Genomic DNA, 41925 nt, shown 5'->3' with positions numbered 1-41925 from the left:
TTTTCAAATACTGATTTCCCAAATCACCATTTTTTTCGTGTTTCATGATCGTCTTACGATCAAGCAAAGCTGTTGCAGGACTTGCAACAATATTATTAAGAATGAGCTCTGCTGGATAAGGCTTATCAAATTTCATCACCACTGTTTTCTCATCAACAGCTTGCAAAGCATCATCAACATTTTGTTCTGTAATTCCATATTCATTAAAAATTGCCGCATTACCCATCTTCAATTTGACAACCCGCCTCATACCCCAAACAAGATCATTGGCATTGGCTGGCTTGCCATTATTAAACTTCAAACCATCACGCAAATGAAAGGTAATCACCGTACTGTGATCATCACCTGAAACATCCCAATGAGTTGCTAAAGCGGGAACCATTTTAGCAGGATCATCTGTCGCAGTACTGACTAAGTTATCACAAACATTGCGAACAATTTCACTTCCATAAACATCCGTGAGCTGCGCAGGATCAAATGTACTGATTGCATCAAGATTCCAAGCCATCACAAGGGTATCAGCCGGTGTTTTTGCAGAAACCTGTTGTACAACTACCCCCAGCGCAATAAGAGCAGAAACAAGAGATCCGCTACTTTTCAATATTTTTCTTTTTAAGTTCATAGACTTTTCCTTTTAAAGTTTATTGTATAAATTCCCCACGCAACAAGAATGTGCAAAATAATAAAATTAGACTATGCACCGAAAAACAATCTAATATATGATGAATGACATAACCCATCACCAATTATTGATGATATTACAACGTCTACCATTGAAGGCTATAAGACAAAGATTTCTTCTCTCTTGTCGGACAAGTTCAGCTCTTCTTTACTCTAGCGTTTTTATGCCATCAAAGGACAATCCCCTGTTAGCTCAAAAACCTTAATAACAAAGAGCCTTCATAATAATTTGATATTTCAACAAAACAGAAAAATTTTCCCATCGCCCAACATCAACCACCTCTACCCCTTCTGCAAAAGGAATTTTGGATTTTTCCATAATTCCCCACTAAATAACAGCTTCTCATTATATCTTATTTCCAAATAAAAGGAGCACGGGCACCACAAACCTCTGACATTCCCTCACGCGTCCGTACATAACAAAACTTTTTTCAATATTGTATTTTAAATACCTTTGCTCCTTTAACAACACACAATTCATTGCTTGCATTTTTTCAGAAAAAAATCTTTTCAATGACTAAGGTTGAAATACCTAAATATAATACCTATATAAGCACACCCTTATCAGAATAGATAGTCTTTTTTTAAGTAAACTGTCTTGAAATATTATTTCTATACACAACAACAATAAGTCGGTTACAAAATCTTCAACGAACAAAAACTCTCACCCTGACGCGGAATATCGAAACGTTATAAAATTTCTCTACAAATTCTCAGAAACAAAAGGATACCCCTTCATTTCATTAAATGAAGCGCCCTGAAAATATCGCGAAAATGCAATAAAATACGCGTATATTTCAAAAAACAGCACTGTTATTACACCAGTACTAAGGTAATGAACTTAAAAAAGTAAGAAAAAATAAAAAATGTTTTTCTTTTATGCTAGTAACATTGCTGTACTATGATAATATAATAAAAAACACGATCTTCGAAAGTATATTAAAATGAACCGAAAGAAAAAGTTGTTAAATTCTTCTCATGCGTTTCTTGGAGGAACATTAAACCGTGCTAGTCTAAAATTGCTTATCCTTTCATTCTTCATTGGCATCGTAATGAATTTTTTGGGATGGACACCTCGAAACCTCATACAAAGAATAGTAGATTTTTTTCAATCACTATGGAAAGCAGGATTTATAACGCTTACAAATTTCTTTCATATAACTATGACGGGAGCTATTGTTGTTGTACCTATTTTTCTTATCTTACGAATTTTTCATAAAAAATAAAAGCCTTAACATTTTCCTTGCGCTAATCTTTTCGAAAAATCAAACGACATAAAAATCCTGTAGTAATAGCAATAATCACTGCAACAATACCATATAAAAAACGATACTTGTGCGCTGCATAAAAAATTGTATAAGCGATATGTGCTTTAACAATTTCAAGAGTCGTTGTTGCACTATCAATAAACTGTCCATCACGAAAAAGATAAGCACGAACTTTATAATGTCCAACAGGAATATTTGCTGGCAAACGAAAATGTGCTGTGAAAAGTGTGTCAGAACCAAAACGAACACCACCTACTTCCTCGTAATAAAGGCTTTTAGCTTTTTGCAATTTTATAAGTTCATCGCGAAAGCTTTGTATTTTTTTCTGGTCTTGTTCATCCGTCTGTAATGGCAAATAGAGTAATCCTAACCCCAAGCGTTTATAATCTTCAATGCTCGTAATATCGTCAATTTCACGTGTTGTGACCATAGAGTAAAAAAGAGGAACCTTTTTAAAAATAAGAGAATCTGTATTAACCCATACACCGGCATTGCGTTTTTTTTCTCGCATCACCATTGTCCGATCTTGTCCCTCCAAGCTTACAACAATATCATAACGGTTTTGTCGAGAATATAACGGATCAATATTTTCCAAAACACCAGCAATATAAAGATCACGACCAGCAAAATTTGCATCCACAGTAATCGTATTCGTTGTTACGATAATTTGGACAGTTTCGTGGTCAAGTTGATCAATGGATGTAGCTGGCGTCCCAACATGTGACCATGTAGAAAAAGAAATAAAACAAAAAAAACCTGCAATGATGTATAAAGAAAATAATCTACCCATTTTTATCTCATAAGAATATCCAGAGAGAAAAGATTATCAGGGCGTATAAATAATTGAAAAGCAAGACGCATACACACAATCAACACTAAACATGCAAGCGCCATACGCAGTTGTTCAGCCTTTAACTTCCTTCCAGCCCTTGTTCCATATTGCGCACCAATACTTCCTCCAAGCATTAACAAAAAAGCCAAGACAATATCAACGGACTGATTAGTCATACTTTGCAAAACTGTCGTGAAAGAAGACACAAATGTAATCTGAAAAAGTGAAGTCCCAATCACCACACTGGTTGGAACACGCAGAAGGTAAATCAATGCTGGTATCATAAAGAACCCCCCACCAATTCCCATAATAGAAGACAACAACCCCACAATGAGACCAATCCCTAAAACTGGAATAATGCTAACATATATCATAGATGTCCGAAAACGCATTTTTAAGGGTAAGCGATGAATCCAGTTATGTCGACCAGCAAGACGAATATTGGCTTTTCCTGCCTTACGTTTGCGCATCATATCATACCAACTTTCAACGATCATTAAGCTTCCTACACTTCCAAGAAGAATCACATAAAGAAGCGAAATCATTAAGTCTAATTGACCTAACTTTTTCAAAACAGAGAAAACCTGAATCCCGATTAAAGACCCCCCCCCTCCTCCAATCGCCAAAAGAATACCAAGTTTAATATCGAGCGTACGTCTTCTAAAATGTGTAATTGCTCCTGTTACAGATGACGCAATCATCTGGTTAGCACCTGTTCCAACAGCAATAGCAGGAGGAATATTATAAAAAATCAATAACGGTGTGATGAGAAACCCACCACCGATTCCAAAAAGGCCTGAAAAAAAACCAGCAACGACTCCCATACCAATCAAGATCAGCATATTGAGTGACATTTCAGCAATTGGTAAATAAATACTCACTTACAGAACCTTCAAGATAATCTGAGGTTTTTTTAACAATTAGAGAATCCTTCTCCAATTATCCTCTTTTCCAATAATCTTTGTTGCGTGTTTAAAAGAATAATTCTAGTTGCTATAGCTTTCGTACAAACACGAATGCGCAATACATTTCACATCTATTAACATCAACATCATACAAATTAAAAAAAACGAGCTCCTTTTAAAAAGCTATAAAGACATAACGTTACCGCTACCACAAATACAACGGTTAAAAAACAAAGAACACTTTTTTTTACCAAATAAGATGAAAACGAGACATGTTCCCGAGACTGCGCCTTTAAAGAAGAAAAACCATTCTCACTGCAATGATTAGATACCTGAACACCCATCATACCCTTTTCTTCTATCACAGCACGCTTCACTACTCCCTTATCCTTTTTAAAAGAAGGTTTCAGAGCATCACTGGGCAAAGAACTTCTATTTTCTTGCTGCAACGTATTTTCAACATTTGTTTGGAGTGGAATTATACCGTTTTGTTTCGAAAAATTTTGCATCTTTTGAAAGAATAAACGTTCTTGATTTTCCTGACATTCCATATGAGCAAGTTTTTGTACAACAGAATCAGGTGATTTTGAACGAGATACCCGTCGTGTTACCGCTTCTTCTTCTAAGCTTTTTTTTTCACTCTGCAAACTTTTAACAATTGTTTTAATCTGCTCTAAAGACTCAAAAAGCTTTTTTTCTCTTTGACAACGTATATAATGTTCAGCCAAAATAGCTCGACTAATATCATCTAAGTAAGATTTAAAATGCTCTTCTACAGAACTCTGCTGCATCAAAGAACGGGGCGGATGCTTCATTTGCATTTGCGTATAAACGGTGCGTAATTTTTGAGCAATATCCGACATCGTTACTTCTACAGAAGTATCCATTCTTTCTTTCTGTTCAACAAAAGAAAAGAATTTACCATTCCTAACCTGATTGGTCGCCTGATCGATCGTATGACCCTTCGTATTCACAAACGCCTACCCCTCATTAATCTTTTTGAAAAGAATCGCAACAAATGATGAGATAGTGTGCTCTATTTTAGTAAATAGAGCTTTAAGAACTCCTAAAAACTTTTTTGTTAGAAATATTTTCCCCAATCTTTATCCAAAATATTTGTTTGAAAGACAGATCTTTAATTTTTCTGTCTTCAAGATTTGAAGAGCAAAATCATTCCCCCATTTTTATCTTTTTCACTTAATTTTTCATTGTATAAAGGACCTATTGCACCATCATAAACAAAGCATAAGAAACTAAAAAAGAATATTCTCACAAGACAGATTGATTTTTTTACTTTTTATTCAAGCAAATAAGGCAATTATAGCAATGCAAAAATATGAAGATTGAAAATAACGACGAGAAAGTACAAGTAAACGTAAAAAAGCTTATATGAAAGATAACACAGGTTATAAATGAGACTTCATTCTAAACAATTTGGTTTCTTATGAGTATTGCTATAAACTTGTGGTCATACAAACAAAGAGGATCATTATGAAGATAATTGTCGCTGTCAAACGTGTTGTTGATTATAACATCAAGATACGCGTCAAACCCGATAGTACAGGTGTTGATCTGTCTCACGTAAAAATGTCTATGAATCCTTTTGATGAGATAGCCGTGGAGGAGGCTATTCGCCAGAAAGAATCCGGTAAAATTTCAGAAGTTCTTCTTGTTTCAATTGGCCCAGAAGCAGCCCAAGAAACTCTACGAACAGGACTTGCAATGGGCGCTGATCGCGCACTTCTTGTCACAACGGATAAAACACTTGAACCCTTAGCAATTGCTAAGGTTCTCAAAGCTATTGTTGATGAAGAAAAACCCGATATGGTCTTTTTAGGAAAACAAGCAATTGATGATGATAGCAACCAAACAGGACAAATGCTCGCAGCTCTTCTTGGTTGGGGACAGGCAACTTTCGCTTCACATCTTAACATAGAAAATGGGCATGCTACAGTTACTCGTGAAGTTGATAATGGAACACAAACTCTTTGTCTTCCCCTTCCCATGGTTATGACTGCCGATCTACGGCTCAATGAACCGCGTTACACCTCTCTCCCCAATATCATGAAAGCAAAAAAGAAAATCATTGAGCAAAAATCTCTTGCTGATCTTGGCATCGATACGGAAGCACGCTTAACAATTTTAAGCGTTGAAGAGCCAAAACCCCGTCAATCCGGTATTAAAGTGGCGAATGTAGTAGAGCTTGTCAGTGCGCTAAAACAAAAGAACTGCATTTAATATTCTCACCACTAGAGTAAAAGCAACACTCACATAAAAGGGCAAAAACTTATGGCAATTCTTTTATTGGCTGATCATAATACAGAAGAAACAGCAAAAGCGCTCACCGCTGCACGCGCACTCAGTAATGATATCGATATTCTGGTTTGCGGAGAAAAAATTCAAACGATAGCGGAAAATAGTGCTAAACTTAATAGTGTGCGGCAGGTTCTTATTGCAAAAGCAGACTATTTAGCCCATCAACTTGCCGAGCCTATGGCAGATACAATTCTCACGTTAGCAAATGATTATGATGTGATCATGGCTGCATCCAGCAGCACTGGAAAAAATGTGATGCCACGCGTAGCAGCCCTTCTTGATCTTATGCAAATTTCAGATATTACCGCCATTCTTTCACCCGATACCTTCAAACGACCCATTTATGCAGGCAATGTACTTGAAACTGTCCGTACCAATGATCATAAAAAAATTATAACAGTTCGCACAGCTTCTTTCACACCAACGCCTTCCCAAAATAATTCTGCTCCCATTAAAATAATAACACCAGCTCCCAATCCAAATCTTTCTTCTTTCGTAAAAGAAGAAACCAACAAAATTGATCGTCCTGATCTTACCTCTGCACGTGTTATTATATCAGGCGGGCGTGGTCTTGGTTCTCAAGAACAATTTATGGCACTTCTTCTTCCCCTTGCAAACAAATTAGATGCCGCTTTAGGTGCCAGCCGCGCAGCAGTTGATGCAGGCTACGCTCCCAATGACTGGCAAATTGGACAAACAGGAAAAGTCGTTGCCCCTGAACTCTATATCGCCGTTGGCATTTCCGGTGCAATCCAGCATTTAGCCGGTATAATGGATGCACAAATTATTGTTGCCATTAATAAAGATGAAGAAGCTCCCATCATGCAAATTGCCGATTACACCCTTGTAGGTGATCTCCACCAAATTATTCCAGAATTAGAGAAAGCTTTATAAGTTATGAATGCATTTCCGCATGACCAACGTGAAAGTATGGAGTTTGACATAGTCATTGTCGGAGCAGGACCTGCAGGGCTTTCTGCCGCAATTCGCTTTAAACAAATTAATCCTGAGCTTTCTGTTACAATTGTTGAAAAAGGGACCGAAGTTGGTGCACATATTCTCTCGGGCGCAGTTGTTGACCCCATTGGTATCGATACACTCTTACCAGAATGGAGAAATGACAACGACCATCCCTTCACAACCCCTGTCACCCAGGACCATTTTTTTTTTCTAAAGCCTCAAAAAGCGACACTATTGCCCAATATTTTGCATCCCAGAATCTTATCAAATAACGGATGTTATATCGTTTCGCTTGGGAGCGTCTGCCGCTGGCTAAGCAAAAAAGCTGAAGCGTTGGGTGTTGAAATCTATCCTGGTTTTGCAGCAACAGAGCCCATTATCCAAAAAGATAACGGAGCTATCATTGGTGTTCTCACCGGTGATATGGGGCTTAACAAAGATGGAACCCCTGGAAAAAATTATATGCCTGGTATGGCGTTATTGGCAAAATATACTCTGATTGCGGAAGGAGCACGCGGCTCAATTGCAAAACAACTGATAAAACATTTCAACCTTAGCAAAAATCGTGAACCACAAAAATTTGGTCTTGGACTCAAAGAACTCTGGGAAATTGATCCCCATAAACACCAACGCGGTTTAGTGCAACATTTCACTGGTTGGCCCTTAGACAATAATACCGGTGGTGGTGGCTTTCTTTATCACCAAGAAAACAATGTCATTTCTGTCGGTTTTGTTGTGCACTTAGATTACAAAAATCCTTATCTTTCTCCTTTTGAAGAATTTCAACGTTTTAAAACACATCCAAAACTCTATGAAATCTTCAAAGGTGCAAAACGTCTTTCCTATGGTGCACGTGTTATCAGCGAAGGAGGTTGGCAATCTGTACCAAAACTCACCTTTCCTGGTGGAGCACTTATTGGCTGCTCTGCTGGCTTTGTCAATGTTCCTCGTATCAAAGGCTCACACAATGCCATCTTATCTGGCATATTAGCTGCCGATAAAATCGCTACCGCTCTCGCGCAAGGACGTGCCCATGATGAGGTCAAAGAAATCGAAGAACAGTGGCGAAAAGGTCCCATTGGCAAAGATCTTTATAAAGTGCGAAATGCCAAACCGCTCTGGGCACAATATGGGACAAAATATGGAATTAAACTTGCCGGTTTTGATATGTGGTGGCAACAGCTGTTCGGATTTTCCTTATTTAAAACACTCCCCCACAAAAAGGAAGATTATGAATATCTTGAACCAGCAAAAAAATTTCAACCTATTGCTTACCCAAAACCAGATGGTGTTGTAACCTTTGATCGCCTTTCAAGTGTTGCCCTTTCCAATACGCACCATGAAGAAAATCAACCTTGCCATTTAAAAATAGCCTCATTAAGAAAACAAAAAGACTCCGAATATGCAATCTATGGGGCACCTTCCACACACTATTGCCCCGCCGCTGTCTACGAGTGGCTAGAGTATAATGATCATCTGACTTATATTATCAACGCTTCAAATTGCATACATTGTAAAACATGCGATATCAAAGATCCGAACCAAAATATCACTTGGACCTGTCCGCAAGGCAATGAGGGCCCCTTCTATCCCAATATGTAATGCCCCAATGTATAATCATTGTTCATTCTCCTAAAATTGAAATATACAATTAGCCTTAAACGTTTCTAAGGTACTTATTATACTGTTAAAGCTGTAGAGAATATGAAAAAATGAAATATTTTTCTGATAAGGGCTTATATTTGATCAATAACAATACAATTAGCTGTTTATGTTTCAAAACAGGCTGTTTACATTTGCTCAGAAAAACAGTTTGGATATCAATAGAATATTTGAAAGATAGGCGTTATGGAAATAGTCTAAAAAGCTTAGCTTTTAAAAGAGCACAGCCAAGCGTGAGATGGTGGCATAGGTAAAATTGTTTTTTGGTTCTCGAAGGAAAAACTTTATAGAAAATCGTGGAGCTGATAGAATATTGGTTACATCTGGAATTTGTTTTACTAAAAAAGATAACGCGGATCAAAATAGATAATAATGTTAGATTAAGACGTTAAATATGAGATTATCTTATTGTAGTGTAATCGATTATTCGAGTAAGGTAAGCCTTTATAATGATAAAAAAATGCGCTGATAAAAATGAGCCCAAATGGCTTATGGGTATGGATAAAACTCTTGTGGTGAGGGAAATTTGATGAAAAGAAAAGAGCATGTGTGAAAAAGCATATTTTATAGGTGCGCATGCTTATTCTGCACCCGTTATAGAATCAGGGCTTTATCTTGTGGCAACGCCTATCGGAAATCTTGCAGATATTACGCTTCGTGCTTTGCAAGTGCTTGCAAGAATTGATATTTTAGCGTGTGAGGATACACGGGTAACACGTATTTTGTTGGAACGTTACGGTATTCAAAAAAAAACTTTTCTCTATCATGAATATAATGCGCAAAAAGCGGGTCCGAAGCTCTTAGCGGCTTTAGCAGAAAACAAAACAGTAGCGCTTGTTTCAGATGCGGGAACACCACTTATTTCTGATCCCGGATTTCGATTGGTGGAAGAAGCCCGTAAAGCTGGTCATAAAATTATTCCTATTCCTGGAGCATCCGCTCTTTTAGCCGCTCTTATACCGACAGGGCTTCCTACTGATAGCTTTTTTTTTGCAGGTTTTTTGAGTGCACGCAAGCTACAGCGCAGAAAACGGTTGGAACAATTAAAAGAGATTCCAGCAACTTTAATTTTTTATGAATCACCGCATCGTCTTGTTGAAACTTTACAGGATATGGTCACTCTTTTTTCGGCTGATCGACCTGCTGCCATTTGTCGTGAATTAACAAAGAAGTTTGAAACAGTAGATGTTTCCAATTTAGGGAATTTGTTGGAAAATTACAAAAAACAAGCACATATTCGTGGGGAAATTGTTGTGCTTGTTGGAGAATCATCCTCTTCTTTAAATGTGATAAGTGATCAAGAAATTGATGAAATGCTATTAGAACGCGCGCAGACACATTCTGCTGCTCAAGCAGCAGCTTTGGTTGCAAAAGAGACCGGTTTTAAAAAGCAGGAACTTTTTCAGCGGTTAGTTTTTTTAAAAAATGCGTAAGATGATACAAAAAAAACGCAGACAAAAGTCTTTTTATCGAGGGATCCGTGCAGAAAAATTGGCAGCTTGGTGGCTACGTTGTAAAGGGTTTCACATTGCCGAAATGCGTTTTAAAACAAAATGTGGGGAAATTGATTTAATTGCACGACGTGGAAATCTTGTGTTAATTGTTGAAGTTAAAGCACGTTCAACGTTGGCTGAAGCAATGGAAGCGGTTTCCCGAATGAATGAAAAGCGAATTGAGGCAGCAGCCGATATTTGGCTCGCACGGCAAAAAGATTATGCCCTTTTATCTGTACGCTTTGATTTGATTGCAATTTTACCTTGGCGTTGGCCACAGCATATCCCTGCATTTTTTACATCTAATCAATAAGAGGCAGCCCCCATTTTAACCATACTCAATAAAAAACATTTCGTTTTTATGTGCATATGCGTTAAAAAGTGTGTAACCGTTTGAGCGCTATAAGGAGTGAAATATGGATGATTATGAAAAGTTTGCAACAGGTTTACTCATTGTTTTTGGAGCGCTGATTATTGGTGGTTTAATGGCAATGCATATTGTACTTATGAATAAACCAGGTTTTTTATTTGCATTAGCCGCAGCTGTTGTTGGTTGGTTTTCTGCTTTTGCCGTTCTCTTTGACAAACCAAAAATCTATTTGGGCTTGATTATTCTTGCTATGATATGTGTTGCCTCTTCAATTAGCGCTTATGTTAGTTAAAACACCTGAAATGTTGATTGAGATTCCTTTTAAAATATAAAACTGAGAAATAGAAATGAAACTTGGCTTTTTGGGAACGGGTACAATCAGTGCTTCAATGGTGAATGGACTCATGACAAGCACCTTTGATGTTTCTTCCATTATTGTTTCACCTCGCAATGCACAAACAGCAGAGCGCCTTTCAAACACTTATGATAAAGTTATAATTGCTGAAAATAACCAAGCGTTGCTCGATATTAGTGATTGTGTTTTTCTTTGCTTGCCCAACCAAATTGCAGAAGGCGTTTTGCGCTCTCTTCATTTTCGTCCAGAACAGCTGGTTATTTCCGTACTTGCTATGGCAAAAGCAGCAGAAATAGAAGAGTGGATTAATCATAAAGTTTATCGTGCTGTTCCATTACCTTTTGTTGCAGAATGCAAAAATTTGACACCAGTCTATCCCGATCATCCCTTTTTACGCACTTTATTTGATGCATTGGGGGGCACATTGGTGCTGGATAAGGAAGAGCAATTTAATCTTTTTATGACAGCTGGTTCTCTGATGGGAGTATATTTTAATTTTATAGAAACAGCCCATCAGTGGTTTATAACACAGGGGTTAAAAAAACAGCAATCAGCAGAATTCCTTACCATGATGTTTGGAAATCTTACGGATGAAATGCGTAAAATTATAGCAACGAATCGTTCTGCATTTCTCGATTTTGCACTGCTTGAAAAAGAGTTTTCAACAAAGGGTGGAACAAATGAATTTTTGTCAAATTACTTTTCTCATCAAGGGGGAAGGAATGCTTTAACAACGGCTCTTGAGGCTACTTTGCAAAAAATGAATGCTTCTAAAAAGACTTGACCAACATTTTTTTATCATCTCAATAAGAAAGAGCTAAATGTTGAAGATTTATATCAAGAAAACTCATATCGAAAAATGCTTTTTACACCTGAAAAAGATACCATCTTATGAAAAGAATTGATTTTTAAAATATTTTTTACAACCTTTTACAATTTTTCTAAATTATTTTTATTTTCTGTCTTCTTCTTTTATCCTCAATACCAATATTTTTTTCTACCTCATGGCTCTATCTCTTCTAATTTGGGTCCCCTTCAGGTTATCCAAACGCATGAATAATTTTTTGTTTATTTAACCTATATACTCCACTCACACATTAAAACCTCCCCTTACAAAGAAGCAACTATTTTTACGTCTTCCATGATTGTGTTTTAATAAACTTTCTCAAACAAATATCCATTTAAAAGAGTTGATTTTTTATTTGATCAACAATTTTACGATACAGTTTAGTATGCTCTTTACTAGGCTTAGCAACAAAAATAGGGATCCCCTCATCTGAAGAAAATCGTAAAGCTGCATCAAGCGGTATTTCCGCTAAGAAAGGGACTTCTCGACGTTCCGCTTCTGCCCGTGCACCACCATAGCCAAAAATATCATAGCGTTTTCCCGTATCAGGAGCGATAAAATAACTCATATTCTCAATAATTCCTAAAATAGGAACATTGACTTTCATGAACATTTCTATTGCTTTACGCGCATCCACTAAAGCAAGATCTTGGGGCGTAGAGACAACTAACGCACCTGTTAATTGTACCTGTTGTGCAAGCGTTAGTTGTGCATCCCCTGTACCGGGCGGCATATCAACGACTAAAACGTCCAGAGGTCCCCATAAAACGTCTCGTAACAATTGCGTTACCGCTGCCATAACCATAGGACCACGCCATACTACCGGCTTTTCTTCCTCAACCAAAAATCCCAGCGACATCAATTTAAGTCCGAATTTTTCAAGAGGTTGAATCTTTTTTTCTCCAATGAGCTGTGGTTTTTGATTAACAAGTCCTGTCAAACGCGGCAAAGATGGACCATAAATATCAGCATCCATCACCCCCGTCTTGAAACCAGAATCTTGTAAAGCTAAGGCGATATTTATTGCCATCGTAGATTTTCCGACCCCTCCTTTTCCAGAAGCAACAGCAATCACATGCCGCACACCTTCTATGGGCATTTTGATAGGTAAGAGATTTGCTCTCCGTCTAGGTGCTGCCTTTGTTGTTTTTTCTGCTGTAAGTGTGATAACAACAGATTCCACTCCCTCCAAAGCACATACCATCTTTTCAGCAGAACGACGCAATGATTCCCATTCTTGCACACCTCCATCAGGAACTGTAATGGAAAAAAAAACCTTACCATCAGCAATCAATATTTCTGAAAGAAGCCCCAACGACACAATATCACTTTCAAGATCTGGTCCTTTGATTTTACGTAATACGTTGCGGACAGCCTCACTTGTAATAGAATCCACGTTCTTTCCTCTCTATAAAAATACCAGCAAATATAAGCATAAGAACGAAAAATACTTACAGGTTCATCACCTGATAATTTTCTACTTTACTCAAAATTATAAAGTATAAATTACTTATATCTTTTCTCTTTAAAAATATGAAACCATCCTTAAATAAAGAATCTCAAACATAAAATCTGCTATAAAATCCTATCAATCGTGTTTGTCTACAACCACTTTAATGAATGTTCTGATAAAAATTTTGTAAAAACAAAAACTGAAAAAAATTTTAATATTAAAGGATACTTTAAATTGAGTATACAATAATCAGTCACACTTTCTTTAATTCTTTAACGCCCTAGTCATTTATTTTCTATAGACTCAATCGTTATTTCTGACACTCTTACAGTATCGTAAAAAAAGTATCACAGACAATTATAAGGTGTTTTGTATTCTTTCAAGAGCGAGAAAAACAATCTAAGAGAAAAACAATCTAAGATTGACTTTTTTTATATTTTTCCTTATGGGTTAACAGCCGTATGATAGGATAAAATCGTTCATCTCGCGCATAACTGCTCATAAAACGAAGATTAAGAAGGGCCGCACTCCGCGGTATTTAAATAAATGAAACGTACTTACCAACCCTCTAAACTTGTCCGTAAACGCCGCCATGGGTTTCGTGCACGCATGGCTACAGCTGGAGGACGTAAAGTTATTGCTGCAAGACGTGCTCGTGGACGTAAGCGGCTCTCTGCTTAACCATTTAAATTTTCACAACCGTTGAGGATTGCTCACCGTTTCTTCGTTGTGAAACTTTTGTTATGAACCTCTAATGCCTGCTTGCAGGCATTTAGTGAAATTGCGAAATGTTCTTTTATGAAGAAAAAACATCCCTGCCGTATTCGCAAAAGAGCAGACTTTTTGGCTGTCCGTACAGGAGAAAAGCGGCGTGGTCCTTTATTTTTGCTCGAAGTTAAATCTCGTGAACAAACAACAGAAAGAAAAGATTCTCTTGTTGCACGTGTAGGCTTCACTGTTACTCGTAAAAACGGTAATGCTGTGAAGCGTAATCGTATCAAAAGGCGCTTGCGTGAAGCCGTAAGAGTTGGTGTAACAAACCACATGGAAGCAGGAACAGACTATGTCATTGTAGCATATCGTGATGCGTTACATGCGCCTTTTACATCCTTAATTAGTGAATTAAATCGGCGAATAAAACCAAAAATAAAACATCAGCAACAACAACAAGGGTGTACGGATGGAATATAACCGCAATTTCTTTATCGCTATTGGCTTATCTTTCGTAGTGCTCATCGCATGGCAATTTCTTCATGTTGCTCCCAAACAAGCAAAGTTACAAAAACAACAAGTCATCACACAGCAATTGTCAAAACAACAATCAACCCTTTCTACTACCACGACGAATTTTTCTGACGATACCTCAACGCATCAAGCAACATCTATCATCGAACAGCCAATGACACCTGAAATCCGGAAAGCTGTATTGGCCAAAACAAAGCGTATTGCGATCAAAACCAATGAACTGGAAGGCTCTATTAATCTTGTTGGTGCACAATTTGATGATCTTCACCTCAAAAAATATCGTTTAACAGTCGATAAAAAATCACCGGAAATCGATTTGCTGAATCCTAAGGGTTTCAAAACGACCTACCTTGCTGAATTTGGTTTTGCAAGTGCATCTTTACCAGCAAAAGCTTTGCCACAATCGGATACACAATGGCAAATAGAGGGAAACAATACAATCCTGACTCCTTCAACACCCATCACTTTAATTTATAATAATGGACAAGGACAGATCTTCCGGCGTATTCTTTCTGTTGATGATCATTTCATGTTTACCATTGAAGATTCTATCAGCAATGAAAGTGATCAACCAATATATCTCTCGTCCTATGCCCGCGTTGCACGTGCAGCACCACCAGAACATACAAATGCAACCTATTTACTTCATGAAGGTATGATAGGTATTGCAGGAGATTCGCTCAAAACTGAAAAATATAAAACCTTAGCAGAGCTTGACCCGAATCCTGATAATGGGCAAAAGAGCATGACTTTCTCAAAAGTAACAGGAGGTTGGATTGGTATTACCGATAAATATTGGGCTGTAGCAGTTATTCCCCCGCAAAATAAAGAATATACAAGCCGTTTTATTTATTTTGATCGTTTGCAAACGCATTATCAGTCTGACTTGCTAGGATCGCTTTTAACGATTGCCCCAAATGAAACAAAAACTATTACAAATCGTCTTTTTGCTGGTGCAAAACAAGTTGAAATTATTAATAACTATCAAAATGACCTAAAAATCAAAAAATTTGCTCTTTTAATTGATTGGGGCTGGTTTGATTTCATTACCAAACCAATGTTTTCTCTCATTGATATTCTTTATAAACAAACAGGAAATTTTGGTATAGCCATCCTTCTTGTCACAGTGCTCTTAAAAACTCTTCTTTTTCCTCTAGCCAATAAATCTTACAAATCTATGGCACGCATGAAGCTTCTACAACCGCGGTTGCTAGAAATAAAAGAAAAATATCCCGATGATCGAACCAAGCAACAACAAGCAATAATAGAACTATATAAAACCGAAAAAATTAATCCCCTTGCAGGTTGTTGGCCAATGTTGGTTCAATTCCCAATATTCTTTGCTCTTTATAAAGTTCTCTATATAACCATTGAAATGCGCCATGCCCCTTTCTTTGGCTGGATTAAAGATTTAGCGGCACCTGATCCAACTTCTCTTTTTAACTTGTTTGGTCTCTTACCGTATACAACGCCAACATTTCTTATGATTGGTGCATGGCCTTTGATTATGGGAATAACGATGTTTTTACAAATGCGTATGAATCCCGCTCCTCAAGACCAAACCCAAGCGATGATATTCACATGGATGCCTGTTGTCTTTACTTTTATGCTCGCCTCTTTCCCTGTTGGTCTCGTCATCTATTGGGCATGGAACAATATATTATCAATCATTCAGCAAGGTATCATGATGAAGCGCCAAGGAGTGAAAATTGAGCTTTTTGATAATCTGAAAGCCATGTGGAGAAGATCACCCAAAAAAGAAGTGCATGAATGACAAGAAATTCTTCCCTTTCTGGAATTTTTTCTCGCAATTGGATTTTTATTCGTGGTGTACCAGCGATACGCTTTCTCCCCCCTGAAGGACCACCAGAAATTGCATTTGCAGGACGTTCCAATGTTGGAAAATCATCTTTAATAAACGCACTCGTCCAACAAAAAAGCTTAGCACGCACCTCAAATACACCAGGACGGACTCAAGAGCTTAATTATTTTGTTCCCGATGGCTTCAGTGGGCAGCTAGGAGATCTTCCCCCTCTAGCATTAGTAGATATGCCTGGTTATGGTTTCGCTGCTGCTCCTAAAAATCTGGTTGATGCGTGGACAAATTTGATTTTTAGCTATTTACGGGGGCGCACAACATTAAAACGTGTATATATTTTAATTGATTCACGGCACGGAATCAAAAATAATGATGAAGATGTTCTTGCTCTCCTTGATAAAGCAGCCGTTTCTTATCAAATTGTTTTGACAAAAAGCGATAAAATCAAATCAAATGCCTTGGAAAAATTAATTATGAGCACACAAACAAAGCTTCTCAAACGTCCGGCAGCTTATCCTGAGCTTCTTGTAACCTCTTCAGAAAAAGCTCTCGGTTTAGAAGAATTACGTGCTGCCATTTTGCAAACCATCGCATAAAAGAACAATTGCTATTATTAACAATTTATTAATTATAATTACTAGCAGCTGCTAATGATCTTGTACTTCTAGTCAAGCATCTTTATAAAAATGATTACTTGAAAGAATTCTCATCAACTCTATTTGATAGTGTAAATTATGCTGACACTTTTTCACTCTCCCCTATCCGCTGCCTCGCGCTTCATACGCCTCATTCTTGGGGAATATGGTGTAACCACTCAACTGATTGAAGAATATGAATGGGCAAGAAGACACGAATTTCTAGCCCTCAATCCCGCTGGTCATGTTCCTGTTTTTCTCGATGAACACGAGGTTCCATTATCAGGTCCTCTTGTTATCTGCGAATATTTAGACGAAACACATGGAAGTTTACGACAAGACAATAAGCTCTTTCCGGAAAATCCTTTAGATCGTGCGGAAGTACGCCGTCTCAATGACTGGTTCTTAAATAAATTCGAAAATGAAGCAACGCGCCATATCGTACGAGAACGAATCCATAAACGTGAAATGCCACTTGCCATTGGTGGTGGTGCTCCTAATTCACAAATTTTACGCAATGCACGTGCCAATATTTTACCACATATGAACTATCTCAACTGGCTCTGTGCCTCTCGCGATAGCTTAGTCGGTTCTGCCTTGTCCTATGCAGACCTAGCAGCAGCAGCCTCTATTTCTGTACTTGACTTTCTAGGGGAAATTGACTGGGAACAATCTCCTGCTGCCAAAGACTGGTATATGAGAATTAAATCACGCCCTTCTTTTCGTTCTCTTTTAACAGATCGCGTCCGCGGAATTGTTGCAAGTGCTCACTATGCAGATCTTGATTTCTAGCCTTCTCCCACAAACAAAAGTAAAAACGATATTTTATCTAAAGGATATTTATAGGCTTATGAATTTTTATGCATGCGTATAAACAATACGATAATACATTGATTTAGAATCATATTAAACAGAGAATAAGCCCCCCATAATATTTTCTTATTTTATCCCCCCTTATAATGCATGAAAAAATCACTTTCTTGACGTGTCACAAAAAAGATTAGCATAGGAATAATAAGAAAGGATTTTAAAGACTCTCTTTAAATATAAGAGCTGTAGCATCACTGGAAGCTAGGAAAATGAAATAACAATACTTAACGCATGTTATCCTCCATTCTCCCCAATATATGAAAAAACGCATTGCATAACATATATACTCTTTGCTCTATAATAAACAAAGCCTCATCATGCGTTTTTACAACATAACAATTTTTTCAACTGACTTTCCTAAAAGATAAAGAATCCGACAAACTCTCGTGTGTAAACAATCCAACTTCTTGTTGTCCCCTTATTTCTACACCTCTTTTACGTGATTTTATTTATGTGTAACCTATTGATGTACAACGATAAATAATCGTTTTTTTTAACTTGAATCATCAATTCCAAATACCTTTTTCTCATTACCTTCATCAAATTTGAAACAATCAAAATCGCTTGCTTATGCGTCACACATGGAATTGGTTCGTGAAAAAATATTAAAGAAAAGAATGGAAATGCCTAAGTGCCAAGGATTGTTAAAACATTAAAGGCTAACAAAACATACGGTAGTGCTAATTTTCTCTTTTATGAAGCATAAAGATAGTGGCGCAGAATAGATTTTATATTATTCATGGATACTCTCTCGTGATACCACTCACGAGCACTATCATAAAATAGTTTAGAAGTATTGAGAAATATTTCTTTAAGACAAGCGCATGAATTGACAACATAAGTGTATTTGTTTGGGAGATCTTGTTTTGCATGAAGAACGCCCCTCCCCTTAAAGAACGAAAGAAACAAAAACGTGAAGTAATACACAATCTTCATTAGGTTTCATAAGCAAACCTTATTTAGGAATATTCATCACACACTCTAACGAAAAACATCTCTATTTAAATTTGTAGATCTTATATTACTTTCTCTAAACAACAGTGTTTTACAGCACAAGAAGATAAATTAAAACAGGAAAAATTTTTTCCTATAAAGAAAAAGAACTATTGGAAAGAAGGCAAGAATTTGCCTATACTGCACAGTGAAATGTCATAAGGAGATAAGAATGCGCCTTACAGTTGTTGGTGCAAATGGAAGAATGGGACGTGAACTCATTACAGCAATCCAACAAAGGAGAGATGTAGAGCTTTGTGCTGTTCTTGTACGCAAAGGCTCACCGTTTGTAGGAAAAGATGCCAGTGCCTTAATTGGTTCAGATTTTCTTGGAATTGGCATTACTGACGATCCTGAAAATGCCTTTTCTAACACAGAAGGTATTTTAGATTTTTCTCAACCAGAAGCCAGTATTCTTTATGCTAACTACGCTGCTCAAAAAAGTCTTGTCCATATTATTGGCACCACAGGATTTAGCAAAACAGAAGAAGAAAAAATTGCAGATTTTGCGAAATATACAACAATTGTCAAATCCGGAAATATGAGCCTTGGAATAAATCTTTTGGCCAACCTTGTAAAGAAAGCCGCTAAAGCATTAGGCGCCGATGATTTTGATATCGAAGTTTATGAAATGCATCACGCGAACAAAGTTGACGCCCCTTCTGGAACAGCCCTTCTTCTTGGCCAAGCAGCAGCTGAAGGGCGCAATGTTATGCTTAAAAATGTGCGTGTCAACGAACGCAATGGTCATATAGGTAAACGCGAAAAAGGCTCCATTGGCTTTTCTTGTTCACGTGGTGGAACAGTTGTTGGAGAACACAGTGTCATTTTTGCCGGTTCCCATGAGCGCATTATTCTTTCACATACAGCGCAAGAACGCTCTATCTTTGCCAATGGCGCATTAAAAGCAGCTTTGTGGGCAAAAAATCATGAAAACGGTCTTTATTCCATGCTCGATGTTTTGGGATTGAACGATGAATTTTAAACAATCAATAGAATAGAGGCAATTCATAATGGAACGCATACTTGTACTAATTCGTCATGGACAAAGTGAATGGAATCTCAAAAACCTTTTTACCGGTTGGAAAGATCCCGATTTAACAGAAAAAGGTCATGCAGAAGCGATAGCAGCAGGAAAAAAACTGAAAGAATATGGTTTGAAGTTTGATATCGCTTATACATCTGCCTTACAGCGTGCTCAAAAAACGGCTCAGTACATTTTAGAGCAAATGGGACAATCAGATTTAGAAGTGATAAAAAATCCCGCATTAAATGAACGTAATTATGGTGATCTTTCTGGTTTAAATAAAGATGAAGTACGCCAACAATGGGGGCAAGAGCAAGTGCAAATGTGGCGCCGCTCTTATACGATTGCGCCTCCGAATGGAGAAAGCCTACGCGACACCGGTGCGCGCATCTGGCCTTATTATCTTTACCATATCCAGCCTCATATTTTGCGCTCCCAAACTGTTTTGATCGCAGCGCATGGAAACTCTCTTCGTGCTCTTATTATGGCGCTTGAAGGTCTCTCCGGTGAGGAAATTATATCTCAAGAATTAGCGACCGGCATTCCTATTATTTATACATTTAATCCGGATTCAACAATTTTATCAAAGACAGTCCTCACACCTTAAACTTCTAAAATCATGATCTCCCAAAAAATTTAATTCAATCGTTTTAAGCAAAAAAATAAATTCTATAATTTCATTGACAGAATTGCTTCATACGCTTAGATCAATTTTATGAGCCCAGATGGCGGAATTGGTAGACGCGCAGGTTTCAGGTACCTGTGCCGCAAGGCGTGGAGGTTCGAGTCCTCTTTTGGGCACCATTTTAATCTTTAATGTATTGAAATACATAGATTTTTTTCTTTAAATAACCATTTTAAGACCACCTTTTGAACCGCCTTCTACGGTTTATACAACTTTACCTAATTTACTCCTATTTTCTCCTTATTTTTCTTTGGAGTGACGGTTAAGATCTCTTTCTTTCTCCACCTCACTGCTCTACCTAGCTTATATAGTTCTGGAAATACCCCTTTGAAATACCCAATTACAAATCGTGGTTGTGGATACACTAAAAAGCTTTGCACATTCACGGGTTGTTACATATCTATCTCCATCATCAAATATCATCTCATTACCTTTCTCTTTTTTATGTTATACAAATGGGCGAGGGTGTTGGGGGAAGACCCCCCATAGGTTTAAGCAGCTTTTGTCAAAATCTTTTGCATCTCTTGTTCTATTTCCGCTAAGAAGGTTTCAACAGTTTTATTAATCTCTTCAATGTGTTTCTCATCACGGAGAATGCGTTTGATTTTCATTCTCAAACCTGTAGATTTACTTACAAAGTTTGGATTATAGCTAATGAAATCACACCATTTGCATCCTATGCATGCCATTTGGAATTGCATCTGCGCGTGATATTCAGGCTTGATTTCGTCATACACAAAAAACGAAGATGGGTCGTTGATTGTGGACATTTGACTTCAATTAAACCGTCTTCTCCAATAAGCCCCTTTTGTAAAGGTGAATCGTGATGGAGAAATCGTAGAATAGCCAGCAAGCGCAGCTGTTACAAATATCATTTCTAAAACTGATTTTACACATGGCTTTTGGCATTCTCCTTAAAACAAAGTAATCAATGGCATTGTTGGAACTGCGCGTCCAATTGATTTTTCCATTGATGATAGATCAAGCCGCGCCAACCTTCTCAATGAACAAACCATCACAACAATTATCCGCGAAAACGGTTATCGTCTTTGGGGCAATTGCACTCTTTCAAGTGATACAAAATTTGCTTTCTTATCGGTGGTGAGAACCGACGATATGATCAATGACGCCATTTTGCGTGGGCATCTATAGGCTGTCGACCGCAATATCAAAAAAAACTACATGAGTGACGTGAGTGAAAGCGTCATCCATATGGATAAAGAGGATACATGATAGGTTATAAACCAGATGTAGAGCCCCTCATTAAAAAGGTTGCTTAAGTACCTCCCTTCCCCCATCTTTAAAAGTGGGAAGCAGATCAAGCTGCTTCTTCTAAAGCCGCTTGTTCCTTACAATTATTTTGGATAGACGTTAAGCTAATCTGCAAATTTAAAGCACTCAAAACACTGCGAAAAGTAGAAAGTCGTGGGTCACCCTTGTCGCTTAAAGAACGATAAAGAAACTCTCTTGATAACCCTGTATTTTGAGCGATTTTACTCATTCCTTGATTTTTCACTATTATGCCAAGAGCATGCGCAAGATACTTGCTATCCTTGCTTTCAAGAGCATCTTGTAAAAGAATTTTCTGAGTCTCAGGCGTTTTGAAATATTCCCTTGTATCAAACTTGGTGATTTCCATTTTTTATTTCCTTTACTAATTGAAGAGCTTTTTCAATATCTTTTTGCTGAGTAGATTTATCGCCGCCATTAAGTAACAAAATAATCTCTTTTCCTTGTTTGAAAAAATAAACACGATAGCCTAGTCCGCGATTTATTTTTAATTCTCCAATTCCACGAAAGAATTTTGCGTTACCAAGAAATCCTGTTTCTATTCTTGCAATCCATGTAACAACATGTGCTTGCGCAATCTCATCTTTTAAATAATCTAGCAATTTCATAAAGTATTTTGTTTTGTACACTGTAAATAGTTGTGTCTTATCAGATACAGAATAAATACTGTCAAATACATTATTTTGTTCCAGTGAAAAAGCTACATAGGTTTTTTAACAAGCCATCCTTTCGAATGAGAAAGATGTCAATTTTTTAATCCAGCTCTGCTTTTTGCGAAGCTTTTTTTATGAAGAAGCATATGCGAAAATATCATCAGAAGGACTTGCACTCATTAAACAATGGGAAGATTTGCGTTTGAACGCCTATAAAGATGCCATTGGGGTGTGGACAATAGGTTATAGACATACAAACAGTGCCGGAGGCAATTTCTCGTAAAGAAATACCCCCCTTGCCCGACGCAAATTTTCTTTTGTTTTTGGTGAATTGGGTCAATTCCTTGATCCCAAAAGTCATAACAAGCTGAAGCCTTGAACCGTGCTTCTTTTAAAGATACATTGCTACAAAAGCCTAACCCCGTTTCTCGTCGTCTTTTATTGAGGTCAAACCTAAAAATCCATCATCCTTGATCTGATGCAATTTTTATAAGCCATAAACCAGCTCTGTCAGCATATTTGCCTTTAGATAGATTTTTTACAGATAAGACTAATAGTCTATCACATGTTCTTATTTTTCGAACCACCTTTTAAAAGCCACCTTTTGAATCGCGCTTGGAGCACTTTCATCTGATACCAAGATTATATAAAAAGAAAATTTAATAAATAAAATAAAAACAATTAGTTATTAAATAGAAAAAAGATAAACCGCACTATCAGGTGATATTGTAGAGAATTCTAAGGGAAAAAATTGGTGCATAAATGTGCACACCATCCGCATCACTCTATGTGAATTTTCTTTATCTTCTAATTGTTTAGATAGAAAAATGATCTTTAAGTTTACTTTTTTAACGCTATAATGATATTATCATGCGATAACGTAATAATGCAAAAAACGAATCATTCCTTCTTTGCAAATAAATATTTCAACTATACCTTGTGAACCAAAGAATTTTCATTCTTAACAATTAAGAATTTAAATAATTCTTTCTTATCTCCTCATCATCACTCAAAATCAAAGACCCTTTCTTCACCATAAAATAGCATTTACAATGCATAACATAAAAAAAATAAAGGCCCTATCAAAGAGATAGGACCTCTTAAATTTAAGCTCCTTTATCCTACACAACTAGAATTTGTAAGCTATTCCTGCGCGAAAATCATTCGTCTTATACTTAACTTCAATCTCGTCTTTAAATTTCTTTTTACCAAAATCTGAGTAACGATATTCCGCACGCACAACAAGATGATCTGTCATTGCAAAATCAACACCACCGCCGAGAGTATAACCAATCATCGTTTTTGTTGCATCCGATGTCCTATTAAAGGGCTCACCTCCCGTAATTACTGTCGACAAAATATCTTGAAACTGTCCATAAGCAATACCACCAGCAATATAAGGCATCACACGCCCCGCAGAAAACCCAACACGCACCCGTGTAGCACCTGTCCATTTTTGTTTTAACGTATGATTAAAAGTTAAACTGTCTTTATCCTCTGCAACAGAGCGAGACAATCCTCTACCCTGTCTACTGACAAGTTTTGCCCTTTTTCGACTTTTTCCTTCAGTACCCGCTCCTTCAGTACCCGCTCCTTCAGTACCCGCTCCTTCAGTACCCGCTCCTTCAGTACCCGCTCCTTCAGTACCCGATCCTTCAGTACCCGCTCCTTCAGTACCCGATCCTTCAGTACCCGCTCCTTCAGTACCCGATCCTTCAGTACCCGATCCACCAGTGCCAGGGCCACCAACACTCGATTCATCAGCCTGAAATCTTGTTTTTGTATCCTTTTTTTCCGTTAAAAGAATATCCGTATCAATCCCCACAATAAAATTATTACCGAGATCAAAATTAACACCCGCATAAAAACCACCCATAAATCCAGAAAGCTCAGGCATATACTGTTTCTCGACGGGTATCCATGGTTTACTTTTACTCTCTTCATCAGGATAGAGAGGAATATTAACATCACGCGTTATCGCAGAAGTCTTACTTGAAAAGCCACCCACTTGCCCCCCGAAATAAATGCCTGCCCAAGAAAAAGGTGAAGAAGCAACAACTTCTGAGGCAACATGTACTGGCTCTTCATGAGCCACCACATCTGCAGCCTGTACTATAGAAGGTGAAATTAAAGAAAAAACAGATGCTGTTATAAATTTTGTATTCATAAAATTATACCCCATTGCTAAATTTAAATATAATCAAAAATCACATTTAGAAAAACAAAGTTTTATAAATTCTTATGCTGCAAAATCTCATGTACTCCTTTATAGTTACATTTAAATCTATCACTAGATTAATATATCTTTACATCAAAATTTAATATTATCAAATAAATTTTAAAATATTAGAACAATGAATACTCCAAATAATAAATATTTAATAAAAATACTTATTATATTTTTTAAATGATGAAATATAAAACATTGTGTATCAAAACAAACGCAAAAAAAATCACAAAATAGTATATTTTACACCTTTTTTCGTGAGAAAAATTCTAAAAGTGATGTAACTATTTTTTAAAAAATCGATATTCATTAAAAATATTATAAATACCTCAATATTCTTATATCCAAAATGCATACTGTAGATTCTACATAGTATTAAAAAATACACCCATTTTATACTAAAATCATACCTTTTTTCTACCATTTTCTAAAGGATGAGATTATTAATACGACAATATCATTATCCTTCTAAATCTTGTCTCCAAATAAAAATTCTCAATCATTTTATTTAAAAACTGCTCTTCCCCGACTGATTTCTATATTATCATCTGCCTTTATTGCAAAACGGTCTTTATTAGGAAAAGTTATAAAACATCCCTTCATACAAATTGTAATTGTTTGATGAGTATTTAAAGAAACTTTTGAAGGTATACTTCCCTCGATAACAACGAGAGATTGTACCTTTAAATCTGTATTCTTCACTGTTGCGGCAAAAGCTGTTATGGTAAAAATATTCAACAGAATAACTGTAATCAAAGCATAAATATATTTCAGCATTCTAAGATTCCTTCCTCAGCAAAACGCTTATATAAGACAAATCGAAGAGCATTGGTTACATGAGAAGGTGAGGTAATATTAGGCACATAAATAGCTAAATTAAAGGAAAAACTCTTATGATCAAATGCTGTAAAACTCACCTGCGGGGTAGGATTTTTTAAAACGCCTTCTGTCGCAAAAGCAATCTCCAACAAAATTTCAGCAACATGCTCTGGAGCAACTTTAGATGATACAGTAACTGGTATATCAATTCGTCCTACTTTATTACGTCTAGTCCAATTACTAACGTTGTTATTAATAAGGCTTGAATTGGGAATGATAATCGTCTTACGCTGAATGGTCTCAAGTTCCGTTGCACGCACACTAATACGCTTAACAACACCACCTACTGATCCAGATTCTATATAGTCTCCTATTTTAAATGGTCTTCCAACTAAAATAATAAGTCCAGAGACAAAGTTTTGGACAATATTCTGTAAACCAAAACCTATACCAAGTGAAAGTCCTCCAGCAATAAGAGCGAAATTTCTAAGATCCAAACCTGCCATTGACAATCCCGTCAAAGCAGACACAACAACGCCTCCATAACTTATCACTGTTTTGATAGAATTACGTATACCAGAATCGAACTCTCCATGAACCAACACCACACTATCTAACCAACCAATAAATCGGCGAATAAGAAACCAGCAAACACAAAAAGAAATAATTCCTGTTATAATAGAAATCAAAGAAAGAGTAATATTTCCAATCTGAAAACCAGTAACCAATTGCCACAATACTGCTTTCAAATCAGAATAGGAAAATCCAAACTGTACAGCAATTGGCATTGCACAAAATACAACAACAAATAAATTGAGAAAAACGCTCACAAAAACTCCCAATTGATTCATCGTTTTTTCTTCTAAATGAAACCTCTGCATCAAAAGATGACCAACCGTTGTTTTCATAAATTGGCCTTTAGTTCCAAGTTCTTGAGCGCTTTGTATTCCTAAATACATGAGAACTAAAAATGCTCCACCAATCATAATTTGCTGCATAATAAAACGTGCAAGACCAACATAACCTAAAAGATTCAACACAAAGAGCAGTAACCCCAAGCCAATAAGAGGAATGCGTATATAAAATGGCCAAAAGTATGGTTCTTTTTTTTCTCCTTGAAAACGCTTACGTCTAAATCGCAAAGGTACAAATGATATTATAAACAGCAATATCGCTACAAGAAAAACAGCAATAAAACTTTTAGCAATTGTCAAAGATAGAGGCGCTGAAATAATTTGATAAATACTATTAAGAACAGCATCAAATGCCAACACACCCGCTAAAGAAGTGAGTAAAATCACTAATTGATAAGCAGACGATGGTGCAATACTGAGAAGACGCGCATGGAGCATATTCGAAGATAAAAGAACAATTGCTAAGCGATTGATTAAAAATACTAAAATAATCTGACAACCTATCATATCAAAAACTGTTGTAAGCTTACCTAGATCTAAGTTAAAACTACGAAACAAAAACAACACAAGATAAACGCAAAAAGTACATATAAGCGAAGGTAAGAGAACTGAAATAAAGGCGATCAATAAGCGTTGTAAATAAGATATTTCCTCATTAGACTTCCTAAAGTGGCAATACACATGAACAAGAACTTTTCGAGAAAAATACGAAAGACCCAAAGTGATAAAAAGTGGAATTAAAAAGGAAAGAAATAGTTGTAACAACTTGAAATAAAATATAAAATTCCACCAAGAATTTAACAACAAAAGAAAATCTGATGAAGCCTCTTTTGTTTTTTGGGCGAGCTGTTTAACCATCGGAATCGAAAACTCAAGCCTATACGTAAGCGTGCGTTTAAAAAGCTCCCGAGATTGAGAAATAGAAAGTTCAGCTATTCTATTTGCCGCTAAGAAAATTTCTTCAAAACGAAGCATGATACTGTTAATTTTAGCTTTTTGCTCTATCAAGTAAGAATACTCTTTCACTGAGCTTTTCAGTTTTTTTACGTCACGATGGATCTCCGTTAATTGATCAAGAAGTGTATTAATCTCATTAAGAGGAAGACGCAAAACAAATGCTGCCTCAATAGCACGTTCACTGATATCTTGTGCACGTAACCGCAATTCTTCTAAAGAACGCTCATCTTCTGACTTTCTGTCAAAATCTCTTTTTAAAGTTTCACTATTTTCTTCAAGAGTCTCAATAATCAACTGTTGTTGTTGAATAATTTCATCAACTGAATAAGAATCTATTGTTTGTTCGACAATTGTATTTTGTGCCCCCCTATTCCCCCATGCACCAGAATTAAATACAAAGGTAATCCCCAAAAGAAGGAAAAGTATGTGGATGTTTTCTCTACAAAATGAATACATATCTACCTTATGCGCACAAAAAGGATTCTATCCCCCCTCTTTAATATGGTATAAAGCAGATATTTTCAACTTTTGTAGAATAATCTTATAAAAGCTTTCCCTTATCCTATAATACTGATAATAAGAGAAAAGGATAATAAATAAGCTGAACTCAATAAGATTAAAGAAGGCACTCTAGTATGTGTTTTTTGCACCTCTATTGCAAAAAAGAAAATTTTCTTCCTTTGACAACTTGGATTTTTCTATCCAGTTTAGGTGTATTCTTGACGAGCAACCTAGGAACGCGTGCTTATTTAATCAAACAATCACACACCAATAATATCATTAAAACGAATAGATTTAATTTACACAATAAGTGTGATCAGTTGAATGTTACCACAACTGAAAACAAAAAACTTGTAATACTCCATACAGAATCTATTTTTACGAAAACCTTTCAAAAAATCCTAACATTGGATTTCTTTTTAATAAAGATTCCAGCTATTGGTACACGATTTCTTAGCGTTAAAACGCAATATTTCTCAAATAAACGCGCTCCTCCTAATGAACACACTTAAATTCTCTTCCTTGAATTATAAAACGATCATCTTATTTTACTTGTGCTTTTAACTTTGAATAACTGTTAGATTGCCTATTAGCGGAATATATCATGCGTACACCTGGTTGGTTAACTACCCTTTATTGTTTTATTCTTTTAAGCAGCATTTATGTTGCCTTGCCCAATTTATTTTCATATGAACAAGTTAAAAACTCGAAATTCTTACCCGACACCCGTGTAGCACTTGGTCTTGACCTTCAAGGAGGCTCTTCTCTCCTGCTCGAAGTTGATAGCAAAACGTTAAAACGCGATCAGTTACACATAGTTTTAGGCAGTGTACGCAATGTATTGCGTGAAAAACAAATCCGCACCTCAAGTGTGCGTATCGTTGAAGATAGTATTATTGCCCTTATTTCTGATCCATCGCAAACTGAAAAAGCACTCTCTGCTTTGAAAACATTAATAACCCCCATACACAGTAGCTTTGGTACAACAGAACATAACATCACGATCAGTGCTCAAAATGAAACTCTCCGCGTCACATTAACGGAAGCTGGTATAAAAGACCGTGTAAGCAATGCTATTGAACAAAGCTTAGAAATCATCCGTCGCCGTATAGATCAAGTTGGTGTTTCAGAACCAGCCATCCAAAAGGTCGGAAATGATCGTATTATGGTCCAATTGCCCGGACTACAAGATCCAAAACAACTACGTGATCTTTTAGGAACAACCGCTAAGATGAGTTTTCATCTTGTTCCTTCTAATGTGGACCCCAATAATCCCCCTATAGGTGTTTCTATTCTTCCTGGATATACTGATGCAACACAACACTATGCAATTTATGATCAAATCGCTTTAGATGGAAATGTCCTGAAAGATGCCCGTGCAGGTTTTGACCCCCAAATACCAGGGCGTTCCATTATTTCATTTACTCTAGATTCCGCTGGTGCAAAAATATTTGCCGATATAACACGACAAAATATTAACCGTCCTTTTGCCATTGTTCTGGATAATAAGGTTTTAACCGCTCCTACCATCAATAGTGTCATTCCCAATGGACAAGGTCAAATTACAGGAAACTTTGACCCCAAAGAAGCCTCAACTCTGGCTGCTCTGCTTCGTGCTGGTTCCCTCCCCGCACCACTCACGGTCATTGAAGAGAGAACCGTAGGTCCAAATCTTGGTGCTGATGCCATCCAAATGGGACTTTACACCGGCATAATTGGCTTTATTCTTGTTGCAATTTTTATTTTTCTTCTCTACCGCATTTGGGGATTAATTGCCAATATAGCACTAGCTCTGCACACGATTTTAACATTTGCTGCACTGAGTCTTTTGGGAGCTACGCTTACGCTACCTGGTATTGCTGGTATTATTTTAGGCATCGGTATTGCCGTTGATGCTAATATTCTCATCAATGAACGTATCCGTGAAGAAAGTCGAAAAGGTGTGAGTGCTTTTGCAGCCCTAGATCGTGGATTTAAACACGCTTTTGCAACCATTGTTGATGCAAATGTTACGGCAATTATAGCGACTGTCTTACTATTTTGGTTTGGTACCGGTCCCGTTCGTGGTTTTGCCGTAACAATGTTGCTTGGTATTATCATCTCCATGTTTACAAATATCACCATTGTACGCATCATCATGATTTGGATCGTTCGTAAATGGAAAATTAAAAAATTGCATATTCACTCTGCTTTCAACATCATGCCAGAAAACACAACTTTCCACTTTATGAAAGCACGTTTCATTGGTATTGGCGTCTCAATTGTTTTATCAATGGCTTCAGTCTTTCTCTTTTTTAAGCCTGGATTGAACTTCGGAATTGATTTCATTGGCGGAAGCCAAATGAGTATTACCACGAAAGCACCAGCAGATCTAGCAACTCTGCGTTCCAAGCTTTCTACTCTTAATATTGGTGAAGTTACCTTGCAAAATATTGATAACGAAAACACCGTATTAATTCGCATGCAGAAACAAAGCGGTAGCGAAGCACAACAAACCATCGCCATTGATAAGGTCAAAACAGCTGTACAAAATATCTATCCCGATACCACATTCGATCAAATAGAAGTTGTTGGTCCCAAAATTTCAGGCGAGCTTGCCACAGCTGCTTTTACTGCTGTTATCCTTGCGGCTATTGCCATGTCTCTCTATATATGGTTACGCTTCGAATGGTTCTTTGCTATTGGAGCAATTATCACTCTCATTCTAGACACCACAAAAATGATTGGCTTTTTTGCTTTATTTCAATTTGATTTTAATTTAACGGCTATCGCTGCACTCTTAACAATTGTTGGATATTCTATAAATGATAAAGTTGTCGTCTATGATAGGATGCGCGAAAATATGCGTCTTTATAAAAAAATGCCGTTGCGCGAGCTGATTGATCTGTCAATTAATCAGGTTCTTGTACGTTGTTTTTTTACATCAGCCACAACAATTCTTGCTATGCTCCCCATGGCGATATGGGGTGGAAGTGCTGTTCATAATTTTGCATTGCCCATGGTCTTTGGGATTATTATTGCAACATCATCCTCTATCTTTATTGCTGCTCCTATTTTACTCCTGCTAGGAAATTGGTGGCGTGAGCGAAATAATCGTGCAAATACCAAAGTGAAATAAAAATGCCCTTTAATACGTATGATACATTTCGCTTCTCTTCTCATAGAAATATAGTCATTTTCATTCATTCGCTTTTTGATCAAGAATAGTAAATAATCCATGCTCCACGACACACCACTTATCACAACTATTGTTGCAGGTTTATGTTTAGCATTTCTCTTGGGAATGATTGCTAGCCGTTTGCGTATTTCACCACTTGTAGGCTATTTGTTAGCCGGTGTTATTGTGGGACCCAATACAGGCGGATTTAAAATAGATTCCGTCATCATTAATCAACTTGCTGAAATTGGTATTATTTTGCTGATGTTTGGTGTTGGGCTCCACTTTTCATTAAAAGATCTTTTATCTGTCAAAGCTATTGCTGTCCCCGCTGCTATTGCACAAATGGCATTTTCTACTTTTCTAGGTTTGTGCCTTGGTTTGATTATGGGCTGGGGCTTCGGTGGTAGTTTGATCTTCGGCCTTGCTTTATCCATAGCAAGTACTGTTATCCTTCTACGTGCTTTGCAAGAGCGTCATCTTATTGAAACAGAAAAAGGACGCATTGCCGTTGGATGGTTGATTATTGAGGATTTAGCAATGGTCCTTATACTTGTCCTCATCCCTTCCTTGGCAAGTGCCCTCAGCAACACCAAAAAAGAAGCGTTGGATCCTCTTGTTCAATGGTTGGATTTAAGTATTTGGGGTATTTTTGGTCTCACCATCCTGAAAGTGATTGTATTTATTGCACTTATGCTCGTCATTGGGCGACGCGTTATCCCATGGCTTTTAAAAATGAGCGCACAATCGGGATCACGTGAATTATTTCGTCTTAGCGTCTTTGCTATTGCATTAGGAGTGGCTTTTGGAGCCGCTCATTTATTTGGTGTTTCTCTTTCTCTTGGTGCTTTTTTTGCTGGTATGGTCATGAGCGAATCAGAATTAAGCCACCGTGCCGCGGAAGAATCTTTACCACTGCGCGATGCTTTTTCTGTTCTCTTTTTTGTTTCTGTAGGCATGTTATTTGACCCAGAGAAACTCTTAACTCATTTTTTTCCTCTCTTAGCAACCTTATTCATTATCGTAATCGGAAAATCTGCTGTTGCCTTTTTCATCGTTAAGGCTTTTCGCTATTCTAATGCAACAGCTTTGACTATTTCTGCAAGCCTTGCCCAAATCGGAGAATTTTCCTTTATCCTTGCTGGTTTAAGTTTAAGCTTAGGACTTTTAAACAATGACGCTCATGATTTAATTCTTGGAGGAGCAATTTTTTCTATTTTGCTCAATCCTCTTGTTTTCATTGCCTGTAATAAAATTAAAAAACGTCTAGAAAAAAATTCTGCATCTTCACAAAATACCCAAACAATTATTGATATTGATCCACAAGATCCTGACCAAGATTTTTTGCCGATGACCTTAAAAAATAGCCATATCGTAATTATTGGCTATGGTCGTATTGGTAAGTGTGTTGCATTATCTTTAATAAATAGAGGTAAACCTATAGTGATCGTAGAAGAATCAAAACGCCTCTCTGATAAAGCGATTGCAGATGGCTTTGAGGCTATTTGCGGCAATATCATTCAACAAGAAATAATGAACGCAGCAAATATAAGTAATGCAGATAAAGTTGTTATTACAATGCTAAGCACCATTGAAGTAGGAGAATGTATCGTTAATATAAGGAATATGAAGAAAGATATCCAGATAATCACACATGCATTATCCGACATAGAAACAACATATCTCATTGATTTAGGTGCTGATGTTGTAGTAACGGATAATGAAGAAATTGCCAATGGCATCATAGAGTATATAATGGAACGAAGATCTGTACAGAATATGCTCAATCATGAAAATTTACAGAAAACATAAAATGGATAAAGAATCGTGAAAATAAAGCAGTTTATATGGCCATTGATTGGTATCTTAGCAATGCTGATATCTATTCGGATTCTTTATATGAAACTCTCTGCCATTTCATTTGGGGATGTATTGGAGCGCTTGAGCGATTTAAATGCACAGCACTGGTTATTAGCCTGCTTATGTTCTCTCCTAGCTTATGCTGCTCTTGCTGGATATGATCGAATTGCCTTGCAACATCTAGGCCATAAAATTTCTTGGGTTTTTATCGCTATATGTTCATTTACAACCTACGCTCTTTCACACAATATCGGTGCTTCAGTTTTTTCTGGTGCCGTTGTGCGCTATCGTGCCTATAAAATAAAAGGATTAAACGGAACAGAAATCGCAATATTAGTAGGTTTCTGCTCTTTTACTTTTGTAATCGGCACAGTCTTACTTTTGGGAATCGTTTTGGTGCTACAACCCGAAATTATCACCCTCATTCATAAAGAACTTCCTGAATGGCTAGGAACAACGGTTGGAGCAATTTTACTCAGCTGTATAGCACTTTATACGTTTGGCAGCTGGCTTCAGTTAAAACCCTTACGCTTGGGTAAGAAAATTCAACTTTCCTATCCACGGCTAAAAATTGTTATTCAACAGCTTCTCATTAGCCCTTTAGAGCTTTTAGGAGCAGCAGGAATTATATATGCTGTTCTCCCACACAACGCAGATATTCATTTTATCTCTGTTCTTGGTGTTTTCCTAGCATCTTTTACGATAACTCTTCTCTCCAATGCTCCAGCAGGAGGAGTAGGAGTTCTTGAAGCTCTCTTCATAACAGGCATGCCCAATATAAATCCAACCGATGTTATTGCAGCACTTATTGTCTTTAGAATGTTTTATTTGATTATACCGCTTATCATTTCATTATTTGTGGTCGCCATTTTTGAAGCGCATCAATACTGGAAAAGAGCCCCCAAAACACCTCCTGAATAAATAAAAGGCTATCAACTACTTCTTTTTTGTGTGCCTATAAAGGATTATCATCCATGCTAATCGATTGTATATGTAAATTAATACAATCATTATTTTTATTTATCTTTTTTACATTGAAACTTGAAGGTCCCCTTTTATAAGAATCTTACTTTACGAAAAATATAGAAATATTTATCTATTTTCCTTCAAAAAAACTCCCATAAACTTGAATATTAAAAGTACTATTTTATTATGTAATCGATTTTTATGTTGGATAAAGCACATCATTGCAAAAAACAAATACTCAAATTTAAAAACCTCTATCTGAAAATAACTTCATTTTATTATTTAAAAAAGAAAAATTATATAAATCAAGAATACTTAAAGAACCCTTTTAATAAAAGAATTTTTTCTAAACGATCATATAAAAATACAAGGAAAAACTTTACAAAACTTTCATCTCTCAAAAATATAGGAATAATGTGTATACATATTGTGTCACGCTTTTGTTTGTCACGTTCTTTAATAGAATCAAGCCTCTCAAAGAAAAAACACCATCGTGTTGCCAATTTACATACCTTTTTTAAGAAACCTCTCTCAGTGCTCTTCCCCATTACACAATAACGCCCGTAAATGGATAATAGTAAAGCCATTGTTGCACCATCATCTTTATACTTAATAAAAGAGCAAGCCTGCACCATTATACTATTTTTCCAATGTTGTGATAACTTTTAACGCTTAAGAACTTTAATAAGAATCATTTTTATGCTTTTCTTTAATAGTCTTTATCCACACATTAATCCCATTTATAATGCACAAATAAATGAGTTTAATTAATTCATTATAAGAGAGATTAAAACAAAAGAAGTTTATGGCAGTAAAGTTTTCTCAAACAAAGAATAATTAATTATTATAAATCAATATATTATAATGATTCTGAGCAGCTTTCTTAATGTTTATATTTTTAACGGTTAAGCTAACGGAAAGACAGTATAACGTAACCGCACGGTTTAATATTCTAAAACTTAAAGCCCTATTAAAGCTTATTTTCTGTCGTTTAGCAGGTATTAGCTTTAAACCATTAAACTGATCTAATTTTATTCCTGTTATGTCCAGCTAACTACTTTGTTTTATCTTGATTCACCCTCTTGGAATACTGATGATTATTACAGAGATCTTTTGTTTAAGTGGGAGAGTTATCAAAAAATATCCACGCTGCTGACACAACTAAAGTGTAAAGTTTCTTCTATCTTTAAACAATATGCTAAAAATCCAAAAAAATTTAGTCAATTTATATTAAAAGAAGTGAAAACTGTTGATTTTTATACCCCTTTAAATAGCACAATTGTCGGTAAGAAACTTCTCCTTACCAATTGCGATTAAAAAAAACAATACGCATTAAAAGATCTTTAAATGTCCTTTGAAGTTCTTTAAGCCCCTAAAAGTACAACACCCGATGACTAAGCTATATCGACAATCTTCACTTTTAAACAAATGCATATGGGGAAATCCTACTCCCCAATTTTATTTAGCAACTCGTACCTTAAAAAAATTTACGCAATCAATAAGTTGTTTACGGTATAAAATCGAATGGTGGGTGATGAGGGGATCGAACCCACGACCCGCTGATTAAGAGTCAGCTGCTCTACCGACTGAGCTAATCACCCATAAGCTTCTCAAAAGATGAGAATGAGCATTTCTATAACGCTCCTAAGGATGGATGTCCAGATATTTTGTTGTTTGTTATATAGACTCATTGTCTGTAAGATTAAAAATATGATATTCACCACTTGATCTTATATAAAAATAAACCCATTATAAGGAACTTTCTAAATAAATGTTCTGATTGTTATACAGAACCTATAGTTGGAGGATTATCGAGTATAATGCCCGAGCAAAATTTAGAGGAATCTTCTTGTGGTTGTAAGCGGGATGGGGCATCGTTTTGTTTTATCAATAATCACATGCATTCAAGCAATATTTTGCTGTTTTTTTCGTTGAATATAAGTTTTTTTACATTCAATGTTCATGATCCAATATACGAATAAAAGCCTATGAATTTTTTTTGTCAATCGCGCGCTTTTAAGCTTCTAAAAGGTAAGGAATGATGGAATGGATCACTGATCCCCATGCGTGGTTTGGTTTGATCACGCTGGTTTTTCTCGAAATTGTTTTAGGAATAGATAACCTTATCTTTATTGCAATTTTAGCTGAAAAATTGCCACTGCATTTGCGTGACCGCGCACGCTTTCTAGGTCTTACTTTAGCATTAATTATGCGGCTTTTCCTTCTTACAGTTATTGGATGGGTTATGAGACTCGATAGGGTAATTCTTTCACTTTCATCTTTTGTATTTAGTTGGCATAGCTTTATTTTAATCGGTGGTGGAGCCTTTTTGCTAGCAAAGGGAACGTTAGAATTACATGAAAGGTTAGAAGGGGTATCACATGAAAGAAAAACAGGCGTTGCTTATGCTGTTTTTTGGCAAGTAATTGTTCAAATCGTGGTGCTGGATGCCGTTTTTTCACTAGACAGTATTATTACCGCAACAGGTATGATTGCAAAAGAGCAGGCAACAGTTATGTATATCGCAGTCATATCTGCTATGGGAGTAATGATGTGCGGATCTGGTGTTCTTATGCGTTTTATTAATCGTCATCCCACTATTGTAATCCTCTGTCTTGGTTTTTTGATGATGATTGGTTTTACTCTCATTGTTGAAGGATTTGGTTTTCATATTCCAAAAGGGTATTTGTATGCTGCTATTGGTTTTTCTGTTCTCATCGAAGCTTTTAATCAAATTGGACGTCGTAACCGTGAAAAAATGATTAAAACGAATGATCTACGCAGTAGAACAGCTGATGCTGTTTTGAGGCTCTTAGGAGGAGGAAGTAAAGATAGTCACCTTGCTGAGACTGTAGATGTTATTGCGGAACAGGCCGCAGCTTCTGAGTTGTTTAGACCAGAAGAAAAGGAGATGATTCGTGGTGTTCTCGATTTAGCTGATCGCCCTGTTCGCTCTATCATGTCGCCACGTAATGAGATTGAGTGGTTAGATTTAAATGCTGATGAAAATGAAATGCGTGAAGAATTACAAAAGGTTAAACATAGCCGCTTAATTCTTGCGCGTGAAAAAGTAGATGAATTTGTTGGCGTTGCATTGACAAAAGATCTTCTTTTGAATTTGGCTGAGGGGGAAAAGATTAATTGGAAAAAAGCTATGCGAGAACCCTTCGTTGTTCATGAAAATACAAGTGTTTTACGATTGATGGAGCAATTACGTCATTCTTCGATTCAGCTTGCAATTATTGTTGATGAGCATGGATCTTTTGAAGGAATTGCAACACCAACTGATATTCTTGAAGCTATTGCAGGAGACTTTCCTGATGACGATGAAGCACTCATGATCGCAGAACGACTTGAAAATGGCAGTCTTCTTGTTGAGGGATATGCTGATATCCGCCGTTTAAGTGGTTATCTTGGGCGTAACCTTGTGGATGAAGCAGATCGTTATACGACTCTGGCAGGCTTTATGCTTTGGCAGTTTGGTCATTTACCAAATGAGGGAGAAAGTTTTGAAACTGATGGTTTACACTTTAAAGTGATTGAAATGGAACGCCGAAACATATCTAAAATCCTTATTTCTCCAATTGTCTTACCAGAAAAAAGCTAATTCTTTTTATAAGCAAGATGAATAAAAAGATTTTTTTATGATTAAAAATTGAAAAGAATAAGAAGTTGATGACTTAATTGCATTTCACTATTTCTATATTTTTTAAGCGTAAAGTAATGAACATACAAAAGTTATGTTATCAATAAACTTTCCATTATAAAAATTTCCATTGATGATTTACAAAAAGCTGTAAGAGAAAAAATGATGAAAAATTATTTGTCAATGGTCATTAATCTCAAAAATTATGAATATATACAACATATTGATTTATAATAATTATTTATTATAATATTAGCTTCACATCAAGAAATCATCTTTCAAACATCAGATTTCCGCTAATGGATAGAACTCCGCCATTGTTGGGTTCACTCAACTGATAATGGCAGCGTTAAACTAGATTCTGGTTCCTATAATTTTTTGAGATCTTCTTGATATTTCTTATCTTTTGTTTCGATAAATTTAGCTATTTTTTTCCTTCCAAGAATGAAGCTCCACCTCTCTGGAAAGCTCTTATTAAGAACTTTGTTTTTCTTCCACATGGCTCATATTTTTTGCTACTTTTGCAATTAAAGTGTAGCTGAGTTTCTTAGATTTCACCACTTCTTTGGCTAAAGCCAATGCACGTTCAAGATGAATCTTTTGGGTATTTTCATCAAAGCCTAAATGATCCCCTGCACTGAAACTTTGATAATAAGATTGTAAGGTTGCAACATCACCCAATAAAGCCAGTGCACTAATATGCAGTAGCTATAATCTGCATCATCTATCTTGATAACCTTATGTGCCTCAACTTCACTCTTTTGCCAAGGTAGTGCTCCATATCTGGAATAAAAGCATTTATGAAGATCAATTTTTTCCATCACCCATTTCAAGACATAATCAAGCTCTAATTTCAACCAATCCGCATATATTTCTTCTTCACAAACTCTCAACCACTTTTTATCAAAGTCAAATTTTAAATCTTGTAAGTGCTGAGAATTGATAGGGGTCAATTACCATGCAGGCAGCAGCTAAAATACCAGTACTAATCGAAAATCCAACATCAAATTGCGGATAACCTTTGATAATTGCGTCATTATAAAGAACTTGTACTTCACGATCTAGTAGTTGATAACGTGCTGAATAATTATCTACCTCTTTAATTTTCTCAACAGACCAATCAAGATTTTTGAAGAGCGCTGTTGCACTCTCCATGGCTAAAAAATTCTTTGCTCTACCTGAAAAAAGGTTGTATCCATATCAAAAGTCAAAAGCAAAACAGCTTTCTGCAAATAAAATTGATAACGCCGTATAAGAGAAGAATCTTATCAATAAGGTCTTTGGTGATTTCTTTTGCAACGTCTAAACGAGATGAAATCTTATCATTAAAAAAAACAACAAAGTCAATAGTTTGTGTGAAATTATTTTATATGAATTCCATTTAGAATTCACACTTTATACGTGATTCAATTGACCATTTTTTATAAACAATTGCCATGTATGAATAGACTATAAAAAGCAAATTATGATGCAAGTGTTATAAGGCATGTAAACATTCAAATGAAGTAAAAAGCAGCTATCATTCATAACAGTTCATAAATTTTATGATACGTTTTTATCACACACAAATCGCATTGTTAAAAACGTAATCGTTTGGAATTATCGATAACATAAATTGCATACGCTTAAAGAATAGTATGGGTTTTACTTTTTTTTGAGCGAAACCTTAAAAGAAATAATCATTTGAAGCTATCATAAGATAGATTTTAATTCATTAAGAACACATAAAAGGATTTAAAGACAAGTCGATTTTAAAGCGGGGCTTACTAAAAAAGTTAGTAAATGACAAGCTGGCATTATATAGATAGTATCATCACAACAGATAATAAAATTGATAATGTTATGTCTTATGAAATCAAAAGTCTTTTAATGATATAACGCAAGCAAACAAGCAAAAAACGTTTTAAAAGAGGCATTTTGATAATGTGCTTTGTTTCAAATGCCCCCTCAAAAATGAAGGCGTTATTCTTAATACGTTTTATAACCATAAACAAAGTGTTTATAGGTTCTGTAATTCAAATGAGTGATTAAAAATCATATCTGTCATTTATGTTCCTTTTGATAAGTTTTAATCAATAAAATAGAGCGCTTGCAATATGATACGTTTTGTATATATGCATCCATTATTGATTTCTTTTGTATGATCTGTAGCACCTCTATTTAAAAGCCGCGTCATATCACTTGGCACGGCTTTCCTTTTTAAATTCTCTCTTTTATGATGCGTTTATAACCATCAAAAAGGCGCTCTCCACGCATGTCATTTATTCTTTTTATCAATCTTGATAACGTTATCGCTTTCATAAACCTCACAATTTATGGGAACCGAATATAAATCGCTATGTCTTTTTATTCTTGCATTGCCATATACATTACCTCTAATCACGAAATAACCAGAGATCTTGGCATTGCCATAAACCTTGGCATACTAACAACAGCATGATCATAAACTTCGGCATTGCTATGAATAGTGCAATCATTACTATAGCTGCACAAGATAGCATGTGAGGAGCAAGAGATATATTCCCAATTTTGCCAAACGTAAAGAACATACTCCCCCACCATAATTAGCGCTAGCTATATAAGAAAGTTGATTAAAGGTAAACAATCCCTTATCCAATATAACTGGCAATATTGGTGTATAGAGAAATTTCCCGATACCCATTCTCAAAACCATAATAACCATACCGAATACAGCGTTTTGAAATAATTCAAATCTTGACGATTATTTTTATCCCTATTATTATTCCTTTAACTGGTGATATTCCTCATCCGCGTTCCATTTCACCATAACAGCCTTTAGCTCCCAAATAGAATAAAAGCAAATTTAGCTATCTATTTTAATGCTCAAAACAATATATTTAGCTATCTACTATCAATATCGCCAGATCAATTATACAATAACATATTGAATTAAATGTATTTTTATGTTATATATGTTTATAGTTAAATTGAAAGCATATTTAGATAATCTTGCTTTTTTATCTCGATATTCAAAATGACTAATCGAAAAATTATATACGCAGCCGTAAATTTTACTTCTCTTAAAATCATTTGCTTATTCGCTATAAAACTTAATAAACAAATCAAATGACCATTTTCATAAAAGAGGAAATTGGCTTCTTTTTAGGTAATATTGTTATTTAGGATGATATGAAGTTGAAGAATTTGGTGCACCCGACAGAATTCGAATCTGTGACCTCTGCCTTCGGAGGGCAGCGCTCTATCCAGCTGAGCTACGGGTGCTTCAAACTGATTATTAAAATCAGTTATGGTCTTTTAACCAATCATACTCTTAGCTTCAATGCTAAATTATCATTTTAATAAAAAATTACTTGTTTGTAACTTATCTAACAACGCACTCCTCTTACTTTTCAATGATACTTTACCTTGAAATAACTTCTCTTTATTCAATGCTCTTTTTATTATAAAAAGAGCTTTTGTTACAACTTCAAAACTCTCAAAAATAAGTTACAACATACATTATAAATATCAGGATAATTTTTTAATGACTACATTACCAAGTCGCTTTCATTTTATTTCCGCAGAAACTGAGGACGCTATCAAAGCTACCCATAAATTAATTTCCGTTTATGGTCATTCTTCTCTGGAAGAAACTGATATTGTTGTTGCAATCGGTGGTGATGGGACAATGTTACAAACCGTACGAGACGTCATGAACACAGGCAAACCTATTTATGGTATGAATCAAGGTTCTGTAGGATTTCTTATGAATGAATTTCATGAAAAAAAATTGCCCAATCGTATTGCTGTCGCACATAAAAAAGAAATTCATCCCCTGCGCATGATTGCAAAATCTGAATGTCAAGATTCTATCGAGGCGCTTGCAATTAATGAAGTATCCCTCTTTCGGCAATCTTATCAAGCCGCAAAAATTCGCATCACCATTGATAACAACGTACGCATGGAACAATTAAGTTGTGATGGTGTTCTCGTCGCTACACCAGCTGGATCGACCGCCTATAATTTATCAGCACAAGGACCTATCTTACCTCTTATGGCCCCCCTTATGGCACTCACTCCCGTTAGTCCTTTTCGCCCTCGGCGTTGGCATGGAGCTTTGCTTCCCAATACAGTAATAGTGCGCTTTGATATGCTTGAACCTGACAAACGCCCTGTCAACGCTGCTGCAGATAATATTGAAGTTAAATCTGTTCATTCAGTTACTATTTCAATGGCAACAGAAGTAACAGCTTCAATCCTTTTTGACTCAAATCATTCATGGGATGAGCGCATTTTATCAGAACAATTTCGCTATTAATGATTGTATTATGCGTTTTATATGTATATGATTGTTATAGTTAGTTTTTTTGTGAAAACATCTTAACACTTTTTAAGAGTGTAGAATATTGGTTATAATCATCATTTAGATAGCGCAGTTAAAATCACAGAGCAATTGATAAAAAAATGATACCATCTTTAAACAGTTTTGATGATTTAGGTCTTTCCGCAAAGGTTATTAATGCGGTGAAATCAGCGGGATATACAACTCCAACACCTA

General features: G+C 36.2%; 36 protein-coding genes, 3 tRNA genes and 5 pseudogenes (1 of these 44 cut by a window edge). 25 read left to right on the top strand and 19 right to left on the bottom strand.

The genetic code is table 11. The features are described from left to right. Positions 1 to 622, bottom strand: a 622-nt coding sequence (locus tag ACFIKY_RS06190) for an ABC transporter substrate-binding protein (protein WP_375661552.1), incomplete at its 3' end; no start/stop codon positions are given. A gap of 1003 nt (positions 623 to 1625) precedes the next feature. Here ACFIKY_RS06190 and ACFIKY_RS06185 point away from each other — a divergent pair. After that, the gene (locus ACFIKY_RS06185) at positions 1626 to 1907 is read left to right on the top strand and encodes a DUF6460 domain-containing protein (protein ID WP_026500288.1); all 282 of its coding nucleotides are present in this window, start codon (positions 1626 to 1628) and stop codon (positions 1905 to 1907) included. A 22-nt stretch (positions 1908 to 1929) separates the two neighbouring features. Here ACFIKY_RS06185 and ACFIKY_RS06180 read toward each other — a convergent pair whose 3' ends face one another. The 3 genes from ACFIKY_RS06180 to ACFIKY_RS06170 all read right to left on the bottom strand — a co-directional run bounded on the left by ACFIKY_RS06180 (position 1930) and on the right by ACFIKY_RS06170 (position 4660). After that, a complete protein-coding gene (locus ACFIKY_RS06180) occupies positions 1930 to 2739 on the bottom strand; it encodes a TIGR02186 family protein (protein ID WP_375653010.1) in 810 nt (269 codons plus the stop codon). Positions 2740 to 2741: 2 nt separating this feature from the next. Beyond that, a complete protein-coding gene (locus ACFIKY_RS06175; RefSeq protein WP_015856288.1) occupies positions 2742 to 3662 on the bottom strand; it encodes a sulfite exporter TauE/SafE family protein in 921 nt (306 codons plus the stop codon). A gap of 179 nt (positions 3663 to 3841) precedes the next feature. Continuing rightward, positions 3842 to 4660 (bottom strand): hypothetical protein, encoded by an 819-nt coding sequence (locus ACFIKY_RS06170; protein ID WP_375636332.1) that lies wholly within the window; start codon positions 4658 to 4660, stop codon positions 3842 to 3844. Positions 4661 to 5177: 517 nt separating this feature from the next. Here ACFIKY_RS06170 and ACFIKY_RS06165 point away from each other — a divergent pair. The 7 genes from ACFIKY_RS06165 (at position 5178) to ACFIKY_RS06135 (ending at position 11626) form a co-directional block, all read left to right on the top strand. Beyond that, positions 5178 to 5924, top strand: coding sequence for an electron transfer flavoprotein subunit beta/FixA family protein (locus tag ACFIKY_RS06165; RefSeq protein WP_375636331.1), 747 nt, complete (start codon positions 5178 to 5180; stop codon positions 5922 to 5924). A gap of 51 nt (positions 5925 to 5975) precedes the next feature. After that, complete coding sequence (locus tag ACFIKY_RS06160; protein ID WP_375636330.1) at positions 5976 to 6896, top strand: electron transfer flavoprotein subunit alpha/FixB family protein; 921 nt, start codon at positions 5976 to 5978, stop codon at positions 6894 to 6896. A 3-nt stretch (positions 6897 to 6899) separates the two neighbouring features. Then, entirely contained in the window at positions 6900 to 8564 is a 1665-nt protein-coding gene (locus tag ACFIKY_RS06155) for a 4Fe-4S dicluster domain-containing protein (RefSeq protein ID WP_375653006.1), read from the top strand. A gap of 605 nt (positions 8565 to 9169) precedes the next feature. Continuing rightward, the gene (rsmI, locus tag ACFIKY_RS06150) at positions 9170 to 10057 is read left to right on the top strand and encodes a 16S rRNA (cytidine(1402)-2'-O)-methyltransferase (protein WP_375661551.1); all 888 of its coding nucleotides are present in this window, start codon (positions 9170 to 9172) and stop codon (positions 10055 to 10057) included. A 4-nt stretch (positions 10058 to 10061) separates the two neighbouring features. Then, positions 10062 to 10430 carry a YraN family protein gene (locus ACFIKY_RS06145; RefSeq protein ID WP_375636343.1) on the top strand — a complete coding sequence of 123 codons (369 nt, stop codon included), beginning with the start codon at positions 10062 to 10064 and terminating at the stop codon, positions 10428 to 10430. A gap of 103 nt (positions 10431 to 10533) precedes the next feature. Next, complete coding sequence (locus ACFIKY_RS06140) at positions 10534 to 10779, top strand: hypothetical protein (RefSeq protein WP_015856281.1); 246 nt, start codon at positions 10534 to 10536, stop codon at positions 10777 to 10779. Between the two features lie 55 nt (positions 10780 to 10834). After that, positions 10835 to 11626 (top strand): pyrroline-5-carboxylate reductase, encoded by a 792-nt coding sequence (locus ACFIKY_RS06135; RefSeq protein ID WP_375636324.1) that lies wholly within the window; start codon positions 10835 to 10837, stop codon positions 11624 to 11626. A gap of 397 nt (positions 11627 to 12023) precedes the next feature. Here ACFIKY_RS06135 and ACFIKY_RS06130 read toward each other — a convergent pair whose 3' ends face one another. Then, the gene (locus ACFIKY_RS06130) at positions 12024 to 13085 is read right to left on the bottom strand and encodes an Mrp/NBP35 family ATP-binding protein (RefSeq protein ID WP_375636322.1); all 1062 of its coding nucleotides are present in this window, start codon (positions 13083 to 13085) and stop codon (positions 12024 to 12026) included. 603 nt (positions 13086 to 13688) lie between these two features. Between ACFIKY_RS06130 and rpmH the strand changes: the two genes are divergently transcribed. From rpmH to ACFIKY_RS06090, 8 genes are all read left to right on the top strand, one after another. Next, positions 13689 to 13823 carry a 50S ribosomal protein L34 gene (gene rpmH / locus ACFIKY_RS06125; RefSeq protein WP_005864709.1) on the top strand — a complete coding sequence of 45 codons (135 nt, stop codon included), beginning with the start codon at positions 13689 to 13691 and terminating at the stop codon, positions 13821 to 13823. A 117-nt stretch (positions 13824 to 13940) separates the two neighbouring features. Continuing rightward, on the top strand, positions 13941 to 14333 hold the full coding sequence (rnpA, locus tag ACFIKY_RS06120; RefSeq protein ID WP_015856278.1) for a ribonuclease P protein component: 393 nt from the start codon (positions 13941 to 13943) through the stop codon (positions 14331 to 14333). Continuing rightward, positions 14323 to 16161, top strand: coding sequence for a membrane protein insertase YidC (gene yidC / locus ACFIKY_RS06115; RefSeq protein ID WP_375636320.1), 1839 nt, complete (start codon positions 14323 to 14325; stop codon positions 16159 to 16161). Before rnpA ends, yidC begins: the two co-directional genes overlap by 11 nt. After that, a complete protein-coding gene (gene yihA, locus ACFIKY_RS06110; protein WP_375644689.1) occupies positions 16158 to 16802 on the top strand; it encodes a ribosome biogenesis GTP-binding protein YihA/YsxC in 645 nt (214 codons plus the stop codon). Before yidC ends, yihA begins: the two co-directional genes overlap by 4 nt. A 138-nt stretch (positions 16803 to 16940) precedes the next feature. Further along, on the top strand, positions 16941 to 17633 hold the full coding sequence (locus ACFIKY_RS06105; RefSeq protein ID WP_208439566.1) for a glutathione S-transferase family protein: 693 nt from the start codon (positions 16941 to 16943) through the stop codon (positions 17631 to 17633). Between the two features lie 1243 nt (positions 17634 to 18876). Next, positions 18877 to 19689, top strand: a complete 813-nt coding sequence (gene dapB / locus ACFIKY_RS06100; RefSeq protein WP_375636318.1) for a 4-hydroxy-tetrahydrodipicolinate reductase — start codon at positions 18877 to 18879, stop codon at positions 19687 to 19689. A 28-nt stretch (positions 19690 to 19717) separates the two neighbouring features. Continuing rightward, positions 19718 to 20338, top strand: a complete 621-nt coding sequence (locus ACFIKY_RS06095) for a 2,3-bisphosphoglycerate-dependent phosphoglycerate mutase (RefSeq protein WP_375636317.1) — start codon at positions 19718 to 19720, stop codon at positions 20336 to 20338. 112 nt (positions 20339 to 20450) lie between these two features. Continuing rightward, positions 20451 to 20535: transfer RNA gene (locus tag ACFIKY_RS06090), tRNA-Leu, on the top strand. A 99-nt stretch (positions 20536 to 20634) separates the two neighbouring features. Here the strand turns inward: ACFIKY_RS06090 and ACFIKY_RS06085 are convergent. Continuing rightward, a pseudogene (locus ACFIKY_RS06085) lies at positions 20635 to 20839 on the bottom strand (helix-turn-helix transcriptional regulator). 68 nt (positions 20840 to 20907) lie between these two features. Beyond that, a pseudogene (locus ACFIKY_RS06080) lies at positions 20908 to 21221 on the bottom strand (YqaJ viral recombinase family protein); the annotation flags it as partial. Here ACFIKY_RS06080 and ACFIKY_RS06075 point away from each other — a divergent pair. Continuing rightward, positions 21221 to 21565: pseudogene (locus tag ACFIKY_RS06075) on the top strand (phage tail sheath subtilisin-like domain-containing protein); the annotation flags it as partial. The pseudogenes ACFIKY_RS06080 and ACFIKY_RS06075 overlap by 1 nt on opposite strands. 169 nt (positions 21566 to 21734) lie before the next feature. Here the strand turns inward: ACFIKY_RS06075 and ACFIKY_RS06070 are convergent. Further along, on the bottom strand, positions 21735 to 22055 hold the full coding sequence (locus tag ACFIKY_RS06070; RefSeq protein WP_375636315.1) for an addiction module antidote protein: 321 nt from the start codon (positions 22053 to 22055) through the stop codon (positions 21735 to 21737). Further along, a complete protein-coding gene (locus ACFIKY_RS06065) occupies positions 22036 to 22371 on the bottom strand; it encodes a type II toxin-antitoxin system RelE/ParE family toxin (protein ID WP_372440016.1) in 336 nt (111 codons plus the stop codon). Before ACFIKY_RS06065 ends, ACFIKY_RS06070 begins: the two co-directional genes overlap by 20 nt. Before the next feature lie 106 nt (positions 22372 to 22477). On the opposite strand from ACFIKY_RS06065, the pseudogene ACFIKY_RS06060 reads away from it, so the two are divergent. Next, a pseudogene (locus ACFIKY_RS06060) lies at positions 22478 to 22636 on the top strand (glycoside hydrolase family protein); the annotation flags it as partial. A gap of 94 nt (positions 22637 to 22730) precedes the next feature. On the opposite strand, the pseudogene ACFIKY_RS06055 reads toward ACFIKY_RS06060, so the two are convergent. The 4 genes and pseudogenes from ACFIKY_RS06055 to ACFIKY_RS06040 form a co-directional block, all read right to left on the bottom strand. Continuing rightward, positions 22731 to 22820, bottom strand: a pseudogene (locus ACFIKY_RS06055) (DUF4102 domain-containing protein); the annotation flags it as partial. A 668-nt stretch (positions 22821 to 23488) separates the two neighbouring features. Then, positions 23489 to 24526 (bottom strand): porin, encoded by a 1038-nt coding sequence (locus ACFIKY_RS06050; RefSeq protein WP_375661550.1) that lies wholly within the window; start codon positions 24524 to 24526, stop codon positions 23489 to 23491. 564 nt (positions 24527 to 25090) lie between these two features. Beyond that, positions 25091 to 25363 (bottom strand): hypothetical protein, encoded by a 273-nt coding sequence (locus tag ACFIKY_RS06045; protein ID WP_375647414.1) that lies wholly within the window; start codon positions 25361 to 25363, stop codon positions 25091 to 25093. Further along, positions 25357 to 27732, bottom strand: coding sequence for a mechanosensitive ion channel domain-containing protein (locus ACFIKY_RS06040; protein ID WP_375661549.1), 2376 nt, complete (start codon positions 27730 to 27732; stop codon positions 25357 to 25359). The genes ACFIKY_RS06045 and ACFIKY_RS06040 overlap by 7 nt, the downstream gene beginning before the upstream one ends. Before the next feature lie 179 nt (positions 27733 to 27911). Between ACFIKY_RS06040 and ACFIKY_RS06035 the strand changes: the two genes are divergently transcribed. The 4 genes from ACFIKY_RS06035 (at position 27912) to ACFIKY_RS06020 (ending at position 33715) form a co-directional block, all read left to right on the top strand. Further along, on the top strand, positions 27912 to 28289 hold the full coding sequence (locus ACFIKY_RS06035; protein ID WP_375661548.1) for a hypothetical protein: 378 nt from the start codon (positions 27912 to 27914) through the stop codon (positions 28287 to 28289). Between the two features lie 92 nt (positions 28290 to 28381). After that, positions 28382 to 30895, top strand: coding sequence for a protein translocase subunit SecD (secD, locus tag ACFIKY_RS06030; protein WP_375644680.1), 2514 nt, complete (start codon positions 28382 to 28384; stop codon positions 30893 to 30895). Positions 30896 to 30994: 99 nt separating this feature from the next. Further along, positions 30995 to 32746, top strand: a complete 1752-nt coding sequence (gene ybaL, locus ACFIKY_RS06025; RefSeq protein WP_375656205.1) for a YbaL family putative K(+) efflux transporter — start codon at positions 30995 to 30997, stop codon at positions 32744 to 32746. A gap of 15 nt (positions 32747 to 32761) precedes the next feature. Further along, positions 32762 to 33715, top strand: coding sequence for a YbhN family protein (locus ACFIKY_RS06020; protein WP_375661547.1), 954 nt, complete (start codon positions 32762 to 32764; stop codon positions 33713 to 33715). Between the two features lie 350 nt (positions 33716 to 34065). Here ACFIKY_RS06020 and ACFIKY_RS06015 read toward each other — a convergent pair whose 3' ends face one another. Continuing rightward, positions 34066 to 34395, bottom strand: coding sequence for a hypothetical protein (locus ACFIKY_RS06015; RefSeq protein ID WP_375661546.1), 330 nt, complete (start codon positions 34393 to 34395; stop codon positions 34066 to 34068). Positions 34396 to 35285: 890 nt separating this feature from the next. Beyond that, positions 35286 to 35361, bottom strand: a tRNA-Lys gene (locus ACFIKY_RS06010). 437 nt (positions 35362 to 35798) lie between these two features. Here ACFIKY_RS06010 and ACFIKY_RS06005 point away from each other — a divergent pair. Further along, the gene (locus ACFIKY_RS06005) at positions 35799 to 37367 is read left to right on the top strand and encodes a TerC family protein (protein ID WP_375661545.1); all 1569 of its coding nucleotides are present in this window, start codon (positions 35799 to 35801) and stop codon (positions 37365 to 37367) included. 513 nt (positions 37368 to 37880) lie between these two features. Here the strand turns inward: ACFIKY_RS06005 and ACFIKY_RS06000 are convergent. From ACFIKY_RS06000 to ACFIKY_RS05985, 4 genes are all read right to left on the bottom strand, one after another. Then, positions 37881 to 38105 carry a DUF6990 domain-containing protein gene (locus tag ACFIKY_RS06000; RefSeq protein ID WP_375647419.1) on the bottom strand — a complete coding sequence of 75 codons (225 nt, stop codon included), beginning with the start codon at positions 38103 to 38105 and terminating at the stop codon, positions 37881 to 37883. 210 nt (positions 38106 to 38315) lie between these two features. After that, a complete protein-coding gene (locus ACFIKY_RS05995) occupies positions 38316 to 38561 on the bottom strand; it encodes a hypothetical protein (protein WP_375647407.1) in 246 nt (81 codons plus the stop codon). Positions 38562 to 39885: 1324 nt separating this feature from the next. Beyond that, a complete protein-coding gene (locus ACFIKY_RS05990) occupies positions 39886 to 40068 on the bottom strand; it encodes a YbfB/YjiJ family MFS transporter (protein WP_375636341.1) in 183 nt (60 codons plus the stop codon). A gap of 504 nt (positions 40069 to 40572) precedes the next feature. Next, positions 40573 to 40649, bottom strand: a tRNA-Arg gene (locus ACFIKY_RS05985). A gap of 262 nt (positions 40650 to 40911) precedes the next feature. Between ACFIKY_RS05985 and ACFIKY_RS05980 the strand changes: the two genes are divergently transcribed. Together ACFIKY_RS05980 and ACFIKY_RS05975 are read left to right on the top strand one after the other, a co-directional pair. After that, positions 40912 to 41685, top strand: a complete 774-nt coding sequence (locus ACFIKY_RS05980; protein WP_012755068.1) for an NAD kinase — start codon at positions 40912 to 40914, stop codon at positions 41683 to 41685. Positions 41686 to 41831: 146 nt separating this feature from the next. Beyond that, a protein-coding gene (locus tag ACFIKY_RS05975) for a DEAD/DEAH box helicase (RefSeq protein ID WP_375636301.1) crosses the window boundary here: on the top strand, positions 41832 to 41925 show its 5' end (the start). The gene runs 1310 nt beyond the window's last position; the window shows 94 of its 1404 coding nt (coding positions 1-94); its start codon is at positions 41832 to 41834; the stop codon falls past the right edge of the window.

This window comes from Bartonella sp. CR127HXZ, assembly GCF_042194555.1.
In the GTDB taxonomy this organism is placed as follows: Bacteria; Pseudomonadota; Alphaproteobacteria; order Rhizobiales; family Rhizobiaceae; genus Bartonella; species Bartonella grahamii.
The sequence above is the reverse complement of the archived record's forward strand: the minus strand, read 5'-3'. Positions and strand labels throughout refer to the sequence as shown.

Bases quoted from the DNA above. Each gene is read 5' to 3' on its own strand.
- ACFIKY_RS06180 (WP_375653010.1), bottom strand. From the start codon at position 2,739: ATGGGTAGATTATTTTCTTTATACATCATTGCAGGTTTTTTTTGTTTT.
- secD (WP_375644680.1), top strand. From the start codon at position 28,382: ATGCGTACACCTGGTTGGTTAACTACCCTTTATTGTTTTATTCTTTTA.
- ACFIKY_RS06070 (WP_375636315.1), bottom strand. From the start codon at position 22,055: ATGGAAATCACCAAGTTTGATACAAGGGAATATTTCAAAACGCCTGAG.
- ACFIKY_RS06185 (WP_026500288.1), top strand. From the start codon at position 1,626: ATGAACCGAAAGAAAAAGTTGTTAAATTCTTCTCATGCGTTTCTTGGA.
- ACFIKY_RS06155 (WP_375653006.1), top strand. From the start codon at position 6,900: ATGAATGCATTTCCGCATGACCAACGTGAAAGTATGGAGTTTGACATA.
- ACFIKY_RS06135 (WP_375636324.1), top strand. From the start codon at position 10,835: ATGAAACTTGGCTTTTTGGGAACGGGTACAATCAGTGCTTCAATGGTG.
- ybaL (WP_375656205.1), top strand. From the start codon at position 30,995: ATGCTCCACGACACACCACTTATCACAACTATTGTTGCAGGTTTATGT.
- ACFIKY_RS06045 (WP_375647414.1), bottom strand. From the start codon at position 25,363: ATGCTGAAATATATTTATGCTTTGATTACAGTTATTCTGTTGAATATT.
- ACFIKY_RS06165 (WP_375636331.1), top strand. From the start codon at position 5,178: ATGAAGATAATTGTCGCTGTCAAACGTGTTGTTGATTATAACATCAAG.
- ACFIKY_RS06015 (WP_375661546.1), bottom strand. From the start codon at position 34,395: ATGGTGCAGGCTTGCTCTTTTATTAAGTATAAAGATGATGGTGCAACA.
- rpmH (WP_005864709.1), top strand. From the start codon at position 13,689: ATGAAACGTACTTACCAACCCTCTAAACTTGTCCGTAAACGCCGCCAT.
- ACFIKY_RS05995 (WP_375647407.1), bottom strand. From the start codon at position 38,561: ATGGAGAGTGCAACAGCGCTCTTCAAAAATCTTGATTGGTCTGTTGAG.
- ACFIKY_RS05990 (WP_375636341.1), bottom strand. From the start codon at position 40,068: ATGGGTATCGGGAAATTTCTCTATACACCAATATTGCCAGTTATATTG.
- rsmI (WP_375661551.1), top strand. From the start codon at position 9,170: ATGTGTGAAAAAGCATATTTTATAGGTGCGCATGCTTATTCTGCACCC.
- ACFIKY_RS06105 (WP_208439566.1), top strand. From the start codon at position 16,941: ATGCTGACACTTTTTCACTCTCCCCTATCCGCTGCCTCGCGCTTCATA.
- ACFIKY_RS06095 (WP_375636317.1), top strand. From the start codon at position 19,718: ATGGAACGCATACTTGTACTAATTCGTCATGGACAAAGTGAATGGAAT.
- yidC (WP_375636320.1), top strand. From the start codon at position 14,323: ATGGAATATAACCGCAATTTCTTTATCGCTATTGGCTTATCTTTCGTA.
- ACFIKY_RS06140 (WP_015856281.1), top strand. From the start codon at position 10,534: ATGGATGATTATGAAAAGTTTGCAACAGGTTTACTCATTGTTTTTGGA.
- ACFIKY_RS05980 (WP_012755068.1), top strand. From the start codon at position 40,912: ATGACTACATTACCAAGTCGCTTTCATTTTATTTCCGCAGAAACTGAG.
- rnpA (WP_015856278.1), top strand. From the start codon at position 13,941: ATGAAGAAAAAACATCCCTGCCGTATTCGCAAAAGAGCAGACTTTTTG.
- ACFIKY_RS06050 (WP_375661550.1), bottom strand. From the start codon at position 24,526: ATGAATACAAAATTTATAACAGCATCTGTTTTTTCTTTAATTTCACCT.
- yihA (WP_375644689.1), top strand. From the start codon at position 16,158: ATGACAAGAAATTCTTCCCTTTCTGGAATTTTTTCTCGCAATTGGATT.
- ACFIKY_RS06035 (WP_375661548.1), top strand. From the start codon at position 27,912: ATGTGTTTTTTGCACCTCTATTGCAAAAAAGAAAATTTTCTTCCTTTG.
- dapB (WP_375636318.1), top strand. From the start codon at position 18,877: ATGCGCCTTACAGTTGTTGGTGCAAATGGAAGAATGGGACGTGAACTC.
- ACFIKY_RS06160 (WP_375636330.1), top strand. From the start codon at position 5,976: ATGGCAATTCTTTTATTGGCTGATCATAATACAGAAGAAACAGCAAAA.
- ACFIKY_RS06040 (WP_375661549.1), bottom strand. From the start codon at position 27,732: ATGTATTCATTTTGTAGAGAAAACATCCACATACTTTTCCTTCTTTTG.
- ACFIKY_RS06005 (WP_375661545.1), top strand. From the start codon at position 35,799: ATGATGGAATGGATCACTGATCCCCATGCGTGGTTTGGTTTGATCACG.